This is a genomic window from Actinoplanes sp. NPDC051859 (assembly GCF_044452725.1).
In the GTDB taxonomy this organism is placed as follows: Bacteria; Actinomycetota; Actinomycetes; order Mycobacteriales; family Micromonosporaceae; genus Actinoplanes.
Genome location: NZ_JBITBX010000020.1, coordinates 1 through 57371, shown reverse-complemented (window position 1 = coordinate 57371; position 57371 = coordinate 1). Strand labels below are relative to the sequence as shown.

The window sequence follows — 57371 nt, the reverse complement described above, 5'->3', positions numbered from 1 at the left end:
CGGCTCCCTCGGCACGGTCCGCGCCGACCGCGTCCTCTACGCGACGATGACCGGCACCGACGTGGCCCTCTACCGGCTCACCACGACGTACTCGACAATCAAGAACCGCTTCGGCGCCACCGCGCTCACCCTCGCCGATGCCCGCCCGGCTGCCGGCACCACGATGACCATCCCGTCCAGCTACTGGCGGCGCATCTGGAACTGCAAGGCCGAGACCTTCGTGGACACCCTGCGCGAAGACCAGTGGACCTGGCGCGACTCGATCCGCTACGACGCCGCCTGCGACACCATCCACGGCACCTCCGGCTCGCCGATCGTCGACGACGCCTCGGGCCGCGTCATCGGCATCAACAACACCGGCAACGACAACGGCCAGATGTGCACGATGAACAACCCCTGCGAGGTCGCCGCGGACGGCACCACCAAGGCGTACCAGGGACAGAGCTACGGACAGCAGACGTACTGGTTCACCACCTGCCTGAACAGCAGCCGGGCCATCGACCTGACCGTTGCGGGCTGCCTGCTCACCAAGCCGTAACCCCCGGGGCCCGGCGGGACCACGACCCGCCGGGCCCGCCCCGGGCAAGCTCTCAACGCTGACGCCCCGATGCCCGGAGCAGGGCTCGCACCGGTCCGCGCAGGAGACGAACGACCGCCTTCGCCGGCAGCAGGATCGCCGCGGCAACCACTTGCGCAAACGCGGCCTGGACGGCGACGTACAGCAGGTAGAACGGCAGGATCAGGAACCACAGCCCGACCGTGCCGACGCCGAGCAGCAGGTGACCCCAGATCGGCATTCCCGCAAGGTCCTGCTCGAGAAAGTGCGGCTGCGGTTTCGGCGGGCGCGGTTGCATGAAGGCACAGTAATCAATGCCTGCCACGGAGTACGCCTCGTGCACGGCCCGCCCACCACTCCAGCAAGGTCAGTCGGAGCCGCAACCTTGACCGTCTCCGTCCCTGTCCAGGTGCCGGCCGTAACCGGGGTCACCGCGGCGGATCGGAGCCTTACCGGCGGCGCGGACAGCGTCACAGTTCTTGTAGTACACGCTCTCGGGCTGGTCGCGGGTCGGCGTCGGCTGAGGTTTGGGCCGCTTCGTGGTTGGTTTGGGCCGTACAGTGGCTTGGGCCGGGGCGGTGCTGGGCTTGCGGGTTGCCGACTTCGTGCTGGTCGGCGTCTTCGGCGCCGGGCTGATGGTTGTCGGGCTACTGGACGGCGTTGCTGGGGCGACAGTGACGGCTGGGATTGCGCCCAGAAGGCCCTTGGTCGGCGCTGTGGACGTCGCCGCGGTCGGCGCAGCAGACAGCGAGGATTCCGGAGGGTCGGTGAACGCGGCGATGATGGCGGTGCCGCCGCAGCACAACGCGACGATCGCCCCGGCAACGCCGAGAATGATCTTGTTCGTCTTCCGCCTCTTCGTCAGCGGATGGCCCGGCGGCCGAGGCGGGAGCGGATACGACATGCGGACACTCCGTCATGGTCGGCTATGGAGTCTTCGACTGTCCCGCAGCTGCCATCCGGCCGGGAGACACCGCACCACAGGTTCACCCGATCGCCCCGACGTCTACCCGTTCGTCCATTCAGGCCATTCGTTCGGCTTGCCGGTGTCGCTGATCAATCGAACGCGGGTCGCAGTCTCGCAGCCAAAAGTGCCGTAGGCCCTCTGTCCAGCTCAACGGACGTCGGTACACGGCGCGACCGTTGGCAACGGTCACCCACCGCGCCTCTCGAAGCACGAGGCTAGGTCGGCTTCAAGCGATCTGCCGAAGGTCACCGCCGTAATCAAAAATGATCCGCATCCGGGCACCCAGCGCCCGTGCGTACCGGCTCAAGGTCGCCACCTCGTTGACATCAAGATCACCATTCTCGATCTGGCTCACTCGCCCGGGCGAGACTCCCATGAGCTCAGCCACCTGCCGCTGGGTCAGCCCAAGCCGCTTTCGCTCCTCGGCCAGATGAAACGCACTGACCCAGGCCGCGGTCCGGGCTCGTTCCCCCTCGAGTGCCTCATCGTCCCCGTCGTGCAGCTCCGCACGTAGGTCCTCCCAGTCATGGAACTCGCTCATCAGTTCTCCCTCCGCTTCTTCTCCGCCGCCAGCCAACTCGTGTACGCAGTCTCTGCAATCGGGATCGCCGTCCGATACCATCGAGCCCAATCGCCGGCCTTGTTCCCAGCCACCAGCAGCACCGCCTGCGACCAGGGATCGAACACGAACAGCACCCGGATCGCGACGTCCCGCCCCGACCTCGGCCGCAATTCCTTGAGATTGCCGATGCTCGACCTCTGCAACGTGTCGACCATCGGGCGCCCAGGACCTGGCCCGACCTCAGCGAGCATGTCGATAGCGACGTTGACGGAACGGTAGACGTCGGGGTCCGACTGCCGTAGCGCTCTCAGCCACTCCCGAACCTCACCCGTGGTCTTGATGGACCATCGGCGCGGCGACTCTTCAGGCATGACCGAACTATAGCTCGGACTAAACATTGAGTGAGATAATTGATCTTCCTGGTGGCTGCTGGACCTCGGCCGCCTCCGCGAGCTAGTCCTGCGTACGGCTTGGGCGACCTCCATGTCTTCCTGAAGTGCTACGCCACCGGGTACGGGCGGTCGTCGGCAACCACCCGGTTGCGGCCGGTCTGCTTGGCGCGGTACAGGCTCGCGTCGGCGCGGGCCAGCAGGGCGTCGGCATCCGCGTCGCCGGTTCGTAGGTGTGCTACGCCGACGCTGATGGTGACGTCGATCGGGCCAGCCGCGGTAGGGATCGGGGCGTCGGCGATCTCCGCGCGCAGGCGTTCGGCTGCGGGTTCCGCGCCGTCGCCGCAGTCGGGTAGCAGCAGGACGAATTCCTCACCGCCGTACCGGCCGGCGATGTCGCTCTCGCGCAGACCGAGTCGCATGCGCGCGGCCACCGCCCGGATGACCTCGTCGCCGACCTGGTGGCCGTACGTGTCGTTGATGCGTTTGAAGTGGTCGATGTCGACCATGACGGCGGCGAGGGCGGTGCCGCGGCGCCGGGTCAGGGCGATCTCCCGCCCGGCCGCCTCGAACAGGTGTCGGCGGTTCGCCAGACCGGTCAGGCCGTCCACGGTCGCGAGGTGGTGCATCTGGGTGAAGAGCCGCGCCTTGTCGAAGGCGGTCATGGCCTGCCCGACCAGTGTCGCGCCGAGCTGGACGTCGTCTTCGCCGTAGCCGCCGCTGGCGGCGCAGCCGGTCAGCAGCAGGACGCCGTGGCGTTCGTCGCCGCTGGCTAACGGCAGGGCGAGCCAGGAGCTGGGCTCCGCGCCGAGGTCCGCCGGCCAGGGCGCAGCACCGGGGCCGGTGGTGGGCTCGGTCAGGGACAGCGGCGCGGTCAGGGCGAAGGTCGTGTCCCGTACCTCCCAGGATGCGTCGGGGCCGGCCAGGGCCGCGACGGTGGCGTCGATGGGCTGGCCGGTCAGCAGCCAGGCCCGGTCCGCGCCGAGCGACTCCGTGGCGGTGGTCATGAGCCGGCGCAGGACCACGTCCGGGTCGAGGCTGTCGGCGAGGTGGCTCATCGCGTGGCGCAGCGTCTCGGCGAGGTCTCGGCGCCGGTTGGCCGCTTCGACGGCGACTTCCAGTTGGGCGGCGCGGGCGGTATCCAGCGCGACCGCCACGTGGTGGGTGATCGCCGTGAGGATGTCGACGTCCTCGTCGGTGAAGACGCCTTTGGCTACCCGGCTGTCGAGGTAGACGACGCCGAGCAGGCGCCCGTCGAGTTGGAGCGGGGCGGCGAGCACGCTGCGCAGGCCGTACGCGACGACGCTCTGCGCACCCAGCGCGGCGCCTTCTTCGGTGCCGGTGACGACGACGGCTCGGCCGTCGCGGGCGACCTTGTCGACTAGGCTGGCGCTGTAGTTCGTCAGTTCCACCAGGTCGTTGCCCGCGGCGTCCCGGCCGACGTGCGGCGTGAGCGTGTCGGTTTCCGCCTCGTGCAGCAGCAGGAACGCGCGTTCGGCGCCGAGGATGCGGATCGTCTCGTCGAGCGCGATGCGGCCCAGCCGGGTCGGGTCGAGCACCCGGGACGCCGCGAGGCTGATTTCCTCCAGGGCTTTCCACCGTGCGGAGGCGCGGCTGTCGCCGCCGACGCGTTGGGCGGTCTGGTGGGTGGTCGCGGTGCCGGCGGCACGGGGGAACTCGGCGGCGACCGCGCGGGTCCGGTGCGGCCAGCCCTGCGCGTCGGCGAGCCGGAGGGCGTATTCGGCCTGCCGGCCGGACTCGCCGTCGGCGCCGAGCGCTGTGTGGGCGCGGGCGCGGACCAGCGCGGCCTCGAACGCCACCAGCGGGGCGTCGACCGTACCCAGGATCGGCTCGGCCGCGGCCAACAGGGCGAGCGCCGCGGCAGGGCCGGCCGGGCGCCGCCTGCCTCGCGGTTCGGGTTCGAGCAGGCAGAGGGCGGCGCGGGCGACCTGGTGGTGGGCGGCGAGCAGGGGCCGCAGGGTGACTCGGCCCAGCACGGCGACGGCCTGCCGGGCCTGCGTCAGCCGGGCCTGCCGGTCGGTGTCGGTGGTGGCCTGCCGCAGCTGCGCGATGCGACCGTACGCCTGATAGACCTGGAATCCGTGCTGCGAGGGCACCACGTCGATCAGCCGCACGCCGAGCGCGTCGTACGCGGCAACGGTGTCGTCGAAGGTGTCGCCGAGGTCGCGCTGCTCGACGGCGTTCTGCAGGCGGGCGATCAGGGTGTCGACGCGTTGGTGCAGCGGCGCGTCGGCGCGTTCCAGGCGGCGCAGTTCGGCGGCTGCTTCGCCGTTGCGGCCGCGCAGCGCGTACAGGCAGGCGTCGGTCGCTACGACGCCGCTGCGGCCGGACTGCCCGGCCGCTTCCGCCCGCGCTTTGGATCGGGCGAAGCCGGCTTCGGCCTCGGCCATGTCGCCGCGCAGCAACCAGTCCCAGCGCAGCACGGCGTAGCCGTCCAGTGCCAGCCCTTCGTCGAGCCACCGTTGCTGCCGGTCCAGCACGTCGGACATGCTGCGCCCGCCGTCGATGCCGGCGCCGTGCCGGCTGAAGTCGTCCATCCAGGTGACGGTCGCCGAGAGCACCGGGTCGCCAAGGCGGTCCGCCATCTTGGCAGCTGTGCCGGACAGCCGGGCGGCGAACCGCTGCCGGCCCAGCACCCGGGCCAGGATGGCCAGGGAGGAGAACGCCCGGGCGGATTCGGGGCAGCGGCCGAGCCGGTTCGCCAGGTAGTAGCTGCGCAGAATGTAGGTCACGCCGTCGAAGGGGCGCAGTTCCCGCATGCAGGCGGCGGACGCGTAGTTGTGCAGGGCCGCCCGCAGCGCGAGCCGGTCCCGCAGCTCGCCGCGGGCCTTGCCGTAGCCGAGGCCGGTCAGCCGAATCAGGCAGCCGCCGACGAACATCACCACCGTGAGCAGGATCAGCGCCACCGGATTGCGGGGTGAGGGCTTGCCCAGTTCGGTCAGGCCGCGCTCGACGGTGGCTAGCGGCTGCACGCTGTTCCAGGCGCTGTCCTCCACTCCGGCGAGCAGCAGCAGCGTACGGGCCCGCTCCACCGCCGTCGGCGCGCACGCGAGCGCCTCGTCCAGCGCCTTCTCGGCTTCCGCGAACCGCCCCGCGGCGTGGTACGCCCTCGCGAGCGTCTGGTGGAAGGCGCAGTCCGGTGTGACCGAGGCAGCCTCGGCAGCCGCAGCGGCCCGTTCCAGGAAGGTCAGCGCGGTCGCCGGCGCATGATCGGCCAGCGCCCGCCGGCCCGCGGCGTACGCGGCCTCGAACCGCCGGTCCGGGCGGTACGCCGGGTCGCCGTCGGCGGTGTGCCGGGCGAGGGCGTACGCGGTCTCGGCGTCGGCGTCCCCGGCCGCTTCGATGGCGTCGGCGACCTGGTCGTGCAGGCTGCGCAGGGTGGTCTCGTCGAACTGGTGTAGGAGTGCTTCCCGGATGCGGTCGTGCACGAAGGCGTACCGGCCGAGGGCCCGCGGCTCGACCAGGCTGTGCCAGACCGCCTCGGTGAGGACCGCGCGTACCTGGTCGGTGCCGGCCACCTCGGCCACCAGCTGCGGATCGAACTGGGAGCCCACGACCGCGGCGGCACCGAGCAGCCGGCGCGCCTCGGCGTCGAGGGCGTCGACTCGTTGCAGCACCAGCCCGGCCGCGTCCTCCGGGAGCTGCAGGGCGTCGAGGTGGTCTACGTCGACGTGCCACATGCCCCAGGAGGGGCGGGCGAGTCCGGCGTCGAGGATGGCCCGCAGGTACTGCAGCAACGTGAACGGGTTGCCGCCGCTGCGGGTGGCGAGCCGCCGGGCGTCTTCCGGGTCGACGCTCATGCCGCCGCTGACTGCGGCCACCAGCCGGGCCACCGCTTCGGCGTCCAGCGGGCGCAGCTCGATCTCGGTGTCCAGGGCCTTGCCGAGCCGCGCTCGGAGCTCGTCCACCGCGGCGACGCTGGGCGGGTCGTCGCGGGCCGTGACCACCACCAGCAGCGGGGCGTCGGTGAGGCGCGCACTGAGCTGCTCGAGCGCCCGGCGGGTGGCCTCGTCGAACCACTGCGCGTCGTCCAGATAGAGCACGGCTTTGCCGGCGGAGCGGGCCAGGTCGACGAGCAGCGCCGCCACCGCTGCGGTGTACTGCTCCTGACCGACCTCCCCCACCGCGTCGGGTACGGCGAGCAGTTCGGCAAGCGCGGGCGACAGGTTCTTCACCAGGGGTGCGCCCGGCCCGACTACCGCCCGTAGGCGTTCGACCTCGGCGGGCCGGGACTCGGCCGGCCCGGCGAGCACCGCGCGGACGTACCCGTCGACAGCGGCTCGCAGCGCGGCGAGCGGCTGCGGATCGTCCGGGGCGCTCTTGCCGTGCAGCACCAAGCCACCCGCCTGCTGGGCCGCGACGGTCAGTTCGCGCACCAACCGGCTCTTGCCCGCGCCGGGGGCACCGCGGACCAGCACCACGCCGCCCTGGCCCCGCGACGCCCGCGCCCAGCGGCCCATGAGCGTCGCGACATCGCCGTCCCGGCCCACCAGTCGCGGCCCGTGCTGCCCGCGCGTCACCTGGTCACCGAGGTCCAGCGGGAACTCGGCCCGGTCCGGCTGCTCCGCGACGTGCTGCAGATCGTCCAACAGCCCGACGGCACTCTGATACCGGTCGTCCGGATCTTTGGCGAGCAGGCGGACGATGATCGCCGACAAGGCGCCACCCAGCCCGGCCACCGACCGGCGCGGGTCCGGCACCGGCGCGGTGGCATGCAGGCGGAGCAGAGCGCCCGGATCGGCGGCGACGAACGGCAGGCTGCCCGTCACGCACTCGTACAACACCGCACCGAGGCTGTAGAGATCGCTGCGGCCGTCGACCTGCCGGCGCAGCATGCCGGCCTGCTCCGGCGAGCAGTAGGCGGGCGTACCCGCGATCAGGTCCGCATCGGCGGCCCCGACCCGGGTGGCTAGCCCGAAGTCGACCAGCCGGGCCGCGCCGTCGCGCCCGACGATGATGTTGTGCGGCGTCACGTCCCGGTGCACCAGACCCGCCGCGTGCGCGGCGGCCAGCGCCGACGCGATCTCGTGCGCGACCCGGACCGCCCGCTGCGCGGGAAGCCGGCCGCCGGCCAGCAGGTGAGTGAGCGGCTCACCCTCGATCAGGTCCATCAACAGGTACGGCCGGCCGTCCCGGTCGCCCAGCTCGTGCACCCGGGCCACGCCAGGGTGGTCGATGGAGGCGAGGAGGGCACCTTCCCGCCGGAAGGCGCGCATCCGCTCCTCGTCGCCGTCCGCGGCCTGGAGGACCTTCATGGCGTATTCGGCGCCACGGAAACGGACCCGGTGCACGACGGCGTGTGCGCCCCGGCCGATCTCGCTCAGGACGACGGGCCCGGTCGACGGACCGGGATCCGCCGGGCGACGTTCGGCAGGCACGTCTGCCCCATCGGCACCGAACGGCGCGCAATGACGATTTCCGGCGAAACAGTCAGACCCCTGGGCGGGCCGTCCTCGTCTGCGTCACAGTCGCTCACGATCGGACCGCACGCGCCGATGGACGGGGCCTCTCATCCCCAAGATCGGAGCGTCGTGGTCGCTCGTGTGCTGCGTTGGTTGACGGCTGCTGCTGTCAGTGGAGCGCTTCTGTGGCAGCCGAGCACTGTGGCGGCGGCCGGCGAGGCGGACGCGTACGCCTTCCTCAGTCAGCGCAGCGGCTTCGACCTCGTCGCCCGCTGGAATCCCTGCGCACCGATCGGCTACCGGGTCAACCTGGACCGGGCGCCGCGCGAGTCGCTCACCGAGGTCCAGGTCGCTGTCGCGAGGATCGCCGCGGCCACCGGCTTGACCTTCAGCTATGCGGGTCCCACCCAGGTCGTTCCGGGCCGCACGCCGGTCGACTACCCGCCGGACACGCAGCTCATTATCGCCTGGGGAACCCCAGAAACCGACAAGACGGACATCGCGGGGATCGGTGGCGCGGTGTACTCGCCGGGGCAGACCGAGTCCGGAGCGCCCGCCCTCATCATCGACAAGGGCATGGTGCTGCTCGACGCCGCCCGGACGGCCAGCATGGCCCGAGGCTTCGGCGCCGCGGGCAACGTCACCACCGGCCAGCTCCTGCTGCACGAGCTGGGACACGCCGTCGGACTGGCCCATCCGCTGGTCGACGACCCGACCGAGATCATGTATCCGTGGCTGAGCAACCGGGCCACCACCTGGGGCGCAGGCGACCTGGCCGGCCTGCGTGAGGTCGGCGCGAACGGCGGCTGCCTCCACCACGACCCGGCACCCGCGACCGTGTGATCGTGGGCACTCGACAGGGGCGTCCACCCCATTCGCGGGGATCATAGGCGGATGCGAAGCGAGGTCGACCGGCCGTCCGCCGCGGCCGTACCCGGCCCGCGTGGGGTGCTTCGCTTCCTGCGTACGCTGAGATCGCAGAAGTGGGCCCGCCTGCTCGCGGGTGTCGCCCTGGTCGCCGGCCTCGTGGTGATCGGCCTGCAAGGCCGCCTGCCCGACCCCCACGCTGTCCTCCGGGCGTCGGTCAGCGCCGACTACGGCTGGATCGTGCTCGCGGTCGCGCTGCAGGCCGCCTCGATCGGCGCGTTCGCGCTCCAGCAACGCAACCTGCTGCACGGGCTCGGGGTGCGGCTGCGCCGCAGCCGGACCTCCGCGATCATCCTGGCCGCCACGGCCATCTCCATCGCGGTGCCCGCCGGCCCGGCCCTGTCGACCGCCTACACCGTCCGCGAATACCGGCGGGCCGGGGCAGCCCGAGAGATCGCCCTGGCCTCGGTCATCGTGTCCGGTCTCGCTTCCATCGGCGGGCTCGCCCTGGTCTATGCCGGGGGCGGACTCGCCGTGCTGGCCGGCACCCCCACCGCCGGTCTGAGCTGGGAACCGCTGCTCACCGTCCTCGGCCTGACCGTTGCCACCGCCGCCACCGTGGTCGTCGGGCGCCGCTGGTCTCGCCGACCCGCCGCCGACCGAGCCAGCGGCGGGCGACTCGCTCGGCTGGTGCACTCAGCGACCACCTCCCTGCGCGAGGCATGGCAGGCCGGCGCGGGACTGCGAGGCGCAGACTGGGCGGTGGCCCTCGGCTACGCCGCCGCCAAGTGGATCACCGACCTGATGTGCCTGGTGGCCGCGGTCCGCGCGCTCGACGAACCGGTCAGCGTGATCACCCTGGCCGGCATCTATCTCGGAGTGCAGATCGTCCGGCAGGTCCCCCTCACCCCGGGCGGCATCGGCGTCATCGACACCGCCCTGGTCGCCGGCCTCACCGCCGCCGGCGCCGACGTCATCAGTGCGACCGCCGCGGTCCTGATCTACCGCCTGATCTCCTGCTGGCTGCTCATTCCCATCGGCGGTGCCGCAGCCGTGGCCCTGCGCCGCGCCCGAACCGCGCCCTAGCAGAAGGGGCCGGCCCCCACCCCCGTGGGTGGAGGCCGGCCGGACCGGGATCAGAAGACGATGCCCTGGGTGTCACGGTTGTCGCCGTTCCAGTCACCGACGATCGGATACTCCCGGCCGTCGCCGTTGCCGTACGCGACGGACTGGGTGATCTCGGCGGCGTCGGTCACCGCGCTGGTCCGGAAGTAGTAGGTGTTGCCCATCCGGACGCCGATGTTGTCCTTGCCGTCGCCGTTCCAGTCGCCGACCAGCGGGAACGCTCCCGGGTCGCCGTACGGCACCGTGCGGGTGGCCTCGGGCTGGTTGTTCGCCGAGGTGCGCAGGTAGAAGGTGTAGTTGCCGGGCTTGACCACGCCCAGGTTGTCGATGCCGTCGCCGTCCCAGTCGCCGATGAGCGGGGTGTCCGGGGCGTCGCCGTACGCCACGACCTGGGTGGTCTCCGTGCCGCTGGTGACCGGGGCTGGTCCGCAGGAAGAAGTTGATGCCCATCCGGACGCCGACGTTGTCCTTGCCGTCACCGTCCCAGTCGCCCACCAGCGGCACCGCGCCCGGGTCGCCGTAGCGGAAGGTGTATTGGGCGGCGCCGGTGGCGGGGTTGTTGGCGAGCAGGAAGGTGCTGGTCGTGGGGTCGAACGCGCTGACCGTGTCGCTGCCGTCGCCGTCCCAGTCGCCGACGATCGGGATCATCGGGCTGTTGCCGTAGTGGATGACCGGCCGGGTGTTCGCGCCGGACGTCGGGTCGTCGGAGAGGAAGAAGTCGAGCACGCCGAGGTCCGGGGTGCCACCGCCGCCACCGCCGCAATTGTGGCTGGTGAAGGTCTGCGACCGGCCGACCTCGACGGTGACGAGCTGGCCGTCGATCGCCGAGCGGACCGTAGTGCCGTCCTGGATCTGCTCGAAGTGCAGGTGCGGGGCGCCGCTGTTGCCGGTGCTGCCGACCCGGCCGAGCAGCTGACCCTGGACGACCGTCTGGTTCAACGACACGGCGGGCGCCGCGATCATGTGCAGGTAGCGGGTCTGCCAGCCGCCGCCGTGGTCGATGCGGACGTGCCAACCACCACCGTCGTCGTACGCGGCCTTGACGACCTTGCCGCCGGCCGCCGCCAGGATGGGCTGATTGTTGCTGCCGCCACCGACCTTCATCAGGTCGATGCTGTTCGGGTTCGGGCTGTGGTCGCTGCGGGTCTGGCCGACCCATTGCTGGCCGCAGGTGAAAGGCAGCCGGAACAGCGGACGCGGTCCGGCGGCGTGGGCGGTGACGGGTACGACAATGACCGTCGCGAATCCGGCGAGCGCCACACCAATGGCGGCAAGGGCACGCTTCGGGAAAATTCTTATGGGCACAGATCCTCCATGGGTACTCCGGCGCTGCGACCGCTGCGGGTCGAGCCAGCGACAGCTTGCCGCGGCACCCGTACCGATGGAAGGCGCCGGGACGGGAAGGGATGAAACGCCGCAGTTACCAGGGACTTTGTGGCGGGGCGGGATGCCGGGGACGGTCGCTCTACTCTGGAGTCATGCATCCTCCGGGGGAGATGGCGGGCCGGCCCGATTCCACTCAGGCATTGGCAGCCGTGCTTCGCGATCTCAAGAACCGTCAGGGCCGCAGTTTCGAGGCGTTGGCTAAGCGACTAGCGGTCAGCAAGTCGGCGTTGCATCGCTACACCTCGGGAGAGGTGGTGCCCGCCAAATTCAGCATCGTCGAATTGTGGGCGCGCGAATGCGGTGCCACCGCGGCGGAGATCGCCGAATTGCACCGTCTGTGGTCCACCGCTGTGGCGGACCCTCCATCCGCGGCACCGACGACCGAGGCCGCGCCCGAGGAGCCAGCCACCCGGCGACACCGGCATTGGATCGCGGCCGCGGCGTTGACCTCCGTGATCGGCGTCGGCACCACCATGATCGTGTTGGCCCGCAGCGAGCACGCCGCACCGGCCCACGAGCAGGCCGCCGAGGACGGTGCGCCGGGGCAGTGCGAGGCTCGGGCCGGCGTGCGGCATGTGGACGCCCGCCGATACGGCCACGTCTGGCGGGCCGACTACGTGTGCCCCAACACCGTGGGCACTGCCCTGTATGACGAGCCCGGCGGGGCGCGGAAGATCGCCGTGATGGAGACGGGCAAGAGCTGGTTCACCTGCTGGACGCGGATGGACTCCCAGATCTGGTACTACACCCGGGGTGACCGCAGCGAGCCGGGCACGGAAGCGTGGGACGGCTGGGGGTTCATCCCCGCCGAGCACGTGCCGCTGGCCGCACATCCGGCCCCGGCGATGCCGGACTGCTGGTTCGCCCTCGCCGACTCCCCCGGCCCTCCGCCGGCAGCTGGTTACCCGACGCCGAGCCGGGCCCCGGCGGTGAAGCCCGGGTAGAGGACGGTGGAGATCCGCTCGAATCGGGCGATCATCGCGTCGGCGCTCTGCTCCGGGTGGTGCCGCCACCAGGCGATCGCCGCGCTGACCGTGCCGTACCAGAGGTGGGTGGCGAGGTCGGCGTCGAGCGACTCGCCGGCCGCGGCGCAAGCGAGGACCTCGGCAACGCCGGCGGCGCCCAGTCGGTTGAGCTCGCGCCGGTGCGCGGTCGCCGCCTCATAGAGGGCGCCGTCGGGCGGCAGGGTCGTGTCGTAGACGAGATCCCAGTCGTGGAGGCGAGATTCGAGGGTTCGGAAGATGGCCGCCATGGTGCGGGCGGCGCGGGTGATGTCGGACGGACCTTCCTGGGCGGACCGGACGGCGGCGACGATGCGCGAGCCGGCCTGCTCCACGCAGGTGAGGTAGAGACCGTCCTTGGAGCGGAAGTATTCGTAGATCATGGGCTTGGAGATGCCGGCGCGGGCGGCCACCTCCGCGGTCGAGCCCCGCGCGTAGCCCTTGCGGGCAAACTCGTGCGCCGCCGCGTCCAGAATCAGTTCCTCCCGCTCGCGGCGCGGCATGCCCTTGGTGCCGACGGCCCGCGGCCGATTCTGCTCCTTGCCCATGTACGCCATCCTATGCGAAATTGACCGCGCGGTAACTTACCCAGCGTTCAGATAGGTGGTGCCTTGGTGACACGGTCGTGGTGGGGATGGGGCAACGTCGAGGACGCGGTGACGGGAGAGGAGCGCACGAAGCTCACCCGGCGCACAGCGGCGCTGCTCCCCGACGCGGACCTCACCGTGCACGAGGCGCCGCCGATCGAGTCGTTCAACGTCGCTGCTAGCCGGATCGAAGCACCCCGTACGCTCGCCGCCCTAGCCTCGGCCGACGTCCGAGACCGGCTCGCGCACAGCCATGGACAAGCGTTCCGCGACGTCGTCCGCGCCCTGCTCGGCCACCTGCCGCACGTACCCGACCTTGTCGTCCGACCCACCTCGGACGCTGAGGTCGGCCAAGTCCTCGACTGGTGTTCCGGGGCGAACATCGCGGTCGTCCCGTTCGGCGGCGGCACCTCGGTCGTGGGCGGCGTCGAGCCTCACGTCAGCGCCGACTACGCCGGCGTGGTCAGCCTGGACCTGACCGCCATGCGCCAGGTCCTCGAGATCGACCCGGTCAGCCGCGCGGCCCGGGTCCAGGCCGGGGTGCTCGGCCCGCACCTCGAGGAACAACTCCGGCCGCACGGCTACACGCTGCGGTTCTTCCCGCAGTCCTTCGAGTTCTCCACCCTCGGTGGCTGGCTCGCCACCCGGGCGGGCGGCCACTTCGCCACCCAGCTCACCCACATCGACGACCTGACCGAGTCGCTGCGCATCGTCACCCCGGCCGGCGTCGTCGAAACCCGCCGCCTGCCCGGCTCCGGCGCCGGTCCCGCACCCGACCGCATGTTCCTCGGCTCCGAAGGCTCGCTCGGCATCATCACCGAAGCATGGGTACGCCTCCAGGACCGCCCCCGCTGGCGAGGTGGCGCCTCGGTGAGCTTCGCCGACTACGAGTCCGGAGTCGCAGCGGTCCGCGCGCTGTCCCAGTCCGGGCTCAACCCCGCGAACTGCCGGCTCCTGGACCCGATCGAAGCCCTGATCAACGCGAACTCGGCGACGGCCGTCCTCGTGCTCGGGTTCGAATCTGCCGACCACCCCGTCACCGCCGGGCTGGAACGCGCCCTGGAACTCTGTCGTGACCACGGCGGAGTCCTGCCCGAGCCAGCCCGGCACACCGACGTCGCCGACCACGGCGCGCGCAGTGGGGCCGCGGACACCTGGCGGTCGTCGTTCCTGCGGATGCCGTACCAGCGCGACGCCCTCGCCGCGCAGAGCATGATCGTGGAGACCTTCGAAACCGCATGCACGTGGGACCGGTTCGAAACCCTGCGCGCAGCCGTCAACGACGCGGCACAGGACGCTCTGCCGCAGGTCGGCGCCACCGGTGTGGTGACGTGCCGGTTCACCCACGTCTATCCGGACGGTCCGGCACCCTACTTCGGCATCTACGCCGCCGGCGAATGGGGCAAGACCGTCGAGCAGTGGGACGAGATCAAGGCAGCGGTCTCCGACGCCCTGATCTCCACCGGCGGCACCATCACCCACCACCACGCCGTCGGCCGCGACCACCGCCCCTGGTACGACCAGCAGCGCCCCGACCTGTTCGCCGCCGCCCTCCGCGCCGGCAAAGCGGTCCTCGACCCGGCCGGCATCCTCAACCCCGGCGCCGTCATCGACCCGGCGTAGGCCGCCGCGGCCCGCGTCGAAGATGCCTTGTATACCCCGAAAGTGGTGAGCACTTCCGACAAGTACGTTGGGCGCATGTCGGTGAGTACGTGGGCTGCTGAGACGGCCGGTTCGGGGCTCGGCACGGACAAAATGCTGCTGGCGGCGGTCAGTGCGACCCTCGGGTTCGCCAGCAGCTTCGCGATCGAGCAGGTCAAGTCGCGGAAGGCACCGCGCAAGGAACTGTCCTGGAGCCGGACGATCGAAGAGCCGAAGCTGAAGTACGGCGCCCAGCAGGTCGACCAGCTCCAGATCAGCTTCGACGGCGCCCGGGTGGAACGGCCGGTGATCATCCGATGCACGGTCACGAATTCGGGGAACGAGACCGTCAAGGGGCAGGTCATCCGGTTTCCCCGGGTGGACGGCGCACAGATTCTGGAATACGGGATCGACCCTGTGCCGAAGCGGGAGATGGGTGTCATTCCGCTCCATGACGACTTCGACGGGGATGTGCAGTTCCGGATTGGTCACCTCGAACCCAAGGAGCGGGTCGCCTTCTATCTGATTGCAGACGGCGGCAGATGGGGTAACGCGGAGGTGGTGCTTCACAACCCGGACGGGGGCGTGAAGATCCGGCGGGAGGACGGCGCGCAGGCGCGGGACGAGAAAGCCCACGTCATCAAGTTCTTCTTCGGGATTGTCAGCCTGCTCGTGACCACCATGCTCATCGCGCTCGCTGCGTTGTGCATGTGGTTGCTCAGCAAGTTCTCGCTGAGCGAGGTGGGGTTCGTGGTGAGCGTCGCCGGGCTGACGGTGCTGTTTGTGGCGGTGGGCGTTGGTCTGCTCCGCACCACAAAGCCCGCCTTCCGTGCCATCGTGGCCTGGTCGGCGTCGACACCGCAGTCCGGTGGCACCTACATCAACGGGCAGGGCGCGTTCATCGCGGACGGCGGCGCGAGCGTGCAGATCCATCACGCCGCCGAACGGCATCTCGACCGGGACACTGACGAGGACACGGTGGACATCCCGGCTCGCCAACGCCACTACGACATCCTGTGACCCCCGTCCGGCGGGTCAGGCAGTCTCTGAGGTCGCCTCGGGCTCGGGGGTGTGCTTGCGGCGGTGCAGGGTGAAGGTCAGGATGAGGACGACCAGCGCGCCGACGATGAGGCCGAGGATGGCGCTGGCCGTGGTGTTGACCAGCCAGCCGATGAGGCCGCCGAGGGCTCCTGTGGCGTCGTGGGCGGCTTCCTCCAGGTGGTGCACGGCGTCGTAGAGGAGGTGCAGGCCGAGCTCGTCGGTGCCGACGAGGAGGATGTGGCCGCCCACCCACAGCATCGCCGCGGTGCCGACGACGGTGAGCACGGTGAGGATCTTCGGCATCGCGCGGACCATGCCTCGGCCGAAGGTGGCGATGGCGCCGGGCCGCTGGGCCAGGCGCAGGCCAGCGTCGTCCATCCGCACGATGAGGGCGACCGCGCCGTAGACGAGGACGGTCATGACCAGGGCGACGACCGACAGGATGGCGAGGCGGGACCAGAACGCCTCGTCGATCACCTCGTTGAGGGTGATCACCATGATCTCCGCCGAGAGGATCAGGTCGGTGCGGACGGCGCCTGCGACCAGCGTTTTCTCGTCCTGGACCTGCTCCTCGCCGCCGTGGTCGTGGTGCGCGATCTTGGCCCAGACCTTCTCGGCGCCCTCGAAGCACAGGTAGGCGCCGCCGAGCATGAGGATCGGGGTGAGCAGCCACGGGACGAACTGGCTGAGCAGCAGGATCGCGGGGAGGATGATCAGGAACTTGTTGCGCAGGGAGCCGAAGGCGATGCGCTTGATAATCGGAAGCTCGCGTTCAGCGGCCAGGTTCCGCACGTACTGCGGGGTGACGGCGGCGTCGTCGATGACGACGCCCGCGGCCTTGGCGCCGGCCTTGGCGGCAGCCGCCCCGATGTCGTCGACCGACGCCGCGGCGGCGCGTGCCAGTACCGCCACGTCATCTAGCAGGGCTACAAGTCCACCGGCCAAGGGACTGTCCTTCCGAGGTTGAACTATTCCGTGCGCCCCATTCTCGCCCAGATCACTGGCGGAGGTGCACCCGCCCAGCCTTGCCCGGCTGCGGCACGACACGGCGAGGCCCGCTCCGGCTCAGCGAAGCGGGCCTCGACGAAACGGTCAGCGGTGCAGGAAGCCCAGCCAGCGGTTCCGCGCGGCACGGGCCTTCGCCCGGCGGCGGGCGACCAGGAGCACGGCCACTGCACCGGCCGCGCTCAGCGCCGTCGCCGCCGCGGGCAGCGGGCGCTCCTGGACGGCCTGTCGCGCTTGCCGGGCCCGCTGCGGCGCCTCATCGCGTACGCGGGAAACGCCGGAGGCGGTCTTGGCCTTGACGGTCGACAGGGCACCGCTGAAACGGGTCCGGGGTTCGGTCGCGCCGTGCAGCGCGGTGACAGTGCCACCGAGGTTCGCGCGCGAGTTTTCGATCTCCGCGCGAACGTTCTCCGGAGCACCGGGAACGGTGTGCGAGCTCGACATCCGGTCGGTGTGGTTGATCTTCATGACTCCCCCATGCCCACCGGACGCCCGCGTCTAACGTCGGCGCCGGGTGGAGTCACACCTTCGAGTCAGCCGGGCCGTACCGGCAGGCCCGCGACTTGCCTTCGCGCTTCGCCCGGTAGAGGGCCAGGTCGGCGTGGTGCAGCAGTTCGTCCAGGGGCTGTCCGGCGGAGGAGGTCACGGCGATGCCCACGCTGCCGCCGGGACGCAGCGTCGACCCGGCGATCACCGCCGGTTCGCTGAATGCGGCGAGGATGCGACTGGCCGCCTGGTCCGCGTCGGCGACGCTGAGCAGTTCCGGCAGCAGGATGACGAACTCGTCCCCGCCGAGCCGGGCGACGGTGTCCACCTGGCGTACGGCGCGGCGCAGGCGGTGGGCGACCTCGATGAGCAACGCGTCCCCGGCGGCGTGGCCCAGCGTGTCGTTCACCTGCTTGAAGCCGTCCAGGTCGATGAGCACAACCCCGGTGTGCTCGCCAGGTGCCTCGGTGGCGAGCGCTGCCTCGGCCCGTTCGGTGAAGGCGCTGCGGTTGACGAGGCCGGTCAACGAGTCGTGTGCCGCTTGGTAGGCAAGCTGGCTGCGCTGTTCCCGGACGTCACGCAGGAGCCGCTGGTTGACCCGCAGCCCGAGGAACTGGCGGAGCAGGACAAGCACCGCGCTGCCGAGGTGGGCCCACACCAGCACCGCTCCCAGCACGCCGGTGGTGATCTGCACGTACGCTGCCGCGCCCAGCGACAGTGCCACTGGCACGTACGGCAGCGCACCCCACGGCCCGTAGGCCAGTTCGTCGCCGTGGGAGTCGGGGCGGGGCAGCTTGGCGCGGCTGGCGATGGCCAGGATCAGGGTGGCGGCGACGTAGCCAGCGCCGACGCCGGCCTCGTACCACATCCGGTCGTGGGTGCTGTTGTGCAGGCTGAGCACGTTGGCGAAGGTCAGCAGCGCCATGCCGGCGGCGAGCAGGGACACCGCGTTGGCGCCGTCGGCTCGGCTGCGGGACAGCACCACGATCCCGACGGACCCGCTCACGATGACGAGCAGGGGAATGAGCAGAGCCAGCAACGCCCCGTTCGGCGCCTCGGCCACCGCCGCCTGCAGGACGAAGTGCCAGGCCAGGAGGAAGGAGCTGGCCGACACGGCCGCGCCGTCGATGAACCGCCGCAGGCGTGCGCCGGAACCAGACTCCTTCGGGCACAGCAGGAGCAGCGTCACCGGCAGCACGACGATCGCGCCGAAGGCGGCGAAGTCGGGGATGCCCGGCCCGTCCGGCGTGACACCGAGCGCCCAGTACGCGCTGGAGACGGTGTTGCAGATGGCCCACAGCCCGGCGGCTACCGCTGCGCCCACCCAGCCGGCTCGGATCCGGCCGTGCACCGTCCGTACCCGGGTGACGGACCCGATGGTGGCCCAGAGCGCAGCGATCGCGCTGCCACCGGTGAAAACCGCGGCGGCCGCGTGGGCCGGCAGATATCCGGCGGCCACCTGCACCAGCAGGACGAAGGCGACGATCGCCGCCATGCGCCGCACCACGCTTGAGCCACCCCCGGCCGTCCCATCGGTTGCCCGGGGGTGTGACTGAGGGTTACTCGCCGGCCAGCTCCTGGAACAGGGTGATCTGGAGATCTGCGGGAGCTTGCAGGCGGGAGTTGAGCGACTGCCACGGTGTGACGGTGGGCGGGGCGATCTCGGTGGCGCCGGCTGCTGTCGCCTCTCGGGTCCGGGCGGCGGCGTCGTCGACCTCGAAGGCGACCCGGAGCCGCGGCGCGACCTGGCGGCCCACCTCCACCTCGTCGATCATGCGCTTCTGCGCCGGGTTGGCGATCTCCAGCGTGGCGCGCCCGGCGTCGAGGATCATGACCCGGGCAGCGTCCGCGCCCTCGTAGGCCGCCTGTTCGGGCATGCCCAGCACGTCGCGGTAGAACGCCACTGCCGCGTCGTAGTCCTCGGCCTCCACGACCAGGCGCAGCTGGCGTACTCGTTTGTCGGTCATGGGGCGAAGGTACCCAGCCGGTTTTGCTCCAGTCGGCGGGGCGGCCGCCGATGGGTCGCTATGCAACCTGTTGCATAGGTGATTTGTTGTATATGCTGCCGGCAATCAGCGAGCCCGCGGCGAGGAGGCAGACGACGTGAGCGCATACCCCACCCTGTTGAGCCCGTTGGATCTCGGGCACACAGTGCTGCGCAACCGCGTGGTCATGGGCTCGATGCACACCAAGCTCGAAGACCGGGCCCGGGACCTGCCGAAGCTGGCGGCGTTCTTCGCCGAGCGGGCCAAGGGCGGCGTCGGCCTCATGGTCACCGGCGGGTACGCCCCCACTTGGCGGGGCTGGCTCGCCCCGTTCGGCAGCAAGATGACCTCGCCGGGGCAGGCCCGCGCACACCGGGTCGTGACCGATGCCGTGCACGAGCACGACGGCAAGATCCTCCTCCAGATCCTGCACGCCGGCCGGTACGCGTACCACCCGTTCAGCCGGGGCGCGTCGCGGAAGAAGTCGCCGATCACCCCGTTCAAGCCACGGGCCATGAGCACGCGGGAGGTCGACCGGACGGCGACCGCCTTCGCGCGGGCTGCGAGCCTCGCCCAGCAGGCCGGGTACGACGGCGTGGAGATCATGGGCTCGGAGGGGTACCTGATCAATCAGTTCCTCGCCGCCCGGACCAACACCCGTTCCGACAAGTGGGGCGGCAGCGCGGCGAACCGGATGAACTTCCCGCTGGAGATCGTCCGGCGGACCCGGGACCTGGTCGGCAGCGACTTCATCGTGCAGTACCGGATCAGCCTGCTGGACCTGGTCGACGACGCCCAGTCGTGGGAGGAGACCGTCGAGCTGGCCCGCGGGCTGCAGGAGCGCGGCGTGTCGATCTTCAACACCGGCATCGGCTGGCACGAGGCTCGGGTGCCGACGATCGTCACGTCCGTGCCGCCAGCCACCTTCGCCTGGGTCAGCGGCAAGCTGCGCGCCGAGGTGTCGGTGCCGGTGGTCGCCTCCAACCGGATCAACCGGCCGGAAATCGCGGAGCAGGTGCTCGCCGCCGGGAACGCTGACCTGATCTCGATGGCGCGGCCGCTGCTGGCCGACGCGGAGTTCGTCAACAAGGCAGCGACCGGCCGCAGCAAGGAAATCATCACCTGCATCGCCTGCAACCAGGCCTGCCTCGACCACACCTTCAAGAACCAGCGCGCCACCTGCATGCTCAACCCGCGGGCCGGCTATGAGACCGAGCTGGTGCTCAGCCCCACCCGTACGGTGAAAAGGGTCGCGGTGGTCGGTGCGGGACCCGCCGGCTTGTCGGCGGCGGTCGAACTGGCCGGGCGCGGCCACCGGGTCGAGCTTTTCGAGGCCGGCGACCGGATCGGCGGGCAGTTCCGCCTCGCCGCGCGCATCCCCGGCAAGGAAGACTTCGGCTACACCCTCGAGTACTACCAGCACATGATCGAGACTCGCGGGGTGACGCTGCACCTCGGCGTCCGCGCTTGCTCTGCCGAGCTGGCCGGGTTCGACGAGGTCATCCTGGCAACCGGTGTGACGCCGCGGGTGCCGAACATCCCCGGCATGAACCACCCGAAGGTGCTCACCTACGCCGAGGTGATCGGCGAGGGCGCGCGGGTCGGCAACCGGGTGGCGGTGATCGGCGCCGGCGGCATCGGGTTCGACGTCAGCGAGTTCCTGCTGCACGACGCGGGCGAGGCGGCCGAGCACTGGATGCGGCGCTGGGGCGTCACCGACCCGGCGGCGCACCGGGGCGGGTTGACCACCAAGACCACCGCACCGCCGCGCCGCGAGGTCTACCTGCTGCAACGCAAGTCCACTGCGCTCGGCAAGGGACTGGGCAAGACCACCGGCTGGGTGCACCGCGCCACGTTGCAGGACTCGGGCGTGGAAATGCTGCGGGGTGTGGAGTATGTCCGCGTCGACGACGACGGCCTGCACATCACCGTGCCGCAGAACATCAAGGACCCGAAGTCCGCCCGGGTCGCGCGGGTGCTCGACGTGGACACCGTGGTGGTCTGCGCCGGGCAGGACTCGGTGCGCGACCTGGTGGAACCGCTCACCGCGCTGGGCGTGGCCGTACACGTCATCGGCGGCGCGGACGTGGCCGCCGAGCTGGACGCGAAGCGCGCTATCAAGCAGGCGACCGAACTCGCCGCCCGGCTCTGAGGAACAGACTGATGACAAAATTGGTGACGACGCGCGTCGAGGGCACCATCGCGCAGGTGCGGCTGTCCCGGCCGGACAAGCTCAACGCGCTCACCCTGGACACCCTGACCGAGCTGGTCGCGACGGCGAAACGACTGCGCCGCGACCGTACGCTGCGGGCGGTTGTCCTCGCCGGCGACGGCGACTCGTTCTGCTCCGGTCTGGACATCCCGCAGGTGATGAAGACGCCGCGCCGGATCGTCGGCGCCTTCATCCCCGTGCCGTGGCGCGGCACCAACGTCTTTCAGGAAGCCGCGTGGGCGTGGCGACGCATCCCCGTGCCGGTGATCTCCGCGGTGCACGGGCACTGCTACGGCGGCGGCCTGCAGATCGCCTTGGGGGCAGACTTCCGCTTCGCGACGCCGGACTCGAAGTGGTCGGTGTTGGAAGGCAAATGGGGCATCATCCCGGACATGACCGGGGTGCGGACCCTGTCCGAGGTCGTGGGCCTCGACGTCGCCAAGCGACTGACGATGACCGCGGAGCAGCTCTCCGGCACCGAGGCCGCCCGGCTCGGCCTCGTCACCGAAGTGCACGACGACCCGGTAGCCGCGGCCACCGCATTCGCGCAGCGGCTCGCCACCCGCTCCCCCGATGCCGTCGCCGCGGCCAAGCGGCTGCTCGACGGGGCGGTGACCGGTAGCGCCCGGCGAACGTTCGCCCGAGAGCGGCGCGAACAGATCCGCCTGCTCCTGCTGCCCAACACGAAGATCGCCCAGCGCGCCGCGCGCAGCAAGACGGCACCCGACTACCGGCCACGTGCGCGATGATCGGCGCGCCGGCCCCGACCTCGTAATCTAGGTGCCGTGTCGCTTCGCCATGCAGTCCTCGCCGCCCTGATCAACCGTGCGGCGTCGGGCTACGAGCTAGCCAAACAGTTTCACGTCTCGGTCGCGAACTTCTGGACGGCCACCTCGCAGCAGCTCTACCGCGAGCTGGACAAGATGGAGTCGGACGGGCTGCTGTCGGCGCGCGTCGTCGCCCAGGAGAAGCGCCCGGACAAGCGGCTCTACACGCTCACCGAGGCCGGGCAGGCCGCCCTGCACGAGTTCACGAAGCAGGAACCCCGGCCGACCACCGTACGCGACGAGCTGCTGGTCCAGGTCGAGGCGCTGACCCTGGCGGACGTGCCCAGCATTCGCGCCGCGATCGAATCGCGGATCGAGTCCAGCAGCCGCCGCCTGGAGAGTTATGAGCAGCGGCTGTCGGACATTCTCGGCAGCCGCGACGACGCGGAGTTCGTGGCGACGGGTAAGCGCATCGGGCCGTACCTGACGTTGCAGCGCGGGATCAGCTTCGAGCGGGAGAACATCGCCTGGGGCCGCCTCGCCCTCGACGTCCTGGACCGGCGCTACCGCAGTGCGGACAGTTCGGCGAGCAATACGGCGCGGGAGCAGCAGACCTCGTCCTGAAGGAACGACACCGTGACGTGGTCGGCCAGCACGTCCAGGCCGAACTCGTCCCACCCGGCGGTGCTGCTCGTCCCCGCCAGGATGGCGATCATCGTGCTGAGGTGGTGGCGCGGCGAGCCCTGGTGCGTCAAGCCTTCGGCGATGAGCGGCCACGCGCGGGCGACCTCAGGATCGGCCGGTCGCCGGGAGCGGAGGAGAGTCATGATGCGCTGATCCTCATCCGACATCGACGACCGGCCTTTCCTGCGGAAGCACGAGATCAGGAAAGTATGCCCCGAGTGACGAAGGCGGCGCGGGTCTGGGCCGCGGCCCGCCGACCGTAGAGGACGCTGGCGGCGCTGACCGTGGCCTCGGCAGCCTGCGGCATGGTGACGTCCGGAGTGAACCGGAACTGGGCCTCGAGGATGACCCGGTTGGCCCGGTACCGGCCCAGGGCCTTGTTCACGTCCCACAGCGCGTGCGACCAGATCTCGCCGTCGGCGTGCACCTGGTTGACGAGGTCACCGGGGTAGAGCTTCGCCGTGTCGGTGCGGCGCAGGCAGTGCGGCTCGTCGTCGGTGTACGAGGTCGCATCCCAGTCCATCACGCACGCCAACGGCGTCACCGTCGTGTCCGGGCTGGTCGCCTGGGACATCGTCACGGCCCAGTAGTCGCCGAAGCCCTCGCCGATCGCGCCCGCCTCGACCGTGCTGCCGAAGCCCGGCACCTGGTCGTCCTGGATCGCGTGGCCGTACTCGTGCCAGATCACCTCGTTGTCCTCGGCGTCGTCCACGCCGCCGGTGCCCATGGTGATGGCGTCCGCCGACGGGTCGTAGTACGAGTTGTCGGCGGTCAGGCCGGTCGTCCGGAAGTCCTGCGGCTCGTTGTTGACGTCCACGAACCCGATCCGGTGGATGTACTCCTGGGTCTGCGTCATGGCGTGGTAGGTGTTCACCTGCTCGAAGCCGGGGTTCGAGCGCGGGTAAACGTACGTACGGTCGGCGGAGGTGACGGCCGGGTCGCTGAAGTTGTTGGCGTACGCGCCCTGCAGCGTGTCCTTACCCTCGTCGAGGTGCTTCAGCGTGACCTTGCGGTAGGCCGCCTGCAGCTCGGGGTAGTCGGCGTCGTCGGCGTCGGCGAGCTTCTCGTTCTGCAGGGCGACGATCGGGTTCGGGTCGAAGACCTGCCCGGTGCCGTCTGCCTCCTGGGCCGTGTTCTCCTCGCGCAGCACGGTGCCGCTGCCCGCATCGACGAGCGATCGGATGGTGCCGCGTGCGGTCGGGGTCAGCGTCTGCCAGGCCAGCTTGGCGGTCGCGCCCGGGACGATGACGAGCTCGGAGCGGGCGGGCGCGGCGCCGAGCCGACCGGCCACAGCGGAGCGGGCCCGCTGCTCGGTGAAGCGCGCGGCGGTGCCGGACAGACCGGTGATCGCCTTACGTCCGTCGGCGGTGCTCACGGCGCCGTCGGTGCTCCGATGGATCGCGTAGTAGCCGCCGAACACCGGAATTCCCTGGTGTGTCTGCTGGAACCAGGTGTGGGTGCCGGTCAGTGACTGGCGGACCTGGAGCTGCCGCAGGTCACCGGGCGCGGCGGTGGCCGGTCCGGCCAGCGTCACCGTCAGGCCGGTGATGAGGATGGAGGCGAGCACGAGCGGTGTCTTTTTCAACGCTTCTCCCACTTGTCGCGCGTAGATCCATCGATGCTAATCAGTTTGTATTGTCATCGATAGATGCCACCGCGGGAGATATCAGCCGCGCCGCTCAGGCACCCACGGCGGCCAACCGGAAGCCCACCCCCCGCTGGGTGGTGATGAGGGACGGCGCACCGAGTCGGCGGCGCAGCCGCGCCATCACCGCGTCGACCACGTTCGACTCCGGCTCCGCCATCTCGTCCCAACAGGACTCGATCAGGTCCGCGCGGCCGACCACCTCGCCGGTACGGGCAGCGAGCAGCTCCAACACGCAAAACTCCTTCGCCGACAGCGTGAGCGGCTGCCCCGCGCGGAATACCCGCCGGCCGGCCAGGTCGATCGAGAGGTCATCGACGTCGATCGTGGGTGGCCGGGGCGACTCGCCGCGCCGGCACAGCGCGCGGACCCGCGCGGCCAATTCGACCACGGCGAACGGCTTGGCGAGGCAGTCGTCGGCGCCCTGCTCGAAACCCTCGATCCGATCGACGACCCGATTGTGCGGGGTGGTGACCAGAACTGGCGTCCGCATGCCGGCGCGCCGCCGCTGGGCCACCAACCGCACCCCGTCGCCGTCGGGCAGGCTGCGGTCGACCACCAGGCAGTCGTAGCGATTGACGTCGGCCTTCAGGTCGCCGTCTGCCAGATTGACCGACCAGTCGACAGCGAAGCCAGCCCGCCGCAGCCCGGCGCAGACCGCGCCGCCCAGTTGAACATCGTCCTCGATCACCAGAACTCGCACGGCGCTCACGGTAAAAGGCCGGCAACAGAGCCAATAGGCCCAGATAAATTTCCTAAAACGGTCAATTGTCCGGGCCGGCGGGACGGCTGGGCAGCATCCTCAGCGGCAGACCGGAATACCGTTCGCGCAAGCCTTGTCGCGGTTGGCGTTGTGCTCGGCGTCAGTGACGGCGAACGCCGATTTCCCGGTCTTGTCGACGGCGGTGAAGAAGATGTACTCGCCGGTGGCCGGTTGCTGGGCACTCTCCAGCGCGGCCTTGCCCGGATTGTTGATCGGACCGAGCGGAAGGCCCACCTTCAACGTCGTGGTGTACGGGTTCTTCGGATCCTCGAGCTCGGCCGTCGTCATGGCACCGGAGTGCTTCTTGCCCTTGTTCTGCAACTCGAACCAGTAGTTCGTCGTGACGTCGAACTGCAACGGCATCAACTTCTTGTACGCCCGGTTGTAGGCGACCCGGGAAATCTTCGGCAGATCCTCGGCGATGCCGGCCTCCGCCTGCGACAACGATGCCACGATCAGCGCCTCGTACGGCGACACCGACAGCTTCTTCTCCACCGTCTTGATGAAGTCCAGCTCGGTGACCACCTTGTTGAACTCGGCCACCATCAACGACAGCACCTCCTTGGCGGAGGCTTTCGGCGGGAACTCGTAGGTGGACGGGAACAGGAACCCTTCCACGGTCCCGGCTGCCTTCTTGTCGTCGCGGCGGGTGAACCAGAAGTCCGCGACACCCAGCGCAGCGGGATCCTTGGCCGCCGCCTCGAACTCCTCGACGGGGCGGCCGGTTTCCTTCGCCAGCAAGGCGTAGATCTCCATCGTCGTCTTACCCTCGGGGATGGTGAGCCCCGCGGTGATCCGCGTCTTGGGATCCAGCAGCATGGTTACGGCGTCCTTGGCCGACATCTGCGAGCGCAAGCTGTATGTGCCGGGCTGGATGCCCTTGCCCTTCGGGTTCGCTTCGGCGGCCTCGACGAAGGCGGCGGTGCTCTTCACCACGTCTTTCTCGGTCAGTGTGTCGCCGATGGCGGTCAATGAACCCGCCTTGAGGGAGACTTCCACCTTGCCGGTGCCCGCTCCGTCGTAGTCGGCCGCGGTAAAAAAGCCTCGGACCTTCTCGAAGCCGACATAGCCCCCCAGGCCCAGCCCGCCGAGAAGCACGAAGACCAGCACGAAGGCGATGGTGGACTTGCCGGACCCGGCCCGCCGATGGCGAGGCTTGCCGCGTTCAGGTGCTCCCTCGAACGCCCGATCCAGCTCGTCGATCATCAGATTCCGCCTCCGCTGTCCGTCCCGGCGGGTCCGGTGCTGACCCCCGCCCGTTCCAGACGGGAAGCATACGCACGAATGTCAACAGCGACCATTCATCGCGTTTACGCAGGTCAGAGTCTATTTCGGTAAACAACTTTCCGCGTCGGCGAGCTGACTCAGCGCAAGCGTGCGCGGGCTCGCGCGAGCGGCGAGCGACGAGCGGCGAGCGACGAGCGACGAGCGACGAGCGACGGTGCACCACACGCTGCCATCCACCCGTCGCCCTTCAGCGGGGTCGAAGGAGGCCGGGCATGGCATCGGCGAGCATCGTGCGCCAGTCGGGCAGGGGCGTGACGCCGGTTCCGGCCCAGCGATCCTGGCCGAGCACGCTGTAGGCAGGTCGGGAAGCCGGACGGGGAAACTGGTCGCTGGTGGTGGGGCGGACCCGGTCCGGGTCGTGGCCGGCCAGCACGAACACCGCCCGGGCCAGGCCGTGCCAGGTGGTCGAGCCGGCGGCCGTGCCGTGGTAGGCGCCCGGGGCAGCGCGCCCGGCGGTGGCCGCGGTCGCCAGCGCGAGGAGCTGACCGGCGAGGGCGTACGACGAGGTGGGTGGCCCTTGCTGGTCAGTGACGACGGCGATGGTGTCACGAACGGCTGCGAGCCGCAGCATCGTCCGCACAAAGTTGGGGCCGTGTTCGCCGTAGAGCCAGGCGGTCCGCACGACGTACCCACCGGCGGCGAGGACAGCCTGCTCCCCGAGTGCTTTGCCGCGGCCATAGGCGTTGATGGGCGCTGGAACCGTGTCTTCGGGATAGGGAACCGTGGCACGGCCGTCGAAGACGTAGTCGGTGGATAGGTGAATCAGGCGGCTGCCGGCGACCGCGGCGAGGTTCGCGACGGCGTGACCGTTGATCTCGGTAGCCTGCTGTTCGGCGGCTTCTGCGCCGTCCACGTCGGTCCAGGCGGCGGTGTTCACCACGATGTCGGCACCGGTGACGGCGTCGCGGACCGCTGCGGGGTCGGTGATGTCGAGGTCGGCACGGGTTGCCGCCAGCACGTCGCGCTCGCCCGCTGCGGCCAGGACGGTGCCGAGGTCGCGGCCGAGCATGCCGCCGGCACCGGTGATCAGCCAGCGCATCAGGCGACGTCGCGGTTCAGGAGCGGTTCCCACCAGGCGCGGTTGTCGCGGTACCAGGCGACAGTGGCGGCGAGTCCTTCCGGCAGGCTGATGCGGGGTGCGTACCCGAGCTCTTCGCTGATTTTGGTGATGTCCAGCGAGTAGCGGCGGTCGTGTCCCTTGCGGTCGGCCACCGGGCGGACCATGTCCCAGCCCGCGCCGCAGGCGTCCAGCAACAGTCCGGTGAGTTCCTTGTTGGTCAGCTCGGTGCCGCCGCCGATGTGATAGACCTCGCCGGCCCGGCCCTTCTCGAGGACCAGCTGGATGCCGCGGCAGTGGTCGGCGACGTGCAACCAGTCGCGGATGTTGCCGCCGTCGCCGTAGAGCGGCACCGGCCTGCCGTCGAGCAGGTTGGTGACGAACAGCGGGATGACCTTCTCCGGGAACTGATGCGGACCGTAGTTGTTGGAACAGCGGGTCACGACCACATCCATGCCATGCGTACGGTGCGCAGCCAGCGCCAGCAGGTCGGAGCCGGCCTTGGAGGCGGCGTACGGCGAATTGGGCGCGAGCGGCCAGGTCTCGGTCCATGAGCCGTGGTCGATCGAGCCGTACACCTCGTCGGTGGACACGTGCACGAACCGGCCGACCCGGGCAGCCCGTGCCTCGTCGAGCAGCGTCTGGGTGCCCAGCACGTTCGTGGTGACGAACGGCAGCGCGCCGGTGATCGAGCGATCCACATGGGACTCAGCGGCGAAATGGACCACGACGTCGTGGCCGGGCAGCAGTTCGCGCAGCAGCGCGGAATCGGCGATGTCGCCTTGTACGAAGTGGAGCCGCGAGTCCGTGAGGGGAAGGTTGGCGCGATTCCCGGAATAGGACAACAGGTCCAGAACAGTCACGGTGGCACCGGCGCCACCTGCGTATTCATCCTGGAGTATGGCCCGAACATAGGCCGAACCGATGAAACCGGCGCCGCCGGTGACAAAAATCCGCACAGTTGGCGAGTGTAGTCCTCCCGCCGTTCTGATTAGTCTTCCGTCGTGCGTGGAATTTTACTCGCCGGTGGCACCGGCTCGCGGCTGTGGCCGATCACGATGGCGATGTCGAAACAGTTGATGCCCATCTTCGACAAACCGATGGTGTACTACCCGTTGACCACCCTGGTTTCGGCCGGCATCCGGGAAGTCCTGGTCATCACGACACCCGAGGACCAACCGCATTTCCAACGGTTGCTCGGCGACGGCAGCCGCTTCGGCCTGACCTTGTCGTACGCGGAACAGCCGCGGCCGGAAGGCATCGCCCAGGCGTTCCGGATCGGCGCGGACTTCATCGGCGATCAGCCGGTCGCCCTCATCCTCGGCGACAATATCTTCCACGGCGTCGGCCTCGGCCGACAGCTCGCCCGGTTCGGCGACCCGGACGGTGGTCGGGTGTTCGCCTATCCCGTCGCGGATCCGCAGCGCTACGGCGTGGTCGAGTTCGACGACAGCGGGCGGGTGCTGTCCATCGAGGAAAAGCCGGAGCGACCGAAGTCCACGTACGTCGTGCCGGGCCTGTACTTCTACGACGCCGACGTGGTGCGGATCGCGGAGAAGCTGGAGCCCAGCGCCCGTGGCGAGCTCGAGATCACCGCGGTGAACGAGGAGTACCTGCGGCAGGGCCGCCTCACCGTCACCGTCCTGGACCGGGGCACGGTGTGGCTGGACACCGGCACCTTCCAGTCGATGGTGCAGGCGTCCGAGTACGTCCGGGTCATCGAGGAACGGCAGGGCCTGAAGATCGGCTGCGTCGAGGAAGCGGCCTGGCGGCTGGGATTCATCTCCGACGAACAGCTGCGCGAGCTGTCCGAGCCGCTGCTGAAAAGCGGGTACGGCACCTATCTCGGGCGACTGCTGGACTCCGGTCGGTTCGGCGGTGCCCGATGAAGATCCGCTCCCTGAGCATCGAAGGCGCGTACGAGGTCACGCCGCAGCTGCACCGCGACAGCCGCGGGACGTTCCTGGAGTGGTACAGATTCGACGCGTTGGCCGCCACCGTGGGCCACGCGTTGGATCTCGCCCAGGCCAACATCTCGACGTCGGCCCGGCACGTCGTTCGGGGCGTCCATTTCGCTGACGTCCCGCCGGGGCAGGCCAAATACATCACCTGTGTCTCGGGGTCGGTGCTGGATGTGGTGGTGGACATCCGGGTCGGCTCGCCGACGTACGGCGCCTGGGAGGCGGTGCCGCTCGACGACGAGGACCGGCGGGCGGTCTATCTCGCCGAGGGGCTGGGCCACGGGTTCTGCGCGCTGACCGAGAACGCGACCGTGGCGTACCTGTGCTCGTCCACCTACCGTCCCGGGCATGAGCACGGCATCCACCCGCTCGATCCGGAGCTGGGTATCCGGTGGCCGGCCGCCGCGCTGGAGCTGTCCGCCAAGGATGAGGCCGCGCCGACGCTGGCGCAGGCCCGTGCCGCGGGCCTGCTCCCCCGCTACGACGCGTGTGTGGAGCATTCAGGCGGTGGTCATCGTGCCGCGGGCGTCGGTCGGGCGTAACCGGGTCGACGCCCCCAGGTAGGCCAGCAGGGCGTCCGCGATGCGGGCGCCCGCGTGGCCGTCCCAGAGCGCCGGTGACCGCTTGGCCGGCGGGTCGGCGAGGACCCGGGCGGCGGTCGCGACGATGCGTTCCGGGTCACGCCCGACGAGGATGTTGGTGCCCTCGGTGAGGGTGATCGGCCGCTCGGTCGAGTCGCGCAGCGTGAGACACGGGACGCCGAGGGCCGTCGTCTCCTCCTGAATTCCGCCCGAGTCGGTGAGGACGAGCCGGGCGGACGCTTGCAAGGCGATGAAGTCGAGATATCCGGCGGGCGGCACCAGACGCAATCCATCGGGTACGCCCACCTGAGCGAGCTGCGCCGCGGTGCGCGGATGGACCGGTAGCACGACTGGAAGCTGCCGCGCTACCTCGCCGAGCGCGCGTACCAGGCCGGCGAGCATGTCCGTGTCGTCCACGTTGGCGGGCCGGTGCAGCGTGGCGAGGGCGTACTCGCCGGCAGCGAGGCCGTTCCGGTGCAGCGCGTCGGAGGCCAGCGCCCGGCCAAGGTTGGCATACAGCGTGTCGATCATGACGTTGCCGACCAGGTGGATCTGGTCGGCGTGGTATCCCTCGGCCCGCAGGTTCGCGGCGCCGTCCGGCGACGGGGCGAACAGCAGGTCGCTGAGCCGGTCGGTGACGACCCGATTGACTTCCTCGGGCATGTCCCAGTCGCGGCTGCGCAGCCCGGCCTCGACGTGGCCGACCGGCACCCCGGCCTTGGCGGCGACCAGGGCACAGGCCAGCGTCGAGGTGACGTCCCCGACCACGACGACCGCGGCCGGGGCGAGCTCGGCGAGGACGGGCTCGAACGCGGTCAGCACCCGGGCGGTCTGCTCCGCGTGCGTGCCGGACCCGGTGCCGAGATGCCGGTCGGGCGGACGCAGGCCCAGGTCGCTGAAGAACACGTCGTTCATCGCAGCGTCGTAGTGCTGGCCGGTGTGGACCAGCACCACCTCCGCGCCGCGGGACTCCAGCGCGTCCATGACCGGCTTGACCTTCATGAAGTTGGGCCGGGCGCCGGCCACGCAGACGATCCGGGGCACGCTCAGATCACCTCGACCGCGGGTCCGTGCAGCCGGCGGCGGGTGTCGAGCACGCACGTCGCCTCGGCGGCGATCAGGTCGTAGTCGAACTCGTCGTGGTCGGCGAGCAGCACCACAGCATCGGCACTGCGCAGCTCCTCGGCGGTCAGCGCGACCATGGTGAGGTCGGGTGCCCCGTGGACGGCCTCGACCACGTGCGGATCTGCCACCCGTACCTCCGCGCCCAGCTGCCGCAGCAGCTGCACGACCCGGACGGCGGGCGACTCGCGGGCATCGCCGGTGTTTTTCTTGTAGGCCAGCCCGAGCAGCAGGATCCGGCTGCCGGAAACCGCGAGCCGGCGGCGGTTGAGCGCCGCGCCGAGCCGGCGGACCACGTAGTCGGGCATGTGGTTGTTGATGTCGTTGGCGAGGTCGACGAACCGGAAGCTGTGGCCCAGCGCGCGCTGCACCCGCCAGGACAGGTAGGACGGGTCGACCGGCAGGCAGTGCCCGCCGACGCCGGGGCCGGGCGTGAACCGCATGAAGCCGAACGGTTTCGTCGAGGCCGCGTCGATGGCCTGCCAGACGTCGATGCCCAGATCGGCGGCGATCATGGCGATCTCGTTGACCAGCGCGATGTTCACGTGCCGGAAGGTGTTCTCGATGAGCTTGGCCAGCTCGGCCTCCCGGGTGGACGACACCGGCACCGTGGTGTCCACGACCGTGTCGTAGAAATCCTTGATCCGCTGCAGCGACGTCTCGTCCACCCCGGACACGATCTTCGGGGTGTTCACCACGTTCCAGACCGGGTTGCCCGGGTCGATGCGCTCGGGGCTGAAACCGAGCGCGAAGTCGGTCCCGGCGGTGAGGCCGGACGCCTTCTCCAGGATGGGCCCGACCACCTCCTCCGTGGTGCCCGGATAGGTGGTCGACTCCAGGACGACGATCGCGCCCGGGCGCAGGTGTTCCCCGAGCAGCTCGGCGCTGGCCTCGACGTACGACAGATCCGGGGCGCCGTCGCGCAGCGGGGTGGGGACGGTGATCAGGGCGATGTCGTACTCCGCACAGTCCGCCGGGTCGGTGCTGGGCCTGAACGTTCCCGCGGCCAGGACCGCCCGCAGGCGCTCGGCCGGAATGTCCTCCACGTACGACTCGCCGCGGGCGAGGCGGCCGACCCGGACGGTGTCGACGTCGTAGCCGACGACCTGGTGGCCGGCCTCGGCGGCACGGACGGCCAGCGGCAGCCCGACGTACCCCTGGCCGGCGATGACGACTCGCATGGCGGTCCCCTCAGTTGGTGGTCGAGCGCCCGGACCGTGCCCACTCCCGGGCGACGAGCCGAATGAATGCGACGTTGGTGGTCAGGTACCGGCCACCGAGCCGGCGCGGCTCCTGCAAGACGCGGTACAGCCATTCGCAGCCCATCCGCTGCCAGAGCAGGGGTGCCCGCTTCACCACCCCGGCCAGCACGTCGAAGGAGCCGCCGACGCCGTGCACCACCTTCGCGCCGGTACGGGCGCCATAGGTGGACACGAAGACCTCCTTCTTCGGCGAGGTCATGCCGAGGAACAGCAGATCGGCACCGCTGGCCTTGATGGCGTCGGCGACTGCGGGAGTCTCGTCGTCGGCGTAGTAGCCGTGGTAGCTGCCGGCGATGCGCAGGGCGGGATGTTGGGCCCGGAGCCGCTCCATCATGGTTTCCAGCACCTCGGGCCGGGCGCCGAGGAAGTACACGGAACGGTCCTGCACTTCGGCGAGGTAGAGCAGGCGCTGGAACAGGTCGATGCCGGCCACCCGCTCGGGCAACCGTCGGCGCAGCAGCCGGCTGGCCCACACCACGGACTGCCCGTCCGCGACGATGAGGTCGCAGCCCAGCACCGCGGCGCGCAGGTCGGGGTCACGACCCATCTTGACGATCTTGGCGGCGTTGACCGCGCCGACCTCGAGCAACTCGCCACGATCGACCGCGGCCATGCAGACCGCCACGGCCTCACCGAGGCTCAGCGCGTCGACCGGCACCCCGAAAAGGTCGTAGCGAGCGTGCACCCGCCCCGTGTCGTCCAGCCCCGTGTCGTCCAGCCCCGTGTCGTCCAGCCCTGTGTCGTCCAGCCCTGTGTTGTCCCGCTGATCCGCCTGCATCGCCGTCACCGTCCCTTGTTATCGGTGGCCCACGTGAAGAACAGCCAGCCAAACTCGTACGGCCGGCACTCCCGGTCGAGTGAGGTCGGCCGGTAGATCCGGTCGATGATCGGCAGGCGCAGCCCGGAGCGGGCGCGCGTGGTCACCGTGTGCAGGCCGCGGACGATCTTGCGGGGGTCGCCGCGGTACACCTTGCGGACGGTCAGCCCCTCGTCGTCGAGCAGCAGCGGCTCCCCCGCGTCGCCCAGTTCGTCGGGGTGCAACAGCCAGTGCAGTCCCCGGCGGATCGGCTCGCTGTAGTCGCCGCCGCCGGCCTCGGCGAGGTCGAGCAGCGCCATCGGGGCCATGGCGTGCTGGTGCACCGCATAGACCGGGTAGCCCTCGATGACCGCGCCGGTGCGGGCGTCGTAGTGCCACCACCACTGACCGCCGGGGCCCTGCAGCCGGCAGATCTGCTCCGCGGTCCGCCGGGCGGCAGCGAGGGCTGTGGCGTCGTCGCCGGAGCGGTGCAGCCGGGCGAGCGCCTGCACCGGGTAGACCTGATCGGCGAAGCAGGCCACGTGGTCGCGGTAGGTCTTGACCAGGCCGGGGCCGGTGACGTGCGGGAACAGTGGGCTGCCGCCGACGATGCTGCCGAGCAGCCGCTGCCGGGCGTGGGCCAGGTAGGCCTCGACGTCGAGCTGGTTGCGGGCCTCAGCCAGGGCCGACACGACCCAGGAGCACTCGACGACGAACTCGGGCGCGGTCCGCCGGTCGAACTCGCGCAGTCGCCGGATCGCTTCCGGCAGCAGGGGGTGACTGGTCTGCGCGGCGCACCAGGCGATCAGAGCGATGTCGCCGAGGTTGGTGCTGTTCGCTTGCCGGGTGATGAGCTGGGCGATGAAGTCATCGAGCGTCCGTCCGCCCAGCAGCGCCGGTTGGGCTGCCGCCGGCAGCCGGGCCACCCCGAGGGCCACGATGGCGGCGTAACGCAGGCTCGTGCCGGCCAGCTGCGCGGTCACACGGCCATTCGTCCGCGTGAACGTCCGGGTGAAGGCGAATTCCCCGGTTTCCGCGCGAAACATTTCTTCCAGGCCGCGCGAGGCGAGCGCAAGGAGACGTTTCGTCAGCTCACCGGTCGTGTTGTCCAGCTGGGCGAGCCTTGCGGGTGCGGGAGTCATGTCGTCCTTCCGGGGAACGGCGAAGGGCGGGATCGGCATCCACACAGGACGGGCGCGCAACAATGGCGGCCGGGCGGGGTGAATGTGGCCCACCACGTCGGACCGGGGAGCCGAGAAAGAGGCTACTGAGGACGGTTGGTCCGCCGAAAGGTGTGACGGCTAGCTGACATTGCGTCCTGACCGTTTCGCTCGGCCCCTTCCGTTTTCTCCGGCCGACCGGGTCGGTTCGGATCCTCGGAACGGTCAATACCTGACGCGCGATCCGGATCGACGCACATCACCCTTCCGGCGAGCTTCCGGAAATGGTAAATGAACGTCGTGTCAACAAAGGAATGACGGCTAGGAGGCCGGCGGGAACGGCAACCGTTCCGGACGGACGAGCGCGGCAGCAGCCTGGCGGCTACGAGGGTGGCCCAACGCCGCCCGAGACGCCTCGCGGAGCAGGACCACCGACCAGAAGAGTGCGGCAGCGGGCCGGGAGTGGCGCATCCGGAACAGCCGGACCCGGTTGACCGTCAGCAGGCTCCACAGCACCGGTGACACCCGCGACTCCCCGCCGATGTGCACCACCTCGGCGCCGGCCACCAGGACGGTCAGGAAGCCGTGGTCGCGGGCCCGTAGCGAAAACTCGGTCTCCTCGGAGTACAGGAAGAACCGCTCCTCCCACGGACCGCAGGAATCCAGGCACTCTCGGGAGATCAGCATGACGGCACCGGTGGCCCAGTCGGCGGTGCCGTCACGGAAGTACGCCGCACGCTCGAGCACTGTCTCGCCGAGCCCGGCAAAACGCCCGGCCCGCTGACCCAGCAACGCCTCACCGAGAGCGCGAAACACGGTCGGCTCCCGGCGTAGAGACAACGCAACGCCGCCGTCCTCGTCGAGGATGCGCGGCACCGCGATGCCCACGCGCCGCGCGCCGTCCCCACCGAGCCGGGCCACCATTGTCGCCACCGCACCGGCGCTGAGGCGTACGTCCGGGTTGAGGAGCAGCACCGCATCGAACGGGTCTGCGGCCTGCACGCCGGCGTTGAATGCGGCCGCGTAACCGGCGTTGCGGCCGGTCTGTGCGATCCGGCAGCCGGGCACCATGCGGCGGGCGATCGCCACGCTGTCGTCGGCCGAGGCGTTGTCCGCGATGGTGAGGTGCCAGTTCAGGCCCTGCAGGCCAGCGTCGAGGGAACTGAGCAGGCCGGGCAGGACGGCAGCACTGTTGTAGGTCACGACGACGACGGCCACTGTGGGCGTACGCAAAGAATTGCTCATGCCGCGCGGCTGCTCTCATCGCGCAACCAGGTGGTGAAGTCGCCGGAACGGATGGGCCTGCGGGCGCGCCAGCGGGTGATCGCGGTGACGGCGAGGAACACCACCAGCTTCGGTGCCGTCGTGGGGCGCTCGCGAACCACCCGGACCAGGTCCGCGCGGGTGGTCCGGGCGGAGTCCACCGTGGTGGGCGCGACCTGCTGCAGCTGGGTGGTGGCAGTGACCGACCGCACCCGGCGACGCACGAGGTCGCGCAGGGTTCGGGGCGGATGCACCACCACCCGGGCTGCGGGCACCACCCGCCGCTCCGCCGGGGTGAACGCGACCGATGCGGCGAGGTCGTCGCCCATCACATCCGGCAGGGTGCGCAGCCGGCGCCGGGCGTCTGCCGCGACCGCGATGACGCCCCGGCCGAACAGGCCCGTGCGGACCACCGGAAGCTCCTGCCAGAAGTCGTAATACCAGCGCACCGGCCACGACGAACGTCCGGTCGCGACGGTGCGCTCCGGGGCGACGGCCAGCACGCCGGGCTCGCGCAGCGCTGCGGCCAGCCGGCGCAGGTCTTCCGCGCCGATCTCCACATCGGCGTCCAGATAGACGACCTCGACACCCGAGGCCCGCTCGTCACCGACCCGCAGCGCGGCGTACTTCCCGGCACGGGTGAGCGGCACGACCACGACGGAGTCGCCGAACGACCGGGCCACCTGCTCGGTGTCGTCGGTGCACCCGTTGGGCACGACGACGATCTCGAACTCGCCGGGCTGCGCGCCGGCCAGCAACCCACGCAGCAGCCGGCCGATGACCGGCGCCTCGTCATGCGCGGGAACCACTACGCTGATCACACATCGAAGTATGTCCACCGATCGCTGGGCGCACCACCGACTGTCAGATCTCGGTCCAAGGACGCACCGGACGGCCAGCACGGAAGGACCGTCGGGAGTGGTGCATCGTCCGCACGGCCGAGTGCGGCGGGCGGCCCGCGCGCGTATCGATGGAGTCCGGCGAATCAGCGACGAGAGGGGCGGGGCCGCTACGTGTACGTCTCGATGCGTGATCGGCCCGCGGCCCCGGCGGACCGGCACGGCAGCCGGGTGGCGACGACCGTACTGCTGCTCGGTGTGGTCAGTCTGCTCACCGACGTCTCGTCGGAGATGGTCGCCGCGGTGCTGCCGCTCTATCTCACCGCGCAGGTCGGGCTGGGCTTTTTCGCCTACGGTGTCGTGGACGGCCTCTACCAGGGCGTGAGTGCCGTGGTCCGGATCGCTGGCGGTTACGCCGGCGACCGCGGCGGGCGTCCGAAACGGATCGCGCTCATCGGGTACGGCGTCTCGGCGCTCAGCCGCATCGCCCTGCTCCCCGCCCAGGGCTTCGCCGCCGTCACGGCCGTGATCACCGCCGACCGGCTGGGCAAGGGCCTGCGGACCGCGCCGCGGGACGCGATGATCGCTGGTGCCTCCGATCCCGGCGCGCTCGGGCGGGCGTTCGGCGTGCACCGCACGTTGGACACGATCGGTGCCGCGCTCGGCCCGCTGGTCGCCTTCGCGCTGCTCATGGTCGTGCCGGGCAGCTACGACTCGGTGTTCGTCGCGTCGTTCGCCTTCGGCGTCATCGGGTTCGCCGTTCTGGTCCTGTTCGTGCCCGACCTGCGCACCGGCTCGGCGGCCCGGATGCGGTTGCGGGCAATGGTTCGGGAACTCAGCGGGGTCCGCCTGCGTCGCCCGCTGATCGCCACCGCGCTGCTCGGTCTCCTCACCGTCGGCGACGGATTCCTCTACCTCGCGGTGCAGCAGCGTGACGACCTGGCCGCCGGCTTCTTTCCTTTACTGTACGTAGGCACAAACGTCGCGTACCTCGCGTTGGCCCTGCCGCTGGGCCGCCTCGCCGACCGCATCGGCCGGGGCCGGGTGCTCGTAGGCGGCCACGTCGCTCTCGTCGCCGCCTACGTGCTGGCCGGCGGGCCCTTCACCGGCATCGCCCCGACGATCGGAGTGTTGTTGCTGCTCGGCGCCTTCTACGCGGCTACCGACGGCGTGCTCGCCGCCCTGGTCAGCAGGTTGGTCAGCGAATCGGCGCGAGGCAGCGGGATTGCAGCCGCCCAGACCGTCGTCGCGCTCACCCGGTTCGCCGCCGCGATCGGCTTCGGCGGGCTCTGGGTGCTCATCGGTCGGGCCGACGCGCTGCTGCTGGTTGCCGCCCTGCTCGCTGCCGCCCTGCCGGTGGCCTGGTGGCTGCTGCGCCCGACTGAGGCGCACGGATGAGCGGGCGGGTCCGACTCTGGGTCCTGGCGGGCGTAGTGCTGCTCGCCCTGGTCGCGTCCGGGGCGTACGTGCTGCGGGTGCAGCAACGGCAGGCGGCGGCGAACTCAGCGCCGGGTGCACCCCGCGCCGACCTTGCGACGGTGACGGCGACGCCGCACCTGGTCTTTCGCAACACCGCCCTGGGCGAGGGATACGGTCGACTCGCGCTGGTGCCCACGTCCGCGCCGACCGGCCCCCGCGCGCTGACCGAGATGTCGTGCGAGCGGGTGTACGCGGTAGCCACGCGCTCGGTGTGCCTGTCCGCCCGCCGCGGCATCACCAACACCTACCGGGCGCAAGTGCTCGGCACGAACTGGGCACCGGCCGGGGAGCTGCCGCTGAGCGGACTGCCCAGCCGCGCCCGGCTGTCCCGCGACGGCGCCCTGGCCGCCACGACGACGTTCGTCTACGGCGACTCGTACGCCAGCCCGGGCCAGTTCTCCACCCGGACGACGGTCACCCGTATCGCCGACGGGCGGCACACCGACCTGGAGGATTTCCGGCTCGAGGTGGACGGCCGAGCCGTGACGAGCGTCGACCGCAACTTCTGGGGGGTGACCTTCGCGGCCGACGACGACACCTTCTATGCCACTGCAGCGTCGGGCGGCCGGACCTGGCTGGTGCGCGGCAGTGTCTCGGCACGCCGGATGACGGCCCTGCGCGGCGATGTCGAATGCCCGTCGCTGTCTCCGGACGGCACCCGCATCGGTTTCAAGAAGCACGGGGACCTGCCGGCGGGGCGCTGGCGGCTGGCCGTGTACGACCTGCGTACCGGCGCCGAGACCATGCTGGCCGAGACCCGCAGCGTCGACGACCAGATGGTGTGGCTCGACAACACGACCGTCCTGTACGGCCTGCCGCGCACGGCCGACTCCGGCGCCGCCACCAGCGACATCTGGGCAGTGCCGGCAGACGGCGCCGGCACACCCCGAGTTTTCGTTCCTGACGCCTGGTCCCCCGCGGTGGTCAGCCCTTCTTGACCGCGATCAGGGATTTCGTCAGCCCGGCGATCCGCTCACTGAGCAGCTCCGCGTCCGGGAAGTAGTACCGCATCTGGCTGCGGTCGAGCAGTTCGGTCCAGAGCACGCCGGTCAGCGCCTCGCGCAGGTTGGCCGAGCGGACGTGCGCGAGCGGCCACCGGCGGGCAAACACCGCCCGGGCACGAACCGGCAGGAACTGCATCCCGGGCGCGATCCAGTGCGGTTCCACCGGGAAGTACCGGTACGGCGTCTGCACCCAGTGCGCGGGCGCGAGCCGGTGCACCGACTCGGCGAAGCGCAACCGCCGCTCATGGCCGCCGACGTGTTCGATGACGGAGTTCGAGAAGACCAGGTCATAGGTGTTCGCCGCGATCCGGTCCGGCAGTGCACACGCGTCGCCGGTTTCGGCGGTGATCCAGTCGGGGACCTCGGCCGGCGGCGTGTCAATGTTGACGACGTGCACGTGCTTCGGATGCAGCGGCGACTGTGTCCAGGTCCCCGCATCCCCACCGAGGTCGATCACCGTCATCTGGTCGAGGTCCGGGAACGCCCGGACGAGCCATTCCCAGCGGCGTGCCCGGCGGCGGCCGCCCCAGGAGTCATCACGGTCGACGACACGTTCCCGAATGGACTGTGAACCCATGCGCGGGACCCTAGCCCGCCGCCGGATCCAGCCCAAGGGCGCACCGCGCCCCTGGTCGCCCTTCCGACACCACAGCGCCGCTTTTCGTCCAGCCGGGCGCATCGGACTGACCGATGTGGTACATCGATCGGTACGCATGGTTCTCGTGCCCGTGGCCCGGCGTCGCTAGGGTCCCCATGTCCACCGCTCGCGAAGGGGCTGCAGTGCGCAAACCGATCGTCCTGCGGGTCGCCGTCGTGCTCACCGTCGTCGCGCTGCTGTCTGCCGCCACCTGGTGGGCTCTCACCCGCGACGCCGATCGGCCGCCCGCAGCCGCGCCGACCGCTGCCCCATCGTCGGTCGTCCCGGACAGTGCTCCCCCGAGCACCTCGGCACCGCGACCGTCAGCGCAGGCCAGCTCGACGACCACGACGCGGCCACGTCCCAGCGCCAGCGCGAGTGTCAGCACCACCTCAGTTCCTCAGGGCCGCGGCTCGTTCCCGGACGCGGGCACCACCGGTGTGCCGGACGGAGTCACGCTCAAGGCGGCGTCGACCACCTCGCTGCGCATCCGCAAGGCGGGCACCGTCATCGACCGTGCCGACATCCAGGGTGAGATCAGCGTCGAGGCCAACAACGTCACCATCAAGAACTCCCGGATCGTCAACGCCGGGAACTGGGCCATCGTGCAGCGCCCCGAGGCGTCCGGTCTGGTGGTGCAGGACAGCGAGATCAGAGGCAACGGCAAGGACCGTCTCCAGTACGCCGTCCTCAACCTCGGCAGCGGCGACGTCACGATCCTGCGCAACGACATCTCCGCGGTCTCCGACGCGCTGTCCACAAACGTCGGTCTCATCGAGGGCAACTACCTGCACGACCCGATCTACTTCGACGGCGACCACACGGACATGATCCAGTCGAACTCCGGCCCGCCGGCCGGCAAAAGCCTGGTGATCCGCGGCAACACGGTCATCAACACCCTGGAGCAGACCGCGGCCATCGCCCTCTTCCAGGACTTCGGCGTCCAACACGACGCGACCATCGAACGCAATCTGCTCGCCGGCGGCGGGTACGCGCTCTACGGCGGCGCGGGCAAACTCGGCACCTCGTACAACATCAAGGTGATCGGCAACGTGTTCAGTCGCGAGGTCTTTCCCAAGAGCGGCCAGTGGGGGGCGGTGGCCTACTGGGACAAGGCCGGCAGCGGCAACGTCTGGCGGGACAACGTCTGGGCCGACACCGGCCGGACCGTCGCGGCAGACTGACGAGAGACGGAGCGCCGAACCGTGCCCACACCCACCCGTACGCTCGACGGCAGCCGCGGCGACCTGATCGTCTACTACGCGGGCAGCCGCTGGGACGGCCCCCCCGGGCACGACCGCCAGATGGCGGAGGCGCTCAGCCGGTACCGGCCGGTGCTCTTCGCCGAGCCGCTCATCTCCGCGCTGACCGGCGTCAACCGTCCCGAGTTGGCCCGGCTCCTGGACCGGCCCCGACTGCAGGTCGTGTCCACGCGACTGGCTCACCTGGTCACCCCGGTCGTGCCCGGCTTCAGCAGACCCACCGTGCACCGGGTGGTACCGCCCATGGTCCGCCGGGCCACCCGCCGTGCCATCGACCAGCTCTACGGACGCTCGACAGCCGAACCGCTCGCCGCGGTGATCTGCAGCCGCTTCGGCGATCCGGGGCTGCCCGTTGCGGCGCGGCGTCGGATCTTCTACGTCACCGACGACCTGGTGGCCGGGGCCGGCATGGTCGGCCTGCAACGAGACTGGCTGCTGCGCGAAGAAGCTGCCTCGCTACGCCAGGCAGATGCGGTGGCCGTCGTCTCCGAAGCCATCCAGCAGCGGTACGCCCGCGCCGGAATCCACGCCGAGTTCGTCGCCAACGGCTGCCGACCGGACGTGTACGCCGCAGTGGACGACGCGCCCCCGCCGCCCGACGTTTCGCTGCCGGGGCCGATCGCCGGACTGGTCGGCCACGTCAACGACCGCATCGACCTGGCCCTGCTCGAGGCGGTCGCCGACACGGGGGCGTCGCTGCTCATCGTGGGGCCGGTGGCGCCCGGCTACGACACCGCCCGCTTCGAGGCCCTGCACAGCCGCCCGAACGTGTGCTGGACCGGCCCCAAGCCGTACGCCGACCTGCCGTCGTACCTGCGGCTCATCGATGTGGGCCTCACCCCGTACGCGGACAACGCGTTCAACCGGGCCAGTTTCCCGCTGAAAACCCTCGAATATCTCGCCGCCGGTCGCGGGGTGGTCGCCACGCCACTGCCCGCCGTGACCTGGCTCGGCACTGACCTGGTCAGCATCGCGTCCACGCCGGCTGACTTCGCGGCCCGGGTGCGGGAGGCGCTCGCCGTGCCTCGTACGGTCGCACTCGCGGCCCGCCGCCAAGCGTTCACCCGGGAGCACAGCTGGGATCGACGCGCCCAGCAAATCGCCCAGCTGCTCGGGATCGGCGCGGCGCAGGTGCAGCCCCGATGAAGATCCTCGTGTTCGCGCACCGGCTGGAAGTCGGCGGCACCCAGGTCAACGCGATCGAACTGGCGGCGGAGCTGCGCGACGCGCACGGGCACGACCCGGTCCTGTTTGCCACGCCGGGTCCGATGGTGGAACTGGCCCGGGCCAAGGGCCTGCGGTTCCTCCCCGCACCGGAGGCCGCCTGGAATCCGTCGTGGGCCCGGATGCGGGCGCTGCGGGAGGCGGTCCGCCGCGAACAGCCCGACCTCGTGCACGCCTGGGACTGGCCCCAATGCCTCGACGCCTACTACGGGGTGCATCTCACCCGGGCCGTGCCGCTGCTGGTCACGGTGATGTCGATGGCGGTGCCCCGGATGGTCCCGCGCAGCGTCCTCACCACGTTCGGCACTCCGGAGCTGGTCGATCAGGCACGGGCGGCCGGGCGGGAGCGGCTGGGCCTGATCCTGCCCCCGGTCGACGTACACCACAACGCGCCGGATGCGGCGGACGGCGCCGAGTTCCGCGCGCAGCACGGCCTCGACCCCGACGAGACTGTGCTGGTGACCGTGTCCCGCCTGGTGGGGCATCTGAAGCTGGAAGGCTTGCTTCGCACCGTACGCGCGATGGCCGTGCTGGGCCGCGAGCTGCCCCGACTGCGCTTCGTCGTCGTCGGCGACGGCACCGCCCGAGCGAGCATCGAGCAGCTCGCCGACCAGACCAACACCGCGTTGGGCCGGCCCGCTGTCGTGCTGACCGGCGCGCTGGTCGATCCCCGGCCGGCGTACGCGGCGGCTGACGTCGTGGTCGGCATGGGCGGTTCCTCGCTGCGCGCCCTGGCCTTCGCCAAGCCGACCGTCGTGGTGGGCGAGCAGGGTTTCGCGTCAGCCTTCACCGACCAGACCGCCGACCAGTTCTTCTACCAGGGCATGTACGGCCTCGGCGACGGCGACGAGGGCGACTACCGACTGCTCGCCGAGCTGCGCCGGATCCTAGGCGCGCCGGAACGGTTCACCGAGTTGGGCGCGCTCTCCCGGAATTTCGTCGTTCGCCACTACTCGCTCGAATCCGTGACCCGGCAGCTGGCCGACCTCTGCGAACAGGCAGCCGCCGACCGGCCGGCGCTGCGGATCAGGGCGACCGACGGCATCCGCACGGCCGCGGTCCGGTTCGCGGGCAGCGCGATGCCCCACGCATGGCGAAACCGCATCGGCCGAGCTACGGCTGCGCTGCGCGGCTAGCGGGCTCGGCTCGCCGCGGCGCAGAAGACGCGGCAAGCTCCGCGGTTAGCCCGCTCGGCCCGCCGCGGCGCAGAAGACGCGGCAAACTTCGCGGCTAGCCCGCTCGGCCCGCCGCGGCGCAGAAGACGCGGCAAACTTCGCGGCTAGCCCGCTCGGCCCGCCGCGGCGCAGAAAGCGCGGCAAGCTATGCGGTTGACGAACTTGGCTCCGCCAGCGGCGGAGCAACCCGAGCGAGCCGGACGATCGGCCAGGCCACGGCGCCGAATGCGGCCGCACCGGCCAGGCTGCCCGCGAGCAGCGTGACCAGGTCGCCGTCGACCAGTCGGAGGACGACGAGGGCCACCGCGACGGCGGCCGCTCCGGCAGCCAGGGGACGCCGGGCCGCGCGCAGCACGTCGCGCGGTCTGATGGCCAACGTGCCGAGAGCTGCCAAGTACAGCGGAACCGCGACCCCGAGGGCGACGACGACGTGCGCGATAGCCGCGCCTCGGAGGCCGCCCTGCAGCGCGCCGACGGTGAGAGCGGGCACCAGGGCGAGGATCCAGCCGCCCTGGATGAACAGGGTCAGGCGGGCCTTACCCGCGGCGGTCAGCACGTCGGCGGCGAGCTGCATAGCCACCCGCACGGCGCCGAGTACGGCGAGGAAGGTGAGCGCCCCGGCGGCGGCCGCCCAGCCTGGCCCGTACACGAAGCGGGTGGCCGGCAGGGCGAACACGGCGAGTAGGGCGGCGGCCAGCGTTGTCGGGGCCAGGATGAGCGTCAGCGAGCGGCAGAACGCGGCTCTGAGCTCGCCCGGGTCGTGCTGCAGCCGGGCGAACGCCGGGACGGACACGCGGGCGACAGCAACTGACAGGATGCTCACCGGCCAGCTCGACAGGTTGAAGGCCAGCAGGTACAGGCCCAGTGCCTCGGGTCCCAGCAGGCGTCCCACCACGATGTAGTCGACGTTCATCAGGCCGACCGCTAGGAGCAGGGTGCCGGCGATGGGCAGGCCGGCGGTCAGCACGTGCCGGGCCACCTCCGGCGACCAGCCTGGCCGGAACCGCTGCGGCGTGAAGGCGAAGAGCAGGATTCCGTTGACGATGTTGCCGACGAAGCGCCCCCAGGCCAGGCTCCACGCGCCGAAGCCGAGCAGGGCCAGCACGATCGACAGCCCGAGGGTCACCACCATGCCGGTGAGGTCCGCGGTGGCTCGCTTACCCTGCTGGAATGACCGGGTGAGCAACGCCGACGGTACGGCGAACAGGCCGTTGACCAGGACGGAAACCGCCATCAGCCGAACGATGCCGGCCGCTTCCGGCGCACCGAGGGCGGTCGCGATCGCGGGCGCGCCGAGGAAGGTTCCGGCGGCGAGCAGAAAACTCGCGCCCAGGATGATGCTGGTGGCGGTCGGGGCGATCGCCTCGATCCGGCCCGACCAGCGCACCAGGGTCGGCTCGAGGCCGAGGTCGTTGACGTTCGCCACGATGAGCAGCACCACCAGCGCGACGGTGAACTGCCCGTAGTCTTCGGGCGACAACAGCCGCGCGAGGACGATGCCGCTGAGCACCGTCCCGGCGCGGGTGGCGATGCTGCTGAGGAAGCTCCAACCCAGGCCGCGCCGGACCACCTTGCCGAGCGGCTCGTCCACGGTCTCCGAGGTCGTCACCGGCCAGGCGTGCCGCGCCGCCGGCCGACGGGCAGCTGCGCCCGAAGTTTGCGCGCGCTCTGCCGCACCCGGTGGTGGGTGCTCAGCCGGATGCGCTGGGACAGCGGCGCGAACGAGTAGTCGGGGTAGCCGCGGTTGAACGGCTGGAGGTGCCAGTTGTCGTCCGGGTCCGCCTCGGCCAGCTTGCGGAACGCGGCAGCCCGGTGGTCGGCCACCTCGAGCAACTCCCAGTCGGCGGAGCCCTGCATGAAGCCGTAGACGACCGCGACGGCCGGCATCGGGACGTCGTCCAGGACGAGCACGCCGCCGACCGCCAGCTTCTGCTCCACGTAATGGAAGTCGATCGTGGGATGCGGGAAGGAGTGCTTGCCGTCGATGAAGGCAAGGTCCACCGGCCGGTCGAGCGCCAGCGCGGGGAGGGCGGTGTCGCTGGTCTCGGCGCGGAACGACAGCCGGCTCGTGTCCAGACCGATCTTCTCGCAGTAGGCCCGGATGCGCTGATGCTCATCGGGGGCCGGACTGATCGCCGTGTGCTCCGCGCCGGCCGCCGTGAAGATGACCGTGGACGCGCCCGCGCCCGTCTCGATCGTCCGGTCACCGGCACGGACGTGCGCAGCCAGCAGTCCCAGCGTGTCCGGCAGGGCGTTCCAGACGCGGGTCCCGCCCGCGTGGAACACCGGAGCGTCGGTCATCAGCCGGTCCACGATCGAGGCTGCCGCGCTGTCCTTCATGGATCCCCCTCGTTTCGCGTGTAAGCATCTCGCAAGATACCGATATCGATGGGCGGATTCCTCCGCCGTTCAGTCGTCTCTGGCCCGCCCGGCGTGCGATCGTGCCGCGCTGATCAGCCGGGAAGGCTGACACAGTCATATCCATGCTTGCCGATCACTGATTTCTCGACTAAGTACCGAACCACCGCGGTGTGGACGTACGGACCTCGCGGGACGGGTGGGTGAAACGCCACAGTGCGCCACAGATCCCGATCAGCATCCCGAGCGTGAGCGAATACGTCGTGTAGGTGAGCGAGTCGAACGTGTAGGCGATGAACATGGCTACCACCTGCGTCGAGATCAGCACCAGGCACAGGTGCCGGTCGGCGAGGCTGGATGCCCGGCGGAAAGCGATGCTGGCGAGGACGATGGCGGTCAGGTGCAGCACGGCGAGCACGATGACACCGACCGTGCCGACCTCGAGTGCACTGCGCAACCACTGGTTGTCCAGGAACTGGTACATCGGCGGCTCCCAGGTGCCGGTGCCTCGCCCCCACCACGGCCGCTGGCTGAAGTAGTAGCCGACCATGGCGTACCGCTCGGTGCGGACCTCGATGCTGGAGTCGTCGCTGGCCCCGGCGAAAATGTCGTAGAACATGCGCACGGTCGACGGCTGCACCGCCGACATCGCGACCACCGCCGTCACTCCCATGGCGATCACGTTGTAGCGGGTCCGCCAGGTCCAGAGCGGCATCAGGATCAGGATCGCGATGACGACCGAGATGATGCCGGTGCGGGAGATGGTGACCAGAATGCCGGCGACGATGAGGAAAGCGGCGACACCGAACCACCGCCGGCTGCGCACGGAGGCGGCGAACTTGGCGAAGTGGATGGCGATCGGCAGAGCCAGCGACAGGGTGGCGGCAAGCTCCAGATAGTGCGTGGTCGTGCCCGCTACCCGCAGGCCACCGCCGCGCTCCTGATAGCCGGGAATCCCGAGGTTGGACAATCCCGGCACCGTCATGTATTCGACGATGTTGACCGGCAGCACCTTCTGCAGCAGGCCGATGAACGACATGTACACGCAGCACCAGACGAACACCTGCAACGCGACGCGAAGCCGGTCCCAGTGGGACAGCCCATCCGCCGCCACCAGGATCGCGCCGATGAAGGCCGCGCCACCGGCCAGCAACGCCCGGTCCGCCGCATTCGCTTCGAGCGGGGTCAGGCCGCGTTCGAATCCGATCACGTACGACGCCAGCAGCGACAGCAGGTAGAGCAGCACCGCCCAGCGCACCGGCTGTGGCCCCGGCATCGCGAGTCGGGGGTTGCCTCGGGTGCCGACCCACCAGAAGAACATCACGGTGCAGAGCACGGTGCCGGGCCGGCCGACGTCGGCGGAGGTGCCGGGAATGATCAGCCGGGACGGAATCAGGGTGAGGAGGCAGATCACCAGCCCGAAGGCCAGGGCCGCATCCACGCGCACCCGTCGGCGCCGGGTCGCATAGGTCTGCTCGGCGAAGCGCGCCGGTTCGAGGTCCGCGGCGTGGAAGGCCGGCGCGGGCACGGTCATCTGCCGCGGTCGTCGGGCGCCCCCGGCTCACCTGCGCGGGGTGTACGAGGCAGGAGGATGGTCGCGTCCGACGCCGTGGTGGACGAGATCACGACGGTGCCGCCGTTGCGTCCGTTGCCGGTCGAGGCGTGCTTGCGGTCCCGGTCGCTCACCCGCTCCGGGTCTTGGAGGAACTGCTGCAGCTGCGCGGTCTTCTCCCATTCCGCCGGCTCCTGGAAGTTCCGGGGTGGTCCGACGTCCGGATGGGAGCGCTGACGGACCATGAGCGGCACGCCGTCATCGGTGGTCTGCACCGGCTGCTCGGTTGACGGCTCCGCCGTGGACTCGGCGGCCGCGTGCCGGGACCGGCGCCGCCGACGCAGCAAGGCATCGACCATGATGGTCACCCCACCGGTGAGCAGGATGCCGATGGCGAACACCACGACCACCGCCCGTTTGACCTTGCCGCCCGGCCGTTTGACGTTCTCACCCTTGTCGAGCCGGTACGCGGTGATCATGTCGGCCGACTTGACGCCGTACTGCTGCTGGAGCGCCGCCACAGACTGCTCGTAGTGGCTGGTGATCAGCGCCGTAGCGGAAACCGCCTGGTCCAGGGTCGGCGCGATGACCTCCACGATAGCCACCGGGTTGCGGTCTCCGATGGTGATCTCGAAACTCGCGCTCTCGTCCTGGACCTTCAGGGTGTCGAGGAACGTCTGGTCCTGGGTAGCCACCATGGCGGCGTTGCTCAGCGAGGTGATGCCGAGGGCCAGCCACGGGTTCTGCGCCTTCTCCGCCTTCTCCGGATCGGACACCGCCGTCGGTGGGATCAGCTGCACGTACGCGGTGATCGCGTAGTCGGGTTTGATCGCGACCGCGGCGTATGCCGTGGCCCCGAACGTCACCAGCAGCAGTGTCACCGAGATATACCAGCGGCGGACCAGGAGTTTGGTGAGGTCCCAGAAGTCCATGCCGTTCTCCTCTGCCGGTTGCGCCTTCCTGGAGGACACCGTCGTGCCACGCGCGTCGAGCGCACACGACCGACCGTCCCTCCAGGAATCACGGCCGAGACTAGCGTTGATCGTCGGCGGCAGCCATCCGTCATCGGGATCGATTGAATCGGACAGCCGACACCGCTACCCGGTGGCGGTCACCCAGCGGCCGGGATGAATACCGGGTCGACCCAGAAATGATGGCTCGTCGTCCCGGATGGGAAGCCGGCGCCGTACTTGAACCGGCCACCCTGCGCTGGCACGTGCAGCGGGGCGTGGTGTGCCCCCGACGAGAGCCCGTTCAGGTCGACCGCATAGTGACCGTCTGTCATGGCGTACGACACCACGTAGGTCGTGCCTGGCGTGATGGCTACCGGGGTGGAGAACAGCATGGTCTGCCAACCGGAGTCGGTCTCGCTGACGAAGGTTCCGGTGGCTAGCAGCACACCTGCCGTCGACCAGAGCGAACCGGTGTGGGTGCCGCTGTTGTCCGACCCCTTGTAGTACCGCACGCCGTGGACCGCACCCGCGACGTCCGAGGTGAAGGCCATGCCCACCTCGATGGCCGACGGGTCGTTCCATTGCGGGTTGACCGGCGTTGCCGAGGCAGGAAAGACGGTGATCGCACCGGGAGGCAGCGGCGGCTGGGGCGGCTGCGGCTCGGTGGGCGCGGCGACGAACAACGGGTCGACCCAGTAGTTCGTGTTGCCGAACGAACTCGTCGGGAAGGCGTCTGACCCGTACACGTAGACGCCGTTGTTTCCGGCGGGCGCGCTCAGCGGGCCGTTGGTCCATCGGGAGGTGAAGAAACCGCCGCTCGCCGCGTAGTTGCCGCGCGGGGCGAAGTACGACGCCACGTAGGTCGAACCCTTGGTGACCTGCACCGGCTCGGCGAAGTACACGGTCTGCCAGCCGCTCGCGGACTCGGCTACGAACGTTGCCGAGGCCAGCCGGGTGCCGGTCGAGGACCAGACGCTGCCAACGTGCGACCCGCCGTTGCCGGTGCCCTTGTAGAAGCGCACGCCGATCACCGAGCCGTTGCTGTTCGGGGTGAAGCGCACGCCCAGCGTGGTGGCACGCGAGTCCTTCACCGCGGGTGACGCGGGTGTGTCGACCGCGGAGAAGAGCTTACTGACCGTGGTCGATGCCGGGTCGGTGGTGAACGTCCAGACCTGCGGCGCCGCCATCGCGTTGCCGTTCGTGTCCGACGCGGTCACCGAGGCCGTGAACTTCTGCCCCGGCGCGAGCGGGTTGGTGGGCGCGAACCGGGCCGTCCGCGACGGACCGTCGTAGGACGTGGACCCGGCGACCGCGACGTTTCCAGCACCGGTGACGGTGAACTGCACCGTGGCCGGGTTGATCGGCTTGCTGAAGGACGCGGTCGGCTGCGCCGAAACCGGCAGGTAGACGGCGTTCGGCGTCGGCGTCACCGACAGGACGGTGGGCACCGTCAACGCCGAGGAGTCGAACAGCACGTCAACGTAGTAGTTGGTGGCGTTGTAGGAACGCACCGGGAAGTCACCCGGCGCTCCGTACACGCCGTTACCGCCCGAGTCCTGACTGCGGGGAGCGCTCAGCGGCGCCGCCACCAACGGGTGGTAGGCGAGTGTCCACGGATCCGCGGCGTACCGCCCGTTGGGTGCGCTGTATGACGCGACGTAGGTGGTGCCCGCGACGACCGGCACGGCGGGTGAGAGCACCAGGGTCTGCCAACCGGTTGCCGTCTCACCGGTGAACGTTCCCCCGGCGAGCAGGTCACCGTTCTCCGACCAGAGGCTGCCCGTGTGCGTTCCCGTGTTTCCGGTGCCCTTGTAGAAGCGGATGCCCTTGATGAAGCCGTCGGTCTGCGGGATCACCTTGATGCCCAGTTCGGCCGCGGAGGTGTCGCCGGACGCCGGAGTGCCGGGCACCTGCTGGCCGAACAGGCTGGTCGAGCCGGTCAGCGCGAGATTTCGCGTGGCGGCGCTGCCGATATTCGCGCTGTCGTCGGCGGCCCGCACCTTGATCGCCGCTGCGCCGTCACCGGTCACCACGCCGCTGTACGACCAACTCGTGGTCCCGGTGGCCGGATGCCAGGTGGCGCCGTTGTCCAGCGACACCTCCACGCCGGCAACCACTCCCCCGGCGTCGGTCGCGGTGCCCGAGACGGTGATCCGCGCGCCGTTCGCCGCGGAGGCGCCCGAGGCAGGCGCGGTGATGGTCACGACCGGCCCGGTGCTATCCGTGGAGGCGGAGGCCGCAACGAGCCCACTCATCCGGGTCGCCGGCTGGACGCGCATGTCCGCCAGCAGGTTCAGCGTGGCTTGTTGCATGCGCAGGTCGGCGGGGACCGGGTCGTACGAGCTGTCGTGGTCGGCGTCGAGGCCCCAGGCGTACTGCACGGTGCCGGCGCCGAAGACCAGGGCGCCGCTGGGCGCCTTGTAGAGCGTCATGTGGTGGGTCGTCGTTCCGGGCGTGACGACCTCGCCGAAGTCGCGGAGGTACTCCGGGGTGTCGCCGGTGGTGGTCGACAGCCGGATCAGCCCGGCCGGCCGGAAACCGTTGTCCAGATCCTCGTCCGACTCGTACCCGACCGTGTGCGGGGCGAGGGTCGCTGTGGATCCGGCCGGCAGCGTCGCGACCGTGGTGTTGCGCCAGAAGCGGTTCCTGCCCTGAGCTGCGGGGACCTGCATGGTCAGGTCGGTGCTGTTGGCCTTGAAGGCGGTGCCGGTCAGCGCGTTTTCCGGGCGGCCGCCGTTGGACGGCGGACTGAACCGCGGGTCACGCCAGGTGCCGGTCCATTCGGTGGTGGGGTCGCTCTTGCGGCTGTCCCAGGTTTCCTTGTAGCAGACCAGCGTGCGGTGGCCGATGTTGGCGCCGTCCTTGCTGTTCTCCCACCGGGTCTTCCAGTAGACCTCGTTGCCGCTGAGGAAGGCGAGGCTGGTGCCCGCGTCCCGCGCCGCCTCCACCGCGGTGCGCTGCGGTCCCGACCAGTATTCGTCGTGCCCCACGGACAGGAACACCTTGTGGTTCTCGATCAGGCCGCCGCGGCGGTCGCCGTCGACGTCGGTGGTGTACGTGACGTCGTACCCGTTGCGCTCCAGGAAGCGGATGGTCGGATATTCGGTGCTGAACAGGAAGTCGCGTCCGTCGAAAGCGCCCCGCGTGGCGAACGGCCGGTTGTAGCTGATCTTGGTGGCCCTGCCGTTCGGCCCGGCATAGAAATTCGCACCGCCATAGGTGTTGTACGCCTGCCACGTGGCGTCCGAGGTCTTGAACAGCACATCGGACGTGCTGGTGTCGTCGCGCACCACGAACGTGACGTGACTCGAGCCGCCGTCGTCCGTACGGGTCAGCAGCGCGAAGTAGACGCCGGAGACTGCCGTCGCGGGCACCGGCCAACTGGCCGACACACCCCAGGTGCCGCAGTCGTAGATCTGGGTCGGCACGTCGGTCACGCACGCAGTGTTCTGGTTCTGCGCGGGGAATGTGCCGGTCAGCGACGTCACTTTCCGGGCGCCATTGCCGCCGTAGTAGCCGAGCCGGTAAATGTCGATGGTGTAGGCGTGCTCGGCCCGTACCTTGAAACTCACTGTGCTGCCGGCGTTGACGCTCATGTCCGTCGCGAAGCCCTGCAGCGTCTCGTCGCCGGCGCCGGTGATCTGCCAGACGTCCGGGGCGGTGCCGGGCTTGGCGTTCTCGCACACCACGGGGTTGGGTGAGCAGGTGGCCGCGGCTGCGGACCCGGAGAGGCTGGCGGTGGCGCCGGCCACGAGCACCGCGCCGATGGCAATCCGCGCGACGGTCCGCCGCGCTCGTCCGCCTAAGCTTTGCATTGTTGCCGCGCCTCTCCGCTGAGGAATCCTCTTCCTCCGCCAATCGGAGGGTGCGATTTCACTAATTCCGGCAGTTGTTGCGAATGGTGCGCGGCCGAAAGCGACCGCTCAGAGTCCACAGCCGACGATAAGACTCCGCAGGATCGCCGGTCCTCCACCGATAGGCCAGGACCGGGCGAAGATCGTCGCCTCAGCGCAGCGCCTCGGCCAGGGCTGCTACCACCGCGTCCTGCTGCGCCGCGGTGATCTGCGGATAGATGGGCAGGGACAGCAGTTCGGGCGCTGCCGCCTCGGCATTCGGAAATGACCCACCAATGTCGGCGAATGCGCCGGTCCGGTGCACCGGCACCGGGTAATGGATCGCCGCGCCGATCCCGGCTGCGTGGAGTTGGGACAGCACCGCATCCCGCCGGCCCGGAATCCGGACACAGTAGATGTGCCAGACATGGTCATTGCCATCGAGCGTCTCCGGCCGCACCACTTCGAGCCCCGCGAGCAGCTCGGTGTAACGGGCTGCGGCACGGCGACGTCGCTCGTTCCAGGCTGCCAGCCGGGCGAGCTTCGCGCGCAGCACCACCGCCTGCAAGCCATCGAGCCGACTGTTCATCCCCACCAGATCGTGCACGTACTTGGTGAGACCGCCGTGGCTGCCCAGCGTGCGGACGGTGGTGGCAAGCTCCGGCGAAGCGGTGACCACCGCACCGGCATCACCGTAGGCGCCGAGATTCTTACCCGGGTAGAAGCTTGTCGCGGCAATGCCGTCCACACCGGCAGCGCGGCCGTGCCGGGTAGCCCCCTGGCACTGCGCGGCGTCCTCGACGATCGCCACGTCGCGACCTTGCAGGCCTGCACGCAGCAACTCCACCGGGGCCAGCTGGCCGTACAGATGGACGGGGACGATGGCTCGGGTTGCCGGCGTCACCGCAGCGAGTGCAGCCTCGACGTCGATCAGGTAGGTGTCCGGCATGCAGTCGACCAGCACCACGCGAGCACCGGCGCGGGCCACCGCCTCGGCGGTGGCGATGAAGGTGTTGGCGGGCAGGATCACCTCGGCGCCCGGGCCGACCCCGACGGCACGCAAGGCGAGTTCGAGGGCGTCGGTGCCGTTAGCCACGCCCACGCAGTGCTCCACACCGGAGAACGCGGCGTACTCCTGCTCGAATGCGGCCACCTCGGCACCGCCGACGAACGCGGTCTCGGCGAGGATGCGCTTGAAGCCGGCCTCGACCTCTTCGGCCACTTCCGCGTGGGCGGCAGCCAGGTCGACGAGCGGAATGCGGTTCATGGATGTCAACTCCTCGACGCGACCGTGACGTCCGCGTCACGGAGCTTGCGGGCCGGGTTGCCGGCCCAGATCTGGTCCGCGGGCACATCGCCGAGCACGACGGACCCCATACCGATGAGCGACCGGGCACCCACCGTGCAGCCCTCCCGGACGAGCGCTCCGGCGCCCACATAGGCACCGGATTCCACCACCACGCCACCGCCCAGCCGGACCCCGGAGGCCACGGTGGCATAGTCGGCCACCCGGTCGTCGTGAGTCAGCACCACCTGGGGCATGACCGCCACGTGTGCCCCCACGGTGACGTCGGCGGTCAGGACGACCCCGGCCAGCAGCACGCTGCCCGGACCCACCACGCTGCCGGCGCCGATCTCCACGGCCGGGTGCACGACCGTGGCGTACCGGTCGGCGCCCAGTCCGAGGCGCGCCACGATGCGCCGCCGCACGTCATAGGCCCGCGGATTGCCGACGCACACCACGATTGCCGGGTCGGGCAGCCGCAGCACACTGTCGATGGCGCCGAGGACCGGGAGCCCAGAACGAACAGTGCCGTGCAGTGCGACATCGTCGTCGACGAATCCCCGGACCCGCCAACTGGCAGCCGCGGCCGCAGCCGTCTCCCGGGCGAAACCACCCGCGCCCACGATGACGAGGTCCCTCACCGGCCGCTCAGCTCGCGCAGGATGCCCACGATGAAGTCCTGGTCGTCGGCGCTCAGCGCATGGTGCAACGGCAGGATCAACGAATCGCGAGTCAGCCGCTCGGTCACCGGCAGCGGCCCGGGCGTCATATCCGCGTACGCCGGCTCGAGGTGGGCGGCCATGATCCCGCGCCGGGCGGACACCCCGCGGCCGGCCAACTCGGCCAGTGCCTCGTCGCGGCTCACACCGTAGGAGGGATTCAGCAGCACCCAGAACGACTGATAGTTGGTCTGCCCATAGGCCGGATCACGCACCGGCACCAGGCCGTCGATGTCAGCCAGCAGCTCGTGGTAGCGGGCGGCGAGTGCGCGGCGCTGGGCCACCAGGCCGGGCAGGCGACCGAGTTGCACCAGGCCCACCGCCGCCTGAATGTCGGTCATCCGGTAGTTGTACGCGGTCTCCAGGTAGGCCTCCAGCACCGGCTGGGCGCTGGCATGCCGGTCGGCTGCCGAGACGTTCATGCCATGCTCCCGCAGCCGGCGCAGCCGCGCCGCCCCCTCGGCATCGTCGAGGGTGACCATGCCGCCCTCACCGGTGGTGATCAGCTTGCGCGGATGGAAGGACCAGGCCGCGATCGCGGCACCGGCGCCGGCCGGCTGCCCGTAGGCGGTCGACCCGGCCGCACATGCCGCGTCCTCGACCAAGCCGACACCCCACCCGTCCGCGGCCTTGCGGAGCCCCGCGGTGTCGAACGGCACGCCGCCCTGGTGCACAGCGATCACCGCCCGGGTCCGCGCGGTGCGAACAGCGTCGATGGTCTCCACGGTGAGGTTCCCGGTGTCCAGGTCGACGTCGGCGAAGACCGGTGTCGCACCGACGTAGCGGACCGCGTTGGCGGTGGCGATGAACGACAGCGACGGCACGACGACCTCGTCGCCGGGCCCCACGTCCAGCAGCACCAGCGCCAGGTGCAGCGCTGTGGTGCAGGAGCTGACCGCCACACCGTGCCCGGCGCCGACGGTTGCCGCGAAGTCCTGCTCGAAGCGGGCCACGCGTGGACCCTGCGCCACCCACCCGGACCGGACGGCCTCCGCCGCGGCCTGCGCTTCCTCCTCGCCGAGCTGGGGAATCATGACCGGAATCCTGCGTACGCTCATCGCGACGCCCGCCACCAGTCCACCAAGCCTTGCAAGCCGTCCCGCAGTTCCAGCTCGGCACGGAAGCCCAGCTCACGCGCTGCCGCCTCGGTGTCGGCCAGGCGGCGGGTGACCCCGTTGACCGCACGCGGCGGGCCGTGTTCCGGGGCCAGATCCGACTTCATGACCTCGCTCAGCGCCCACGCCAGCTCCTTGAGGCTGGTCTCGGTGCCACTGGCGACGTTGAACACCTTGTCGGTCACGTCAGCCCGGGCGGCCAGGATGTTCGCGCGGGCAATGTCCGCGACATGGACGAAGTCCATCGTCTGCAGGCCGTCGCCGAGAATCAGCGGCGCAGTGCCCGCCTCGATGCGTTCCATCCAGCGGATCAGCACCTCGGTGTACAAGCCGTGGATGTCCATCCGGGGGCCGTACACATTGAAGTAACGGAGGGCGACATAGTCCAGGCCGGACATGCTGTGGAAGCTGCGCAGCGTGGCCTCGTTGAACGCCTTGGCCGCGCCATAGAAGGTGTCGTTGTGGTACGGGTGGTGCCGCTCCGGGGTGGGGAACTCCTCGGCCAGGCCGTACACCGAGGCCGAGGAGGACGCGATGACTTTGCGGACATTCTCGGCTGCGGCCGCCTCGACCACGTTGAAGGTGCCGTCCACCAGCACCTCGTTGGCGAGCCGGGGATCCTCCGCGCACTGGGTGATGCGGATGGCGGCCAGGTGGAAGACGAGGTCCTTGCCGGCGGTCGTCTCGCGTACCAAATCGCGGTCTCGAATGTCCCCCTCGACCAGCCGGACCGGACCGTTGGCCGTGCCCCAGGCCAGATTTTCCCGCCGGCCCCGCACGAAGTTGTCGAGAACGACGATCTCCGCCGCCCCGCCGCGGACCAGCTCGTCGACGACGTGCGAGCCGATCGTGCCCGCCCCGCCGGTGACGAGGACCCGTGCGCCCTCGATGTCCACACCCGTCACGCCATGCGCCTCTCGTCGAGCTCGACCATCGTTCCGCCCTGTGCCAGGCTGCGCGAGGCCGCCTGGAGGATTTCCAGCACCCGCAGCCCGGACCGCCCATCGGTCAGCGCGGGCGTGCCCGTGGTAATGGCGCGGGCATACTCGTCCACCATCGTCCGCAGCGCTTCTCGTTCGGTCAGCGCGGGCGCGACCATGTCTCCGGACCGGTAGGAGACCAGGATGTCGCGACGCTGTTCGTCGCCGAGCTCCTCCGGAGACGCCACATCGACACCTCGGTCATAGATGGCGAGCCGCTGACTCGGGTTGAGGTCATCGAAGACCAGGGTGCGTTTCGAGCCGCCGAAGATGGCCGTCCGCACCTTCACCGGCGACAGCCAGTTGACGTGAATGTGCGCGATCGCTCCCGTGTTGAGCCGCAGCGTCAGATAGGCCACGCAGGACCGGCCAGCACCAATTCCGTCGGCGCCGTGCGCGGCGACGGCCACCGGTGTCACCCCCGGCGGCAGCACGAAATCGAGAATGGACAGGTCGTGCGGGGCCAGGTCCCAGACCACGTCAATGTCGCGCTGCACCAGACCGAGATTGATCCGTACGGAATCCAGGAAGTGCAATTCTCCCAGCTCACCGGAATGCAGCAGCTCGCGGATCCGCAGCACCGCCGGGGTGTAGCAGTAGGTGTGGTCGCACATCAGCGTCAGGCCGCGCCGGTCCGCCTCCTCGACGAGCCGGCGGCCTTCTTCCCGTGTGGCGGCGAGTGGCTTCTCGACCAGCACGTGCTTGCCGGCCCGCAGCGCGGCCATCGCGACCGGCAGATGGGTGCCCGCCGGGGTGGCAATGGCGACGGCGTGCACGTCCGGGTCCGCGAGGACTTCGTCCAGCTCGGCGGAGACCCGCACGGTGGAGTAGTCCCCCAGCACCCGCCGGGCCCGCTCCACGTCGAGGTCGCAGAGCCAGCGCAACCGGAAGGCGGGAGTGGACTGGAAATTGCGGACCAGGTTCGGACCCCAATAGCCGGCCCCCACCACAGCTATTCCGATCGGTACGTCACGCACAGAAAATCCGTTTCGTAGGGGAAGCTTGAGCTTCGCCGGAAATGCGGGAACGCGCTCGTGCTGAGTCGACGGTGCACCATGGAGCAAACGCAGCCGCCGATCGATGGCAAGCTATCGACCTTGCCGGTCCGCCGCCAGATCCCTGACGGAATTCCGCGGCACCGAAGCGCAATCCGATACGTTCGGCTGCCGTCCGTTACGACTGTCGGCCAGCGCGGGCGCCAACCTTCGGCCACATCGGCCAGCAAGGTCGGCAATCCGACACGACACCACCCGCGCCGACCATTAGCATGTCCGCGTCCAGAAAGGACTCTCAATGAGCGTGTCAAGCCGTGATGGTGGGGGGTTCGTCCTGCCAGGTGCGGTTGTCGCGGATGAGGGCCCACAGCACGTTGGTA

The 57371-nt window shown here is 70.1% G+C and carries 50 protein-coding genes and 1 pseudogene (1 of these 51 running past the window's edge); 16 read left to right on the top strand and 35 right to left on the bottom strand.

Translation table 11 applies throughout. The features are described from left to right. Positions 1–538, top strand: partial view of a serine protease gene (locus tag ACIA1L_RS31340; RefSeq protein ID WP_396076648.1) — the 3' portion only. Its footprint begins 314 nt before the window's first position; 538 of the gene's 852 nt are visible here — the last part of the coding sequence; the start codon falls outside the window, past its left edge; the stop codon is at positions 536–538. Positions 539–590: 52 nt separating this feature from the next. Here ACIA1L_RS31340 and ACIA1L_RS31335 read toward each other — a convergent pair whose 3' ends face one another. From ACIA1L_RS31335 to ACIA1L_RS31315, 5 genes are all read right to left on the bottom strand, one after another. Continuing rightward, positions 591–854, bottom strand: coding sequence for a hypothetical protein (locus ACIA1L_RS31335; protein WP_396076647.1), 264 nt, complete (start codon positions 852–854; stop codon positions 591–593). Positions 855–923: 69 nt separating this feature from the next. Then, on the bottom strand, positions 924–1460 hold the full coding sequence (locus tag ACIA1L_RS31330; RefSeq protein WP_396076646.1) for an excalibur calcium-binding domain-containing protein: 537 nt from the start codon (positions 1458–1460) through the stop codon (positions 924–926). A 289-nt stretch (positions 1461–1749) separates the two neighbouring features. Further along, positions 1750–2064, bottom strand: coding sequence for a helix-turn-helix domain-containing protein (locus tag ACIA1L_RS31325; protein ID WP_396076645.1), 315 nt, complete (start codon positions 2062–2064; stop codon positions 1750–1752). Continuing rightward, on the bottom strand, positions 2064–2456 hold the full coding sequence (locus ACIA1L_RS31320) for a type II toxin-antitoxin system RelE/ParE family toxin (protein ID WP_396076644.1): 393 nt from the start codon (positions 2454–2456) through the stop codon (positions 2064–2066). The genes ACIA1L_RS31325 and ACIA1L_RS31320 overlap by 1 nt, the downstream gene beginning before the upstream one ends. A 128-nt stretch (positions 2457–2584) precedes the next feature. Then, the gene (locus tag ACIA1L_RS31315) at positions 2585–7873 is read right to left on the bottom strand and encodes a diguanylate cyclase (RefSeq protein ID WP_396076643.1); all 5289 of its coding nucleotides are present in this window, start codon (positions 7871–7873) and stop codon (positions 2585–2587) included. 153 nt (positions 7874–8026) lie between these two features. Here ACIA1L_RS31315 and ACIA1L_RS31310 point away from each other — a divergent pair, with 153 nt between their 5' ends. After that, the gene (locus ACIA1L_RS31310) at positions 8027–8740 is read left to right on the top strand and encodes a M66 family metalloprotease (protein ID WP_396076642.1); all 714 of its coding nucleotides are present in this window, start codon (positions 8027–8029) and stop codon (positions 8738–8740) included. 51 nt (positions 8741–8791) lie between these two features. After that, entirely contained in the window at positions 8792–9850 is a 1059-nt protein-coding gene (locus ACIA1L_RS31305; RefSeq protein ID WP_396076641.1) for a YbhN family protein, read from the top strand. 50 nt (positions 9851–9900) lie between these two features. Here the strand turns inward: ACIA1L_RS31305 and ACIA1L_RS31300 are convergent, their stop codons facing one another. Then, positions 9901–10275: a hypothetical protein gene (locus ACIA1L_RS31300; protein WP_396076660.1), complete on the bottom strand. Its 375-nt coding sequence runs from the start codon at positions 10273–10275 to the stop codon at positions 9901–9903. Between the two features lie 505 nt (positions 10276–10780). After that, positions 10781–10993, bottom strand: a pseudogene (locus ACIA1L_RS31295) (M23 family metallopeptidase); the annotation flags it as partial. Between the two features lie 374 nt (positions 10994–11367). Here ACIA1L_RS31295 and ACIA1L_RS31290 point away from each other — a divergent pair. Continuing rightward, complete coding sequence (locus ACIA1L_RS31290; protein ID WP_396076640.1) at positions 11368–12219, top strand: helix-turn-helix domain-containing protein; 852 nt, start codon at positions 11368–11370, stop codon at positions 12217–12219. On the opposite strand, the gene ACIA1L_RS31285 is transcribed toward ACIA1L_RS31290, so the two are convergent. Next, positions 12177–12824 (bottom strand): TetR/AcrR family transcriptional regulator, encoded by a 648-nt coding sequence (locus tag ACIA1L_RS31285; RefSeq protein ID WP_396076639.1) that lies wholly within the window; start codon positions 12822–12824, stop codon positions 12177–12179. The genes ACIA1L_RS31290 and ACIA1L_RS31285 overlap by 43 nt on opposite strands. A gap of 66 nt (positions 12825–12890) precedes the next feature. Here ACIA1L_RS31285 and ACIA1L_RS31280 point away from each other — a divergent pair, with 66 nt between their 5' ends. After that, positions 12891–14486, top strand: a complete 1596-nt coding sequence (locus ACIA1L_RS31280) for an FAD-binding oxidoreductase (protein WP_396076659.1) — start codon at positions 12891–12893, stop codon at positions 14484–14486. Positions 14487–14561: 75 nt separating this feature from the next. Continuing rightward, positions 14562–15524, top strand: a complete 963-nt coding sequence (locus ACIA1L_RS31275) for a hypothetical protein (RefSeq protein WP_396076638.1) — start codon at positions 14562–14564, stop codon at positions 15522–15524. Between the two features lie 15 nt (positions 15525–15539). On the opposite strand, the gene ACIA1L_RS31270 is transcribed toward ACIA1L_RS31275, so the two are convergent. From ACIA1L_RS31270 to ACIA1L_RS31255, 4 genes are all read right to left on the bottom strand, one after another. Then, on the bottom strand, positions 15540–16490 hold the full coding sequence (locus tag ACIA1L_RS31270) for a DUF808 domain-containing protein (protein WP_396076637.1): 951 nt from the start codon (positions 16488–16490) through the stop codon (positions 15540–15542). Between the two features lie 147 nt (positions 16491–16637). After that, entirely contained in the window at positions 16638–17018 is a 381-nt protein-coding gene (locus ACIA1L_RS31265) for a DUF3618 domain-containing protein (protein ID WP_396076636.1), read from the bottom strand. 52 nt (positions 17019–17070) lie between these two features. Then, entirely contained in the window at positions 17071–18531 is a 1461-nt protein-coding gene (locus ACIA1L_RS31260) for a diguanylate cyclase domain-containing protein (protein WP_396076635.1), read from the bottom strand. 64 nt (positions 18532–18595) lie between these two features. Further along, entirely contained in the window at positions 18596–19003 is a 408-nt protein-coding gene (locus ACIA1L_RS31255; RefSeq protein WP_396076633.1) for a VOC family protein, read from the bottom strand. Between the two features lie 136 nt (positions 19004–19139). On the opposite strand from ACIA1L_RS31255, the gene ACIA1L_RS31250 reads away from it, so the two are divergent. The 3 genes from ACIA1L_RS31250 to ACIA1L_RS31240 are packed head-to-tail and all read left to right on the top strand — an operon-like array spanning position 19140 to position 22624. Next, positions 19140–21173, top strand: coding sequence for an FAD-dependent oxidoreductase (locus tag ACIA1L_RS31250; protein ID WP_396076632.1), 2034 nt, complete (start codon positions 19140–19142; stop codon positions 21171–21173). Positions 21174–21184: 11 nt separating this feature from the next. Further along, positions 21185–21982 carry a crotonase/enoyl-CoA hydratase family protein gene (locus ACIA1L_RS31245; protein WP_396076631.1) on the top strand — a complete coding sequence of 266 codons (798 nt, stop codon included), beginning with the start codon at positions 21185–21187 and terminating at the stop codon, positions 21980–21982. A gap of 36 nt (positions 21983–22018) precedes the next feature. Further along, positions 22019–22624 (top strand): PadR family transcriptional regulator, encoded by a 606-nt coding sequence (locus ACIA1L_RS31240; protein WP_396076630.1) that lies wholly within the window; start codon positions 22019–22021, stop codon positions 22622–22624. On the opposite strand, the gene ACIA1L_RS31235 is transcribed toward ACIA1L_RS31240, so the two are convergent. From ACIA1L_RS31235 to rfbB, 6 genes are all read right to left on the bottom strand, one after another. Beyond that, positions 22564–22827, bottom strand: a complete 264-nt coding sequence (locus ACIA1L_RS31235; protein ID WP_396076629.1) for a hypothetical protein — start codon at positions 22825–22827, stop codon at positions 22564–22566. The genes ACIA1L_RS31240 and ACIA1L_RS31235 overlap by 61 nt on opposite strands. A 56-nt stretch (positions 22828–22883) precedes the next feature. Next, positions 22884–24269: a M36 family metallopeptidase gene (locus tag ACIA1L_RS31230; protein ID WP_396076628.1), complete on the bottom strand. Its 1386-nt coding sequence runs from the start codon at positions 24267–24269 to the stop codon at positions 22884–22886. 94 nt (positions 24270–24363) lie between these two features. Then, entirely contained in the window at positions 24364–25032 is a 669-nt protein-coding gene (locus ACIA1L_RS31225) for a response regulator transcription factor (RefSeq protein ID WP_396076627.1), read from the bottom strand. 99 nt (positions 25033–25131) lie between these two features. Beyond that, on the bottom strand, positions 25132–26298 hold the full coding sequence (gene mltG / locus ACIA1L_RS31220) for an endolytic transglycosylase MltG (RefSeq protein ID WP_396076626.1): 1167 nt from the start codon (positions 26296–26298) through the stop codon (positions 25132–25134). 268 nt (positions 26299–26566) lie between these two features. Further along, entirely contained in the window at positions 26567–27418 is an 852-nt protein-coding gene (gene rfbD, locus ACIA1L_RS31215) for a dTDP-4-dehydrorhamnose reductase (RefSeq protein WP_396076625.1), read from the bottom strand. After that, positions 27418–28395 carry a dTDP-glucose 4,6-dehydratase gene (rfbB, locus tag ACIA1L_RS31210; RefSeq protein WP_396076624.1) on the bottom strand — a complete coding sequence of 326 codons (978 nt, stop codon included), beginning with the start codon at positions 28393–28395 and terminating at the stop codon, positions 27418–27420. The genes rfbD and rfbB overlap by 1 nt, the downstream gene beginning before the upstream one ends. Before the next feature lie 45 nt (positions 28396–28440). On the opposite strand from rfbB, the gene rfbA reads away from it, so the two are divergent. Next, positions 28441–29325, top strand: coding sequence for a glucose-1-phosphate thymidylyltransferase RfbA (gene rfbA / locus ACIA1L_RS31205; RefSeq protein ID WP_396076623.1), 885 nt, complete (start codon positions 28441–28443; stop codon positions 29323–29325). Then, positions 29322–29939: a dTDP-4-dehydrorhamnose 3,5-epimerase family protein gene (locus ACIA1L_RS31200; protein WP_396076622.1), complete on the top strand. Its 618-nt coding sequence runs from the start codon at positions 29322–29324 to the stop codon at positions 29937–29939. Before rfbA ends, ACIA1L_RS31200 begins: the two co-directional genes overlap by 4 nt. Here the strand turns inward: ACIA1L_RS31200 and wecB are convergent. From wecB to ACIA1L_RS31170, 6 genes are all read right to left on the bottom strand, one after another. Beyond that, entirely contained in the window at positions 29898–31022 is a 1125-nt protein-coding gene (gene wecB, locus ACIA1L_RS31195; RefSeq protein ID WP_396076620.1) for a non-hydrolyzing UDP-N-acetylglucosamine 2-epimerase, read from the bottom strand. The two genes, ACIA1L_RS31200 and wecB, sit on opposite strands and share 42 nt — an antisense overlap. Positions 31023–31024: 2 nt before the next feature. Then, on the bottom strand, positions 31025–32281 hold the full coding sequence (locus ACIA1L_RS31190) for a nucleotide sugar dehydrogenase (RefSeq protein ID WP_396076619.1): 1257 nt from the start codon (positions 32279–32281) through the stop codon (positions 31025–31027). 10 nt (positions 32282–32291) lie between these two features. Then, a complete protein-coding gene (locus ACIA1L_RS31185) occupies positions 32292–33140 on the bottom strand; it encodes a WecB/TagA/CpsF family glycosyltransferase (RefSeq protein ID WP_396076658.1) in 849 nt (282 codons plus the stop codon). A gap of 5 nt (positions 33141–33145) precedes the next feature. Further along, entirely contained in the window at positions 33146–34339 is a 1194-nt protein-coding gene (locus ACIA1L_RS31180) for a hypothetical protein (RefSeq protein ID WP_396076618.1), read from the bottom strand. A 300-nt stretch (positions 34340–34639) separates the two neighbouring features. Continuing rightward, positions 34640–35563: a glycosyltransferase gene (locus ACIA1L_RS31175; RefSeq protein WP_396076617.1), complete on the bottom strand. Its 924-nt coding sequence runs from the start codon at positions 35561–35563 to the stop codon at positions 34640–34642. Further along, entirely contained in the window at positions 35560–36402 is an 843-nt protein-coding gene (locus ACIA1L_RS31170) for a glycosyltransferase family 2 protein (RefSeq protein ID WP_396076616.1), read from the bottom strand. Before ACIA1L_RS31170 ends, ACIA1L_RS31175 begins: the two co-directional genes overlap by 4 nt. A gap of 204 nt (positions 36403–36606) precedes the next feature. Here ACIA1L_RS31170 and ACIA1L_RS31165 point away from each other — a divergent pair, with 204 nt between their 5' ends. Next, complete coding sequence (locus ACIA1L_RS31165; RefSeq protein WP_396076615.1) at positions 36607–37818, top strand: MFS transporter; 1212 nt, start codon at positions 36607–36609, stop codon at positions 37816–37818. Then, a complete protein-coding gene (locus tag ACIA1L_RS31160; RefSeq protein WP_396076614.1) occupies positions 37815–38837 on the top strand; it encodes a hypothetical protein in 1023 nt (340 codons plus the stop codon). Before ACIA1L_RS31165 ends, ACIA1L_RS31160 begins: the two co-directional genes overlap by 4 nt. On the opposite strand, the gene ACIA1L_RS31155 is transcribed toward ACIA1L_RS31160, so the two are convergent. After that, positions 38824–39480, bottom strand: coding sequence for a class I SAM-dependent methyltransferase (locus tag ACIA1L_RS31155; protein WP_396076613.1), 657 nt, complete (start codon positions 39478–39480; stop codon positions 38824–38826). The two genes, ACIA1L_RS31160 and ACIA1L_RS31155, sit on opposite strands and share 14 nt — an antisense overlap. A gap of 203 nt (positions 39481–39683) precedes the next feature. On the opposite strand from ACIA1L_RS31155, the gene ACIA1L_RS31150 reads away from it, so the two are divergent. From ACIA1L_RS31150 to ACIA1L_RS31140, 3 genes are read left to right on the top strand one after another with little or no spacing between them, the layout of a single operon-like run. Then, complete coding sequence (locus tag ACIA1L_RS31150) at positions 39684–40724, top strand: hypothetical protein (protein WP_396076612.1); 1041 nt, start codon at positions 39684–39686, stop codon at positions 40722–40724. 21 nt (positions 40725–40745) lie between these two features. Further along, the gene (locus ACIA1L_RS31145; RefSeq protein ID WP_396076611.1) at positions 40746–41948 is read left to right on the top strand and encodes a glycosyltransferase; all 1203 of its coding nucleotides are present in this window, start codon (positions 40746–40748) and stop codon (positions 41946–41948) included. Continuing rightward, positions 41945–43162, top strand: a complete 1218-nt coding sequence (locus tag ACIA1L_RS31140; RefSeq protein WP_396076609.1) for a glycosyltransferase family 4 protein — start codon at positions 41945–41947, stop codon at positions 43160–43162. The genes ACIA1L_RS31145 and ACIA1L_RS31140 overlap by 4 nt, the downstream gene beginning before the upstream one ends. A gap of 184 nt (positions 43163–43346) precedes the next feature. Here ACIA1L_RS31140 and ACIA1L_RS31135 read toward each other — a convergent pair whose 3' ends face one another. From ACIA1L_RS31135 to ACIA1L_RS31090, 10 genes are all read right to left on the bottom strand, one after another. After that, positions 43347–44810: a lipopolysaccharide biosynthesis protein gene (locus tag ACIA1L_RS31135; RefSeq protein WP_396076608.1), complete on the bottom strand. Its 1464-nt coding sequence runs from the start codon at positions 44808–44810 to the stop codon at positions 43347–43349. Continuing rightward, a complete protein-coding gene (locus ACIA1L_RS31130; protein ID WP_396076607.1) occupies positions 44807–45541 on the bottom strand; it encodes a class I SAM-dependent methyltransferase in 735 nt (244 codons plus the stop codon). Before ACIA1L_RS31130 ends, ACIA1L_RS31135 begins: the two co-directional genes overlap by 4 nt. 169 nt (positions 45542–45710) lie before the next feature. Next, positions 45711–47093, bottom strand: a complete 1383-nt coding sequence (locus ACIA1L_RS31125) for an O-antigen ligase family protein (protein WP_396076606.1) — start codon at positions 47091–47093, stop codon at positions 45711–45713. After that, positions 47090–48043, bottom strand: coding sequence for a hypothetical protein (locus ACIA1L_RS31120; protein WP_396076605.1), 954 nt, complete (start codon positions 48041–48043; stop codon positions 47090–47092). Before ACIA1L_RS31120 ends, ACIA1L_RS31125 begins: the two co-directional genes overlap by 4 nt. 179 nt (positions 48044–48222) lie before the next feature. Beyond that, the gene (locus ACIA1L_RS31115; protein WP_396076604.1) at positions 48223–51822 is read right to left on the bottom strand and encodes a DUF4082 domain-containing protein; all 3600 of its coding nucleotides are present in this window, start codon (positions 51820–51822) and stop codon (positions 48223–48225) included. Positions 51823–52069: 247 nt separating this feature from the next. After that, positions 52070–53164: a DegT/DnrJ/EryC1/StrS family aminotransferase gene (locus ACIA1L_RS31110; protein ID WP_396076603.1), complete on the bottom strand. Its 1095-nt coding sequence runs from the start codon at positions 53162–53164 to the stop codon at positions 52070–52072. Between the two features lie 5 nt (positions 53165–53169). Further along, positions 53170–53823, bottom strand: coding sequence for a NeuD/PglB/VioB family sugar acetyltransferase (locus tag ACIA1L_RS31105; RefSeq protein WP_396076602.1), 654 nt, complete (start codon positions 53821–53823; stop codon positions 53170–53172). Beyond that, on the bottom strand, positions 53820–54935 hold the full coding sequence (locus tag ACIA1L_RS31100) for a DegT/DnrJ/EryC1/StrS family aminotransferase (RefSeq protein ID WP_396076601.1): 1116 nt from the start codon (positions 54933–54935) through the stop codon (positions 53820–53822). The genes ACIA1L_RS31105 and ACIA1L_RS31100 overlap by 4 nt, the downstream gene beginning before the upstream one ends. Before the next feature lie 20 nt (positions 54936–54955). Continuing rightward, on the bottom strand, positions 54956–55921 hold the full coding sequence (locus tag ACIA1L_RS31095; protein ID WP_396076600.1) for an NAD-dependent epimerase/dehydratase family protein: 966 nt from the start codon (positions 55919–55921) through the stop codon (positions 54956–54958). Then, positions 55918–56973, bottom strand: a complete 1056-nt coding sequence (locus tag ACIA1L_RS31090; protein WP_396076599.1) for a Gfo/Idh/MocA family protein — start codon at positions 56971–56973, stop codon at positions 55918–55920. The genes ACIA1L_RS31095 and ACIA1L_RS31090 overlap by 4 nt, the downstream gene beginning before the upstream one ends. Between the last annotated feature and the right edge of the window lie 398 nt (positions 56974–57371).

What these genes read in the sequence shown, in the direction of transcription:
- ACIA1L_RS31130 (WP_396076607.1), bottom strand. Translation starts at nt 45,541, where the DNA reads ATGAAGGACAGCGCGGCAGCCTCGATCGTGGACCGGCTGATGACCGAC.
- ACIA1L_RS31265 (WP_396076636.1), bottom strand. Translation starts at nt 17,018, where the DNA reads ATGAAGATCAACCACACCGACCGGATGTCGAGCTCGCACACCGTTCCC.
- ACIA1L_RS31125 (WP_396076606.1), bottom strand. Translation starts at nt 47,093, where the DNA reads ATGACCGTGCCCGCGCCGGCCTTCCACGCCGCGGACCTCGAACCGGCG.
- ACIA1L_RS31165 (WP_396076615.1), top strand. Translation starts at nt 36,607, where the DNA reads ATGCGTGATCGGCCCGCGGCCCCGGCGGACCGGCACGGCAGCCGGGTG.
- mltG (WP_396076626.1), bottom strand. Translation starts at nt 26,298, where the DNA reads ATGATCGACGAGCTGGATCGGGCGTTCGAGGGAGCACCTGAACGCGGC.
- ACIA1L_RS31255 (WP_396076633.1), bottom strand. Translation starts at nt 19,003, where the DNA reads ATGACCGACAAACGAGTACGCCAGCTGCGCCTGGTCGTGGAGGCCGAG.
- ACIA1L_RS31330 (WP_396076646.1), bottom strand. Translation starts at nt 1,460, where the DNA reads ATGTCGTATCCGCTCCCGCCTCGGCCGCCGGGCCATCCGCTGACGAAG.
- ACIA1L_RS31245 (WP_396076631.1), top strand. Translation starts at nt 21,185, where the DNA reads ATGACAAAATTGGTGACGACGCGCGTCGAGGGCACCATCGCGCAGGTG.
- ACIA1L_RS31120 (WP_396076605.1), bottom strand. Translation starts at nt 48,043, where the DNA reads ATGGACTTCTGGGACCTCACCAAACTCCTGGTCCGCCGCTGGTATATC.
- ACIA1L_RS31180 (WP_396076618.1), bottom strand. Translation starts at nt 34,339, where the DNA reads ATGCCGATCCCGCCCTTCGCCGTTCCCCGGAAGGACGACATGACTCCC.
- ACIA1L_RS31100 (WP_396076601.1), bottom strand. Translation starts at nt 54,935, where the DNA reads ATGATTCCCCAGCTCGGCGAGGAGGAAGCGCAGGCCGCGGCGGAGGCC.
- ACIA1L_RS31290 (WP_396076640.1), top strand. Translation starts at nt 11,368, where the DNA reads ATGCATCCTCCGGGGGAGATGGCGGGCCGGCCCGATTCCACTCAGGCA.
- ACIA1L_RS31200 (WP_396076622.1), top strand. Translation starts at nt 29,322, where the DNA reads ATGAAGATCCGCTCCCTGAGCATCGAAGGCGCGTACGAGGTCACGCCG.
- ACIA1L_RS31285 (WP_396076639.1), bottom strand. Translation starts at nt 12,824, where the DNA reads ATGGGCAAGGAGCAGAATCGGCCGCGGGCCGTCGGCACCAAGGGCATG.
- ACIA1L_RS31235 (WP_396076629.1), bottom strand. Translation starts at nt 22,827, where the DNA reads ATGACTCTCCTCCGCTCCCGGCGACCGGCCGATCCTGAGGTCGCCCGC.
- ACIA1L_RS31325 (WP_396076645.1), bottom strand. Translation starts at nt 2,064, where the DNA reads ATGAGCGAGTTCCATGACTGGGAGGACCTACGTGCGGAGCTGCACGAC.
- ACIA1L_RS31320 (WP_396076644.1), bottom strand. Translation starts at nt 2,456, where the DNA reads ATGCCTGAAGAGTCGCCGCGCCGATGGTCCATCAAGACCACGGGTGAG.
- ACIA1L_RS31175 (WP_396076617.1), bottom strand. Translation starts at nt 35,563, where the DNA reads ATGAGCAATTCTTTGCGTACGCCCACAGTGGCCGTCGTCGTCGTGACC.
- ACIA1L_RS31190 (WP_396076619.1), bottom strand. Translation starts at nt 32,281, where the DNA reads ATGCGAGTCGTCATCGCCGGCCAGGGGTACGTCGGGCTGCCGCTGGCC.
- ACIA1L_RS31185 (WP_396076658.1), bottom strand. Translation starts at nt 33,140, where the DNA reads ATGCAGGCGGATCAGCGGGACAACACAGGGCTGGACGACACAGGGCTG.
- ACIA1L_RS31260 (WP_396076635.1), bottom strand. Translation starts at nt 18,531, where the DNA reads ATGGCGGCGATCGTCGCCTTCGTCCTGCTGGTGCAGGTGGCCGCCGGA.
- ACIA1L_RS31110 (WP_396076603.1), bottom strand. Translation starts at nt 53,164, where the DNA reads ATGAACCGCATTCCGCTCGTCGACCTGGCTGCCGCCCACGCGGAAGTG.
- ACIA1L_RS31160 (WP_396076614.1), top strand. Translation starts at nt 37,815, where the DNA reads ATGAGCGGGCGGGTCCGACTCTGGGTCCTGGCGGGCGTAGTGCTGCTC.
- ACIA1L_RS31305 (WP_396076641.1), top strand. Translation starts at nt 8,792, where the DNA reads ATGCGAAGCGAGGTCGACCGGCCGTCCGCCGCGGCCGTACCCGGCCCG.
- ACIA1L_RS31140 (WP_396076609.1), top strand. Translation starts at nt 41,945, where the DNA reads ATGAAGATCCTCGTGTTCGCGCACCGGCTGGAAGTCGGCGGCACCCAG.
- ACIA1L_RS31275 (WP_396076638.1), top strand. Translation starts at nt 14,562, where the DNA reads ATGTCGGTGAGTACGTGGGCTGCTGAGACGGCCGGTTCGGGGCTCGGC.
- rfbD (WP_396076625.1), bottom strand. Translation starts at nt 27,418, where the DNA reads ATGCGCTGGCTGATCACCGGTGCCGGCGGCATGCTCGGCCGCGACCTC.
- ACIA1L_RS31155 (WP_396076613.1), bottom strand. Translation starts at nt 39,480, where the DNA reads ATGGGTTCACAGTCCATTCGGGAACGTGTCGTCGACCGTGATGACTCC.
- ACIA1L_RS31335 (WP_396076647.1), bottom strand. Translation starts at nt 854, where the DNA reads ATGCAACCGCGCCCGCCGAAACCGCAGCCGCACTTTCTCGAGCAGGAC.